The organism is Burkholderia sp. SCN-KJ (assembly GCF_024656005.1).
Lineage (GTDB): Bacteria > Pseudomonadota > Gammaproteobacteria > Burkholderiales > Burkholderiaceae > Burkholderia.
This window is the reverse complement of sequence record NZ_JANKOG010000015.1, coordinates 1-56,026: the sequence shown is the minus strand read 5'-3', so window position 1 is coordinate 56,026 and position 56,026 is coordinate 1. Positions and strand designations below refer to the sequence as shown.

Below are 56,026 nucleotides of genomic sequence, written 5' to 3'. Positions count from 1 at the left end.
CCGCGCTCGCGCACCGCGATCGCACGGGCGAAGGCCAGTACATCGACATGGCGCTGCTCGACGTGCAGGTCGCGCTGCTCGCGAACATGAACACCAACTTCCTCGCGAGCGGCAAGCCGCCGGTGCGCTGGGGCAACGCGCACCCGAACATCGTGCCTTACCAGACGTTCCAGACGAGCGACGGCTGGATCATCGTCGCGGTCGGCAACGACGGGCAGTTCCGCAAGTTCGTCGAGGCCGGCGGGCGGCCCGAGCTGGCCGACGACGAACGGTTCGCGACGAATCCGTCGCGCGTGCGCCACCGCGACACGCTGGTGCCGATCCTCGCGGAGATGGTGAAGGCGCGCGGCAAGGCCGACTGGATCGCCGTGCTCGAAGCGGCCGGCGTGCCGTGCGGGCCGATCAACGAACTCGACGAGGTGTTCGACAACGAACAGGTGGTCGCGCGTGGAATGCAGGTGTCGCTGCCGCACCCGTGCGGCGCGGACGTGAAGCTCGTGCGCAATCCGATCCGGATGAGCGCGACGCCGCCCGATGCGCGCACCGCCCCGCCGCTGCTGGGCGCGCAGACGGACGACGTGCTGCGCGACATGCTCGGCTACGACGATGTGCGGATCGCCGCGTTGAAGGCGAAGCAGGCGATTTGAGCGCGTGTGATACCCGGCCGACCGCCCACGCAAGCAGTATCGGCCGGGTATATCGGGGGTCAGCGCTGCCCAAGCGTATCGCACCCGCCAGCGAGCAGTGCGAGCGCGGCACGCGCGGCCGGATCGACGACGATCGCACGACCGCCCGCGCCCGGGAGGCCGGTGACTGCCACCGTGTCCGTGTCGGCCGCCCCCCGGAATACCAATGTCGGAAGCGGTTCGGAGGCGATGCGATCGCGCATTTCCAGCGTGCCGAGCGGCGTCGGGAACGCCGTCGCAAGCTCGGCGACGGGCACACTGCCGCGCACGATCAGCGTGGTGAGCGGCGCGAGCCGGTCGGCCAGCCCAGGGGGCGCGACACACTGCCGGGAAACACGGCCGTCGAACGTGACGCGCACGGAGAACGGCGCCGCCGACTGCACGCGATGCGCGTTCACGTTCAGCGTACCGGCGGAGTAGACGAACGACATCACCTCATCCGGCTGCACACTGAGTATTTCGGTACCCGGCGCGATCGGCACGGGACTGCCGGCGCCCCCGACCATGCTTCGCCAAGCCAATACGACGAGCACGGCGACGAACACCACGCCGGCCGCGCGAGCGAGCCGGCCTGTTGCCGCGGGCGTCATGACACCTGCACCGTGGTTCCGACCGGTGTCCATTCGTACAGCTGCCGCGCATCGGCCTCGTTCAGACGCACACATCCGTGCTAGCCGAACCGGTCACTCAGTGAATTGCGAGCCAGCCGCACGACGCCGAGCGGCATCGGTCCGTGGTATTGATGAAACGCCTTGCCATCCGCGGTGAAGAACATTGCATGATCCATCTGCGCGTTATACATGCGACTGCGATAAGGGTGGTGCTTGCGGAGGATTCTGAACGTGCCCCGATCGGTCGGGTGCTCGCGGTCGCCTGTCACGCAGTCGAAGCGGAACACGCAAACGCGCCCCTCGTATGCTTCCACGCATTGCCGTGACAGATCAACCTGAATCCGTTTCGTCGCGGCGCCGTTGTTTTCTTTGGTGCGGTCGGATCGTGCGGGCTGGACTGGCATGGAGGCTTTCCGTCTGGTCGAATGGCCCGCCAGACTACCCACTACCGACTTCAAGCGATATGGGACACGTCAGAAATTCGGAGCGCTGTCCAACGGCAGGAGTCCGCTGCCGCGCACACCTACCACGATGAGCCCGGATGGCGCGACACGCTACGCGGGACTGTCGACGCGGGTGGCTCCGCCGTTGCTCGGCCACGATAACGAACGGATCGCAGCGTTGAAGGCGAAGCAGACGATCTGAAGGTCCTGCGGTCCGCCCTGCGCGACACGGTCAACCTGCGACCGCCAGCGCGTCGAGCCAGCCGCGCGCCTGCGGCCAGTCGCCGAGCCCGCTGTCCGCGTTGATGTGGCCGCGCGGGCCGAGGTCATGAAACGCGCTGCCCCACGCGTGCGCGCAGCCGCGCGCGAACGCGAGCGAGCCGTACGGATCGTCGCTGCTCGCAACCACGCAAGTCGGAAACGGCAGCCGCTCGTGCGGCACCGGCCCGAAGCCGTGCGCGTCGGCCGGAAACGCCGGCCCGGCCGGATCGGGCAACGCGACGAGCAGCGCGCCGCGCACTTTCTCGAGCGCGGCCGGCCGCGCGTAGCGGGTCGCCCACCACGCGGTGGTCAGCGTGCCGAGGCTGTGCGCGGCGATCGTCACGGGGCCCGGCGCGGCTTCGACCGCACGATCGAGCGCGAGACACCAGCCGTTGCGGAACGCACGGTCCCAGTCGGGCATCGCGATGCGCACGAAACGCGCGTCGGCGCGCTCCCAGCGGCTTTGCCAGTGGAACGGGCCGGAGTTGCCGTAGCCCGGCAGCACGAAAACGAGAGAATCGCTCATGGAAGGTTCGTCGACGCATGAAGTCGTTTTATGTAACGTCGACGAAGTGTCGCACACCCGCTCCTCCCTGATGTTGCCTGTCGAATCGCGGAATGGATGTGCGGTGTATGAATCGGTCGCGCTGCGCACGCGACCGGCCGGCGCTCACGCGCGCCGGCTTCGGTCAGCGCACGCCGGCGCCGACAAGGCCGCCTGCCGCGGCGCCGGCGACCGTGCCGACCGGGCCGCCCGTGATCAGGTAGCCGAGTGCGCCGCCCGCTGCCGCGCCGATCCCGGCGTTACGCTGCGTATGCGTCATCGCGCATGCGCCGAGTTGCGACAGGGCCGCGACGATTACCGCGGTACGAACGAGAAAAGTGGTCTTCTTCATCATGATTGTTGGCTTCCTCCCGCCCCGCAAAAAACTGCGAATGGCGGCATTGATTCGGTGAAGCCATCATAGGAAAAGCCGAATGCGGGGGGCAATCCGATTTACGTCGTGTTACAGCCGACACACTATCGAGATATTGCGATCGGCAGCGCGAACCGCCCTGCCGACGCCGCAACCCGCGCGGGACGGACCCCGGTCAGGTAGAATTACGGGATTAAACCGGCGCGACGCGCCGACACAACCTGACGCCAACCGCATGAGCACCGAACGCAACGACGCCCCCGCGGCTTCCAATTTCATCCGCAACATCATCGACGACGACAACCGCACCGGCAAATGGAGCGGCCGCGTCGAGACGCGCTTTCCGCCCGAGCCGAACGGCTATCTGCACATCGGCCATGCCAAGAGCATCTGCCTGAACTTCAGCGTCGCGCGCGACTACGGCGGCGTGTGCCACCTGCGCTTCGACGACACGAACCCGGAAAAGGAAAGCGTCGAATACGTCGACTCGATCGTCGACGCCGTGCGCTGGCTCGGCTTCGACTGGCGCAAGGACGCGGTCGATCACCAGTATTTCGCGAGCGACTACTACGACAAGCTGTACGAATTCGCCGAGCTGCTGATCCAGCGCGGCAAGGCGTACGTCGACAGCCAGAGCGCCGAGGAAATGCGCGCGAACCGCGGCTCGCTGACCGAAGGCGGCAAGCCGTCGCCGTTCCGCGACCGCTCGCCCGAGGAAAACCTCGACCTGTTCCGCCGGATGAAGGCCGGCGAGTTCAAGGAAGGCGAGCACGTGCTGCGCGCGAAGATCGACATGGCGTCGCCGAACATGAACATGCGCGACCCGGTGATCTACCGGATCCGCTACGCGCACCACTACCGTACCGGCGACGCATGGTGCGTGTATCCGATGTACGACTACACGCACTGCATCTCGGATGCGCTCGAAGGCATCACGCATTCGCTGTGCACGCTCGAATTCGAGGATCACCGCCCGCTGTACGACTGGGTGCTGAACGAACTCGCGGAAGCCGGCGTGTTCACGCGCCCGCTGCCGCAACAGATCGAATTCTCGCGCCTGAACCTCACGTACGCGATCACCAGCAAGCGCAAGCTGCTGCAGCTCGTCACCGAAGGTCATGTCGAAGGCTGGGACGACCCGCGCATGCCGACGATCGTCGGCATCCGCCGCCGCGGCTTCACGCCGGAGAGCATCCACCTGTTCTGCGAGCGGATCGGCGTGACGAAGGTCGATTCGTGGATCGACATGAGCGTGTTCGAAGGCGCGCTGCGCGACGACCTCGACGACAAGGCGCCGCGCTCGGTCGCCGTGCTCGATCCGCTGAAGCTCGTGATCGACAACTATCCGGAAGGCCAGGAAGAAGCGTGCACGGCGCCCGTGCACCCGCATCATCCCGACCGCGGCGTGCGCACGTTCCCGATCTCGCGCGAGCTGTGGATCGAGCGCGAGGACTTCGTCGAGAACCCGCCGAAGGGCTATTTCCGCCTGTTCCCGGGCAACAAGGTGCGCCTGCGCTACGGCTACGTGATCGAATGCACGGGCTTCGACAAGGACGCCGACGGCAACGTGACGGCCGTGCACTGCAACTACTTCCCGGACAGCAAGTCGGGCACCGAAGGCGCGAACAACTACAAGGTCAAGGGCAACATCCACTGGGTCAGCGCGAAGCACGCGCAGGCGGCCGAAGTGCGGATCTACGACCGGCTGTTCAAGGCGCCGCACCCGGACGCGGGAGGCGCGAACTTCCTCGAGGCGCTGAACCCGGACTCGAAGAAGGTCACGCAGGCCTACGTCGAGCCGGGCGCCGGCGACGTCGCGCCGGAAACGCGCCTGCAGTTCGAGCGTCACGGCTATTTCGTCGCCGACCGCGTCGATTCGAAGCCGGGCAAGCCGGTGTTCAACCGGATCGTCGGGCTGCGCGACAGCTGGGGCAAGCCGGCCTGACGGCCTGCTCCGCGCGCGGCGCGGCGGCCTCGCACCGCCCGCCGCAGGATGAAAAAAAACGGCCTTCGGGCCGTTTTTTATTGCGTGCGCGCAAGCGCGGCTGCGCCGGCCGCCACGCTTACGCGCTCGCCAACCGCCGATGCAGATCCGCGAGCGACAGCGTCGTGCGAAACAGCCGCGCGAGGCTGCGGCTTGCATACGCGTCGACGTCGCCGGGCGCGGTCCAGCGATACGCGTCCATCTCGGGAATCAGCGAGCCGTCGCGACGGCTCGGGAACAGCGACGTGCACGTGCAGCGCGCGGGATCGATCTCGTCGTCCGCGACCTGCACCGCGAACAGGTGCAGGTCCTTGTCGTGACGGTAGGCGAAGCGGCCGAGATCGAGCAGCCGCGCCGGCGCGAACTCGATGCCGGTTTCCTCGCGCAGCTCCCGCAGCGCCGCGTCGACCGGCGATTCGCCGGGCTCGCCCTGCCCCTTCGGGATGTCCCAGTGCGTGGTGTCCGTCGCGTGCGCGAGGAATACGCGGCCGGCCCCGTCGAGAATCACGACGCCGCACGACACCGTGCGCGACGCACCGCTGCGCTTCATTGCACGCGCGCTCAGCGCTTCTGCAGCTGCCACTTGCCCGTGGCGGTCTTGCAATAGACGGGCTTGAGCGTCAGCGTCTGGCCCTTCGCGGAAATGTCGGTGGCGATCTCGCGGCAGGTCTTGCCGTCGTTCTCGGACGTCGACGGCGTGAGCTTCGCATCGATCTGCGTGCCGCGGCCGCTGCTCTGCCAGGTCGTGGTCTCGCCGTCCTTGCCTTCGTCGCGCACCTGCGCCACGGCCTTGGCCAGCGACGCACGGTCGGTCTTGCTGAAGTAGGCGAGCGGCGTGTCGTTCAGGAAGCCCAGGTTGCTCTGTGCGTAGGCAGGCAGCATCGCGGCTGCGCACGCGGCGCCGGCCAGCACGCGCGTGACGACGGAAAGGGATGCACGCATCGACATGTGTTGTTCTCCTTGGATGTTCGATCGAACGGCATGGCGCGCGGCCGGCACTCCGGCGGCCGGCGAACCGGCACGCGCCACGCCCGTCAGCCAGCGAGCATAGCATGCGTGCCGCCAGGAACGTCGTCTAGCGGGCCGCCGACGCGGCTGCCGGTTGATATCCGTCGGTCAGCGTGTTCAGGAACGCGATCACGTCCTTGATCTCGGCCGCGTTCAGCGCGGGCGCGTCGCCGCGCTTGCGGTCGAACGGCGGCTCGCGGTTGATGTTCGGCCAGTAGCGCTTCGGCAGGTCGTCGTAGACCTGCACCTTGCCGTGCACGACCGGATAGAACTTCTCCGGATGGATGTCGCGCTCGACGTAGAAGCGCATCACGTCCTCGAGCGAGTGGTACACGCCGTTGTGGAAGAACGTCTTGCGCAGCGCGACGTTGCGCAGCGACGGCGTGCGGAACAGCCCGCAGAATTCGTCGCGGCCCTTCAGGTCGGTGCGCTCGGGGCCGCACGCGCCGAGGTCGTAAAAGCGCGGATCGCGATTGACCGGCAGCGCGCGGTTGCGCGGCACCGCGATCGCGATCAGGCCGAAATCGCTGAACTGCGGCGGGCCGCCTTCGAGCGTGCGCTGGCTCACGTGGCAGCTCGCGCAGTTGCCCTTCTTCTCGTCGTTGAACAGCTGCAGCCCGCGCAGCTCCGCGGGCGTCAGCTGCGCGTGTCCGGCCAGATAGGCGTCGTACTTGCTCGTGTACGGATCGAACAGCGCCGGCTGCTGCTGGAATGCGTCGAGCGCGCGCAGCACCGCGCCGAACGTCGCCTGGTCGTCGCCGAGGACCTGATCGCCGAACGCCTTGCGGAACGCGTCGGCATACGGCGCGGCGCGAACCGCCTTCGCAACCCGCGCCGGCGAACTGCTCATCTCGAAGGGCGACGTGAGCGGAATGCGCGCCTGCGCATCGCGCGTATCGACGCGGCCATCCCAGGTCAGCCCGCCGGTCGGGCCCGCATCGATGCTTTCGTCACCTTCGTCCGGCGAATCGTGGAAGTGCTCGCTGAACGGCGGAATGCCGCGCAGGTACTTCAGCGACGGCACCGCACGAAAGCCCGTGCGGTGCATGTCGTCGCCGCCGAGTTGTGCCGACAGCGCGTTCGGCGGCCCGAACGCATGCTCGGCGCTATGGCACGACGCGCAGGCGAGCTTGCCGGACCCCGACAGCGACGGATCGAAGAACAACTGCTTGCCGAGCACCGTCATCTGCTTCACGCCCTCGAATACCTGTGCGCGCGTCTGCGGCTGGCTGGCCGGCGCGACCGCCGCAGCGGCCGGTGCGGCCTGTGCCGCCGGCACGATGGCGGCGGCCGATGCGTCGGCACCGGTGCGCGCATCGCATCCGGCGAGCGCCGCGAGCCCGCCGACCAGCGCCAGCGCCGCCGCGGCAGGGATCAGCGATCGCGCGGACGCGAAGGATTTCAGAAGGCTGTGCATCGTCGTTCTTCTTGTAGCGGTAGGCAATCGGCCGGAGCTTATGTCAGTTCCGTGACCGCCGCATGACGTTCGACCGACAGTCATTTGAAAGCGCCCCTACACCCGGCTGTCAAATCGGTTCCAGATAATGCGCGCAGCCGGCAGGTGTCCGAAGGTTCCCGCGCCGGCCCGACACCACCGCGATTCCCACACGCGACACACGACGAAAGAGAGAACATCGCATGAAGAAGCACGCCTGGATTCGTTACACGCCGATCGCCCTCGCGGCCGCGCTCAGCCTGACCGCCTGCGGCGGCGACGATGTCACGCAGCAAGGCCTGTCGGCCGTCAAGAACGTCGTCGTGATCTACGCGGAAAACCGCAGCTTCGACAACCTGTACGGCAACTTCCCCGGCGCGAACGGCCTGCAGAACGCGACGGCGGCGAACTCGGTGCAGAAGGATCGCGACGGCTCGACGATGGCGACGCTGCCGAAGATCTGGGGCGGCCTGACCGCGACCGGCATCACGCCGGCGGTCACCGAGGCGATGACGGCGAACCTGCCGAACGCGCCGTTCGCGATCGACGATCCGAAGGGCTTCAACCAGTCGATGAGCATCGCGACGCGCGACATCGTGCACCGCTTCTACCAGGACCAGATGCAGATCAACGGCGGCAAGAACGACATGTACGCCGCATGGACCGATGCGGGCGGCCTGACGATGGGCCACTACACGCCGGACCCGTCGAAGCTGCCGCTGTGGAAGATCGCGCAGCAGTACGTGCTCGCCGACAACTTCTTCATGGGCGCGTTCGGCGGCTCGTTCCTGAACCACCAGTACCTGATCTGCGCGTGCGCGCCGTTCTACGCGAACGCGAACACGAGCCCCGCGGCCGGCAAGATCGCCGTGTTGAACGCGGACGGCAAGTCGCTGAAGGTTGCGACGAACTCGCCCGCGTCCGCGCTCAGCGGCCCGCCGAAATTCGTCAACGACGGCGCGATCACGCCCGACTTCTTCGCGGTCAACACGATGCAGCCGCCGTATCAGCCGAGCGGCAACAAGGCAGCCACGGGCGGCGATCCGCTGCTCGCCGATCCGGCCAATCCGTCGACGATGCCGCCGCAGACGGCGACCAACATCGGCGACCTGATGACCAACGCGGGCGTGTCGTGGGCATGGTACGGCGGCGCGTGGGGCCAGGCGCTGCAGGCAAGCCAGAACGGCACGTCGAACGTGATCTACGGCGCCGACCTGTCGACGCCGAACTTCCAGCCGCACCACCAGCCGTTCAACTACTTCGCGAACCAGGCACCGGGCACCGCGAGCCGCGCGCAGCACCTGCTCGACGGCGGCGCGAACGGCGCCGAGTTCATCAAGGCGATCGACGCGGGCACGCTGCCGCAGGTCACGTTCTACAAGCCGCAAGGCAACCTGAACGAGCACCCGGGCTACACGGACGTCACCTCCGGCGACCAGCACATCGCCGACGTGATCGCGCACCTGCAGGCAAGCCCGCAGTGGAAGAACATGGTCGTCGTCGTCACGTACGACGAGAACGGCGGCTTCTGGGATCACGCCGCGCCGCCGACCGCCGATCGCTGGGGTCCGGGCACGCGGATTCCGGCGCTGATCGTGTCGCCGTACGCGAAGAAGGGTTTCGTGGACCACACGCAGTACGACACGGGTTCGATCCTGCGTCTCATCACGCGCCGCTTCTCGCTGCCGCGCCTGCCGGGCCTGCAGCAGCGCGACGACGCGCTGAAGGCGAACGGCGCGCAGCCGATGGGCGACCTGACGAACGCGCTCACGCTGTCGCCGAACCTGTAACGGCATCACCCGCGAACGGGCCGGCCGCGCGGCCGGCACGGACGAACGAAGGGCGACCCCGCGGGGCCGCCCTTTTTCATGCGCGCGCGCTGCCGCGCGGCCGCGTCACCAGCCGTACTTCAGCTCGACGCCGACGTAGTCCGCGTTGTGTCCGCCCGCCTGCCGGATCGCGTCGCCGACCTGGAAGTGCACGGCCTCGACCGCGCCGATCAGGTTCGCGGCGATCGTCCAGTCCGCGCGCAGCTGCACGTACATCCCCGTCCAGCGGCCGCCCTTGCCTGCTGTGCCAGGCACCGGAATGTTCGGCTGCTGATAGACGGCGTCGCCGGTCGTCTCGCGCCACTGGAAACCCAGCGCGCCGAGCAGCGACAGGTTCGCCGACGGCTTCAGCGTCACGGACGGCTTCACGTGGATCAGGTTCGCATAGCTCGTGTAGCCGGCCAGCGTGAAGTAATAGCCGTTCGGAAACAGCGGATTGAAGGTGCCGACGCGGCCGTCGTGCGGATGCCGGTCGCCCGAGGCCGCATCGATCTGCAACGCGACGCGCGGCGACCACGGCGCATCGAGCTTGTAGCCCGCGATCGAGCCGACTGCCCACGCACCGATCGTGTCGTTGCCGACCGTCCCGGTCTGCAGCATCGTCTCGAGATCCCAGTCGAAACGGCCCTGCGTGCCCGTGTAGCGAACGTCCCACACGTCGCGATGCTCGGCGCCGCTCGCATCGAGGAAACGCGCGTTGCGGCGGTTGTAGCGCGACCAGTAGCCGGACAGGTCGCCCGGCCCGACCGACTGCCGCTCGACGCGCACGCCGCTGAAGGTGAGACCGCGATTGGACACGTCGTCGAAATCGGACGCGTTGCGGTTCTGCACCGGTTGCGTCGCGTAGCCGATGACGCGCCATTTCCCGTATTCGTAATCGGCCCAGACCGCATCGAACGCCTGCCGCACGTTCGGGCCGTCGCGCGTGGCGATGAAGCGCTGCAGGTCGAACGCCATCTCCTGCCGGCCGACGCGGAACTTGAACGTGCCGCCGCCGAGCGCGCCCGTGTAGGTCGCGAACGCCTGTTCGAGATCGAGCGGGTTCTTGTCGACGGGCGACACCGTGTTCTTGCCGAACGCGCGCGCGTCCTGCAACTGCGCGAAGAACTGCCAGTGCTGGCCGAGATGCGCATCGGCATGCACTTCGACGCGCTGGATCAGGTACGTGTCCGATTGCGCGGAGCCGATCCCGAACAGCGGCGCGTCGTTGGTCTCCAGCCGCTCGCGCAGGTTCACGCCGAGCGATAGATAGGACGCCGGATCGTTGCCGAGCGGAATATATTTCAGTCCGTCGAGCGGCGCGCGCGGCACGCACGGATTCGCGAGCACCGACCAGTCCTCCTGCCAGCGGTTGAACAGCACCGTCGGGCGCTTGGCCGTGCACGTCGATGCGGCGGTGGCCGGCTGGGTCGCCGCCGGCGTCGACGCCGAAACCGATGACGCAGCCGAAGGCGGTCCTTGTGTCGAAGTCGAAGTCGATGCCGATTTCGAAGTCGTTTCAGCCGCCGTTTCCGCGACCGCCGCGTCGGCGCCCGCGCATAGCAGCGCCGCGACGACCGACAGGCGCGCGGCCCGTTCGAAGCCGCGGGCGTCGCGTCTGCGCTGCCCCGTCGCGATCATGCGCGCTCCTGCGCGGCGGGTGCGGCCGCTTGCGCCGCACACAGTGCAAGCGTCGCGAGCGCGCCGACCGGCGCGAGCAGCGCCAGGAATCCGATGTAGCGGAACCCGAGCGCGCCGCACGCCGCGCCGAGCGCGAACGCGACGATCGCCGGCAGCATCTTGCCGAAGCGCGCCCGCGCCGCCGCGCGCGCGGCGTCGGCCGTGCCGGCCGACAGCAGGTCGACGGCGTCGAGGATCGCCTGCGTCACGTTGCCCGTCATCACCGTGTTCGGCACGCCGCCTGCGCGCGAAATCACGCGCGGATGCGCGTTCTGCACGCCCATCGCGAACGTGCCGACGATGCCTGCCACGAGCGCCGGCAAGCTGTCGGGCTGCGTGACGGGCGTCGCCCACACGCCGGCCGCGCAGAAGCCGAGCAGCAGCACGGCCTGCACCGCATGCAGCGCGCGCGTGCCCTGCCAGGCGGGCCGCCCGGACATCGACCGCGCGATCAGGCTCGCCGCGATCACACCGCACACGAACGCGGGAAACACGCTGAGCTTCAGCACGACACCCTGGCCGAAGCCCGCGATGCCCGCGCCGATCAGCACGAAGTTGCCCGTCACGTGTGCGGTGAACAGCCCGAACAGCGCGACGAAGCTCAGCGTATCGACGAAGCCGGCCACCGCGGCAAGGATCGTGTCTTCGTGCTTCATCGCGTTGCGCTCGCATGGATTTCGGCGACGTAGCCGCCCGGGAACTGCACGAGTGCCGCGTCGCGGCCGTCCGCGCTGTACTGCGGCACGAGCACGCTCACACCCGCCGCCTTGGCCTTCTCCAGCGTGGCGGCCAGGTCCGGCACGTCGTAGCCCGTCATCTCGCGCCCGTACGGGTAAGGCAGATGGCCGTCCGTCACGAGCACGGTCATCTTGCCGAAGCCCGATTCGATGCGAATCCGGCGATACGTGTCGTTCGGCCGGCCGATCTCGATGCCCGGCGCCTTCAGGTTGTCGGACACCACCTTGCCTTTCGAGAACTTGACGAAATCGTGCACGAACTTGCGTACGCTTTGCGGCGACACGTAGACCCGGTTCTCGGGGATGGTCTGCAACGCGTCGTAGTTCGGCGCCTGGGTGTGCCAGTAGAGCTGCATGTTCACGCCGCCCGTCCACGTAATGACCGCATCGCGGCCGATCGGATCGGGGAACGTGTCGACGATCACGTCGGCGCCGTGCTCGCGCGCCGACTTCACCGCGACGTCCATGTCGGTGACGAGATAGCCGGTGCGCTCCGCGCAGAACGGATACGGGATCGGCGTCTTGAAGCCGAACACCGAGATCGTGCCGACCGGCGTCAGCACGAGCTGCGACATCGTCTGGCTCGGCGTCGGCGTGACCTGGAACACGCCCTGCTTCGATTTCTTGCCGCCGAAGGTCGCGACGAAACTGTCGGTGAAGCGGTCGAAGTCTTCCGGCGCGACGCACACGTGCGTGGTGTCGTACTGCGGACCGACGGCCACCGTCGGCGCGACCGCGGGCGGCACCGGCGGTTTCGCGAACGCGGCAGGCGCGGCGACGAGACCACTGGCAATCGCAAGCGCCAGCAACGCGGAACGAAGGATTTTCATAACGGATGTCCTTGTTGTTTCTTCAAATGATGCACCGGTCCGGGGAATCCCGGTCACCTGCTGCCGTCGCCGGCCGGTTGCCGCGCATCGTCGAGCACGGTCGCGAGCGCGAGCGCCGCGATCAGCCCAAGATGCTCGAAAAAGCTGTTGAGCGCCATGAAATGTTCGGCACCCGAGCGATTCCAGAAATCGTTCGCCACGACCATCGCGACGAGCGTCAGCATGCCGAGGCTGCCGGCGCCGAGCCACGTGAAGCGGCGAAACACCACGCACAGCGAGCCGCCGATCTCGACCGCGATCGCAAGCGCCGCCCACAGCGCGGCCGGATGCAGGCCGAAATGCGCCTGCTCCGCGACCGCGCCGTCGAAGTCGAGCGCCTTCGCGACGCCGCCGAGCAGATAGGCGGAAACGAGTGCAAGCCGGACCAGCGCGCCGACCCACGGCTGCGCGAGCAGGACACGGATCCACGCGGGGCTGTACCGGCCGATCGTCGTCGACATGTCAGACCGCCCAGCACGAACAGCCGAACGCGCCCCAGAAGCCCTTCGCGTCCGAGGTCGGCAGCGTGCTGCCCCACGCACTCGCGTGCGCATGCTGGTGCACGTTGCATGCATTCGCGCAGCCGCACATCGCGGCGGCCGCCGCGCGTTGCAGCGGTGCGCCGCTGCGCTGCGTCGCACCCCAACCGCCGTAGCCGCCATACTCACGCACCGGCGACCAGTCCGGCATCGCGGGCGGAATCGGCGCGTCGTGCGACGCGAACGGCCCCGCGCCCCACACGATCTTGCCGCCCACCACGGTCAGCAGTGCGGTCGTGCCCGCGATGTCGTCCTCGGCGCACGCGAAGAAATCGCGATCCGGAACGACCACGTCGGCCAGTTGCCCGACCGCGATGCGCCCTTTCTTGCCGACCTCGTTCGAGAACCACGTCACGTACTCGGTCCACATGCGCAGCGCGGTCTCGCGATCGAGCAGGTTGCGCTGCGGGTACATGCGCAGGCCGCCGATCGTCTTGCCTGTCACGAGCCAGGACAACGACACCCACGGGTTGTACGACGCCACGCGTGTCGCGTCGGTGCCGGCCGACACCTTGAGGCCCTTCGCGAGCATCTTCGCGACGGGCGGCGTCGCTTCGGCCGCCTGCGCACCGTAGCGCTCGACAAAGTATTCGCCCTGGTACGCCATCCGGTGCTGCACGGCCACACCGCCGCCGAGCGCGGCGATCCGGTCCATCGACTTTTCGGAGATCGTTTCCGCATGATCGAAGAACCAGTTCAGGCCTTCGAGCGGGACATCCTTGTTGACCTTCTCGAACACGTCGAGCGCGCGGCTGATCGTTTCGTCGTAGGTCGCGTGCATGCGCCACGGCCAGCGGTTCTGCGCGAGCACGCGCACGACGCCTTCGAGATCGTCTTCCATCTGCGCCGGCAGGTCCGGGCGCGCGACGCGGAAATCCTCGAAATCGGCCGCCGAGAACACCAGCATCTCGCCCGCGCCGTTATTGCGGAAATAATCCGTGCCGTCGTGATACTTCGTGCTCTTCGTCCAGTTCACGAAGTCTTCCTTCTCCGCATTCGGCTTCTGCGTGAACAGGTTGTACGCGATCCGGATCGTCATCTCGCCCGCGTCGTGCAGCTTGCGGATCACCTCGTAATCGTCCGGGTAATTCTGCGAGCCGCCGCCCGCATCGATCACGCCGGTCACGCCGAGCCGGTTCAGCTCGCGCATGAAGTGGCGCGTCGAGTTGTACTGGTATTCGAACGGCAGCTTCGGTCCCTTCGCGAGCGTCGCGTACAGGATCGTCGCGTTTGGGTTCGCGAGCAGCAGCCCGGTCGGGTTGCCCGCGGCATCGCGCAGGATCGTGCCGCCCGGCGGCTCGGGCGTGTCCTTCGTGTAGCCGACCACGCGCAGCGCGGCCGCGTTCAGCAGCGCGCGATCGTAAAGATGCAGGATGAACACCGGCGTATCGGGCGCGGCTGCGTTGAGTTCCTCGATCGTCGGCAGGCGCTTCTCGGCGAACTGGTGTTCGGTAAAGCCACCGACCACGCGCACCCATTGCGGCGCGGGCGTGATCGCCACCTGCCGCTTGAGCATGTCCATTGCAACCGCGAGCGACGGCACGCCGTCCCAGCGCAGCTCCATGTTGTAGTTCAGGCCACCGCGAATCACGTGGCAGTGGTTGTCGATCAGGCCCGGCAGCGCGCTGCGGCCGCCGAGATCGACGACCTTCGTCGCGCGGCCCGCGAGCGGCATCACGTCCGCGTCGCTGCCGACCGCGACGAAGCGGCCGTCCTTGATCGCGACGGAAGTCGCGACGGGGTTCGCGCGGTCGAGGGTCGTGAATCGTCCGTTGTGGAGGATCAGATCCGGTTGAGTGTCGGGTACGCTCATCAATATGTCCTCGATGCAATCAGAAACCGAGCCAGTGACGGACCGGCGCAACGGCCGCCACGCCGATCAGCATGCCGGCCAGCCCGACCAGCGCGATCAGCGGCGGTGCGGGCGAGCGCACCTTGATCACGCTGTACACGACGCCGACCAGCACGCCGGCGCCCAATGAAACCAGATACGATTCCATACGTCCCTCCCGACTGAATTAGAATGTGCCGCATTACCGCCCGGGCGCCGTGCGCCTGCGGCCCGATCCGCTGCCGTCCCGTCCGCTTCACTTCGCCGCCACGCTTTCCAGCCATGCAACATCTGCCCGACCTCGAAGCCTGGGCCATCTTCGCGCGGGTCGCGGAGACCGGTTCGTTCGCCAAGGCCGCCGACCTGCTCGGCATCACGCAACCGACCGTGTCGAAGGCGATCGCGCGCCTCGAAAAGCGCCTCGGCGCGATGCTGCTGTACCGTACGTCGCGCAAGCTGTCGCTCACACCGACCGGCGAACTGCTGCGCGATCGTGCGATCCGGCTGCTCGCCGACGCCGAACTGATCGAGGACGAGGCATCCGCGCACGCGCTCGAACCGCACGGCCTCGTGCGCGTGAACGCACCGATGTCCTACGGCCTGTGCAATCTCGCGCCGCTGCTGCCCGCGTTTCTCGAACGCTATCCGCGCGTCGACGTCGACCTCGTGCTCACCGACAACTTCGTCGACATCGTGTCCGGCGGCTTCGACGTCGCGATCCGGATCGCCGAACTGAGCGATTCGTCGCTGCGGGCACGCCGCCTGTGCGCGGTAGGCCGGCCGCTCGTCGCGTCGCCCGCGTATCTGGACCGGCACGGCCGGCCGACCCATCCGAGCGAACTCGACCAGCACGTGTGCCTGACCTACACGAACATCCCGACGCCCGAATACTGGCGCTTTCGCCATACGACGTCGGGCGACGAATTCGGCGTGCCGGTGCGCGGACGCATCCGTGCGAACAACGCCGACGTCCTCTGTCCCGCGCTGATCGCCGGCCACGGTATCGCACTGCAGCCGGCGTTCCTGGTATGGAATGAACTGCAAAGCGGTGCGCTCGAGGAAGTGATGCACGACTGGAAAATCCCGGATCTCAACGTCAACCTCGTCACACCGCCCGGCATGCTGCGTGCCGCGCGCGTGACGGCGCTGCTCGAGTTCCTCGTCGAACATCTGTCGCACGCGCCGTGGGCACTGCCGCCCGTCTGAGCGGGCGGCCCGCGACCCGTTACTTCGCCGGCACGGCCGGGATCGACTCGTGCGGCGTCGCGGTGCGCTGTGCCGCCTTGTGGACCATCGTGTACGCGTAGTCGACGCCCATCCCGTACGCGCCCGAATGCTCCTTCGCGATCGCCATCACGGCGTCGTAGGTATCGCGGCGCGCCCAGTCGCGCTGCCACTCGAGCGCGACCTGCTGCCAGGTGACGGGCACGACGCCGGCCTGGATCATCCGCTGCATCGCGAAATCGTGCGCATCCTTCGACGTGCCGCCCGACGCGTCGGCGACCATGTAGATCTCGTAGTCGCCTTCGAGCATCGCGCACAGCGCGAACGTCGTGTTGCAGACTTCGGTCCACAGGCCGGAGACGACCACCTTCTTGCGGCCGTTCGCGGCGAGCGCGTCGCGCACCTTCTGGTCGTCCCACGAGTTCATCGACGTACGTTCGAGCGTCTTCTGGTTCGGGAACACGTCGAGCAGTTCGGGATAGGTGTAACCCGAGAAGCTGTCGCTTTCGACCGTGGTGATCGTGGTCGGGATGTTGAATGCTTTCGCGGCCTTGGCAAGCCCGACGACGTTGTTCTTCAACGTCTGGCGATCGATCGACTGCACGCCGAATGCCATCTGCGGCTGCTGGTCGATGAAGATCAGCTGGCTGTTCTGGGGGGTGAGGACTTCAAGCTTCGGGTTACTCATGGCGCGTATCATCCTTTGGACAGGAAACGTTTAAGGCTTGCCTCGATCGGAAACCGAGAGGAGCCGACTGTGCGTTACCCCGGATCTGCGTCTTCCGGTTGCAGCCATTTAATCGGAAAAGCCGCAGCTCGAACATCCAAGAAATGGAATCGATCGAATTCCGAAAGAGGGGGCTCTCCAACGGCTGTCCGCCCTTTTGTTCCACACGTAAACCCGATACGCTTCCAGCACGTTGAAGGCGCGCCCTTCGCCCCCGATCAGCCTATCACGAGAGGTTTTCATCATGAAACCGTATTTTCTGTCGCTGTTCGCAGGCATCCTCGCCGGCGTCATCTACGGTGCGCTCGGCGTGAATTCGCCGGCACCGCCGATCATCGCGCTCGTCGGCCTGCTCGGCATGCTGGCCGGCGAACAGATCTTGCCGCTCGCGCGCCGGATGCTGGCCGGCTACCGGCTGAATACCGCGTGGCGCGATGCACAGTGCAGCCAGCACATGTTCGGCGCGCTGCCGGGCGCCGCCGCGAACGATCGCAAGCCGTCGTGATGCAAGACTCATGACCAACGTCGAGCTGTTCCACTACCTGCTGCTGTTGATCTGCGGCGCGGGTGCGCTCACCTGGCTCGCGGAGCGCGTGTCGATCCCGCCGGCCGTCGTGCTGCTGCTCGGCGGCTGCGTGGTGGCCATCGCGGGCAAGCGCACGCCCGACATGGATCCGGCGCTGCTGCTCGTGGCCGTGCTGCCGCCGCTGCTGATGTCGAGCGGCTTCTATACGGCGTGGAAGGAATTCCGGCACGAGCTCGCGTCGATCGCGTCGCTCGCGCTCGGCGCGGTGGTGTTCACGACGGTTGCGGTCGCGCTCGCCGTGCATGCGGCCAATCCGGCGCTGCCGTGGGCCGCGTGCTTCACGCTCGGCGCGATCGTGTCGCCGCCCGACGCGGTCGCCGCGAAGGCGATCCTGCAGCGCCACCCGCTGCCCGCGCGGCTCGTCGCGGTGCTCGAAGGCGAAAGCCTCGTCAACGATGCATCGGGCCTGCTGCTGTATCAGATGGCCGTCTCCGCCGCGCTCGCCGTCACGATCACGACCGCGAGCGCCACCGGCCTGTTCTTCTCGCTCACGCTGATCGGCATCGCGGTCGGCCTCGCGTGCGGCCATGCGATGTGCTGGGTGCTGCAGCGCCTGCGCGAGCCGATGCTCGGGATCGTCGTGACCTTCGCGATGGCGTGGGGCAGCTACGGGATCGCCGAAGCCGTGCACGGTTCGGGCGTGCTGTCGGTCGTGACCTGCGGCCTCGTGCTCGGCGTGCGCCAGCATCGCGTGTTCGGCGCCGACATGCGGATCAAGGCGAAGGCGACCTGGGAAGCGATCGTGTTCGTGCTCGACGCGCTCGTGTTCATCCTGATCGGCCTCGCGCTGCACGCGATCCTCGCGGGCGTGAACCACGAAGGCGCGGTGCTGATGGCCGGCCTGCGCGTCGCGCTGCCGGCCACCGCCGCCGCGATCGCCTCACGGCTCGTGTGGGTGTTCGTCGCGATGTGGCTGCCGGGCCGTCTGCGCGCGCCACGCGCGGGCCATGCGCCGTGGTCGTGGCGCGAGGCCGTCGTGCTCGGCTGGTCCGGCATGCGCGGCGTCGTGAGCCTCGCGGCCGCGATCGCGCTGCCGGGCAACTTCCCTGGGCGCGACCTGATCCTGTTCAGCACGTTCCTGCTGATCATCGCGACGCTGGTCGTGCAAGGCGGCACGCTCGCGCCGCTGATCCGCGTGCTGAAGCTGCGCCCGGCCGCGCGGCACACGATGTCCGAGCATGCCGTGCGCGCCCATACGTTCGGCGCGGCGCTCGCCGAACTCGATGCGCGCGAGCAGCGCGGCACGCGCCTCGAACGCGCATCGCTCGACCGGCTGCTGACCGAATACCGCAGCCGCGTCGCGTTCAATGAACGCGCGCACCGCGACGGCGCGGAACCGGCGGACGTGCGCGCGCGGATGCTGCGCGTCGAGCTCGAGCTGGTCGGCGTGTCGCGCGATGCGCTGCTCGCGCTGCATCGCGACGGCCGGGTCGACGACGCGGTGCTGCACCGCATAGAATCCGAGCTGGATTTCGAGGAACTGCGGCTGCAGCGCCTGCTCGAACCGTAACGTCCGGCCTGCCCGGCCCTCGCCGGCCGGCCCGCCTCCCCTTTCCCCACATGGAATTGCAATGAGCGAACTGTCCGTCGAAGCGAGCATCGGCTCGGTCGATTACCTGGTCCATTTCACCGACGGCGTCCATCAGTGGCGCGCCGACGAACCGGCGTCGCTCGGCGGCGGCGATACCGCGCCGACGCCCGTCGCGCTGCTGCTGTCGAGCCTCGGCGCGTGCACCGCGATCACGCTGAAGATGTACGCGCAACGCAAGGGCTGGCCGCTCGCCGAAGTGCACGTGAAGCTCGCGCACGAATCGGGCGGCGCGGGCAGCACGATCATGCGCCGCATCACGCTCGACGGCGACCTGACCGCCGAGCAGCGCGAGCGCCTGCTGCAGATCGCGAATGCGTGCCCGGTGCACAAGATCCTCACGCACCCGATCACGATCGATACGGCCATCGCCTGACCCACCGGATACGAGAGACCCACCATGTCCGCATCGATCAAGACCCTGCTCACGCCGCGCGAGAGCGATATCGGCAACCTCGTCGTGCGCCGCGTGCTGCCCGCGCGCGCCGCGCGCCTCGTCGGCCCGTTCATCTTCTTCGACGAGATGGGGCCGGCCGTGCTGCCGGCCGGCAGCGGCATCGACGTGCTGCCGCATCCGCACATCGGCCTCGCGACCGTCACGTACCTGTTCGACGGCACGCTGATGCATCACGACAGCCTCGGCTTCCGGCAGAAGATCGTGCCCGGCGACGTGAACTGGATGACGGCCGGGCGCGGCATCGTCCACTCGGAGCGTTCGCCCGACGAGGACCGCCCGCATGAACAGCCGGTGCACGGGATCCAGACCTGGGTCGCGCTGCCGGTCGAGCACGAGGACACCGCGCCCGCGTTCGTGCATCACGCGGCCGACACGCTGCCGTCGTTCACGCGCGACGGCGCACACGTGCGCGTGATCGCGGGCACCGCGTTCGGGCTCACGTCGCCGGTCGCGGTGTTCTCGCCGACGCTTTACGCGTATGCGGAATTCGCCGCGGGCGGGCAGCTCGCACTCGACGCGGAACACGACGAGCGCGGCGTGTATCTCGTCGACGGCGACCTCACGATCGACGGCACGCCGCTCGCCCCCGCGACGATGGCCGTGCTCGAACCCGGTGCGAACGTCGCGCTCGCCAGCGCGAACGGCGCGCGCGTGATGCTGCTCGGCGGCGCGCACCTGCCGGGCGAGCGGTTCATCGAATGGAATTTCGTGTCGAGCGAGCGCGCGAAGATCGAGGCGGCCCGCCACGCGTGGGCGGAGCAGACCTTCGGCAAGGTGCCGGGCGAGGAAAACGAATGGACGCGCCAGCCGGAGCGCCGCCCGCAGTGAGCCCGCAGTGAGCCGATAGCGGTCGGCGCATCGACGCAAGGCGGCCGGCATTCACGCCGGCCGCCTTGCGTTTACGGCTTCAATCCCATCAGCTTCGCGAGCACGGGCCAGCGCTCGAGCGATTCGACGAATGCGCGCCGCGCCTGCTCGTCGACGTAGCGGGCCGGATCCAGCGCGGGCAGGTGCCGCGCGAGGCCGAGCACGTCGTTCGGTTGCGACAGGCGATCGTCGTCGCCTTCGCCGATGTTTACTGTTCGTCGATCCATACGCCGTCCGGAGTCTTGACCGCATAGCCGGTGCTCGTCTGCAGCGTCACCGTGCCTTCGTTCTCGCCGACCATCCGCGTGCGCGGCAGGTCGGCGGCATATTGCGCAAGCGTCGCGCCCGGCTTGAACGGGCTGTTCGACACGAGGTTCGACAGCAGCTGCGCGAGCGCGAGGAAGCTCGTCGGCTGGTCGATCACGGTCGTCGTGCCGTGATTGCCGGCGAAGCCGACGAGCCGCACGCCGACCGGCCCGTGGACGACACGCGGCGTCGGGATCTCGCGCAGGCCGGCCACCTGGTTCTTGTCGCCGCGCAGCGCGGCGCCGTGCTCGGGCACGAACACGATCACCGCGCGCCGTCCCGACTGCGCGATCAGGTCTGCGAGCCGGTCGAAGTCGTTCATCATCCGCGTCACGCGCTGCGGATACGAATCGATGCTGGTGAGCGAGCTGCCCACCACGCGGTTGCCGTCGTGCAGGCTGATCGTGTTGTAGTACAGCGCGACCGGGCCCGGCACCGACGCGCGCTGCGCGTACCAGTTCGCGAGCGTGCCGTAGTCGTCCTTGATCGCGGAGCCGTCGAACGCATGCATCGCGACCGGGGCGGCGGCGTTCGAGATCATCGGCGCGTCGGGCACGCCGATGTTGTCGTGAACGACCTGCAGGAAGTTGTCGAAGTGCCCGTCGTGGTTCAGCAGCGACTGCACCGTGTAGCCGGCGGACGCGAGTTGCGAAAACAGGTGGCACTGCTGCGGCGCGGGCTTGTACAGGTCCGCGTGCGCTTCCTGCCCGCAACTCGCGCGCAGCACGCGGATCGCGGCCGGGCCGCTGTAGCTCGCCGCCGTGCTGAAGTTGTTGAACAGGTAGTCGAAGTGGCTCAGCATCGGATGATTGCGCACCTTCGCTGCATCGAGGTCGTCCCACGACAGCGAGCAGACGTGCAGCACGATCACGTCGAACTGCGCGGCCGGATCGTTGCCGAGATGGCCGAACGCGACCTGCCGCTGCGACTCCTGTGCGCGGAACGTCGCGAGCGCCGCGTTGTGGTCCTCGGGCTGGCCGGCGCGCCCGCCCGTCGCGTCGGCCTGCTGCGGGAGCGGCGCGACGACGCGCGCCATCAGCCCGTTGCCGGCCTGCCACAGCGGCATCACGACCAGCGCGGCGAGCACGAAGGTCGCGACGCGCACCCAGCGGTTGACGATGAAATAGACGATCAGCACGCCCGCCACGGTCAGCACCAGCAGCGGCGGCAACAGGCGCGGCAGCAGCTCCATCCAGTAGTCGACACGGAACGTGCTGACCTCGCGCGCGGCATCGACAAGGCGCGCGAGCGGCGGCGCATGCAGCTCGCGCGCAAGCAGCGGCACCGCGATCGCGAGCGCGGCGAGCTGCCGCACGATGCGCCACACGCGCGTGCGGATCGGCGCGCTCGCCGCGAGCGCCAGCGCGAACGCGAGGTTCGCGAGCCACAGCGGCTGCAGGTGGCCGGTCGCGAACAGCGCGAACTTCAGGATGAAATACAGATTCCAGAACGTCATCTAAACCACTCCGTGATGGGCGCCGCGTCAGTCGCGCGCCCGATCGAGCTTCGGTGCCAGCATCGACTGCACGCCGCGCGCAGCACCTTTCCACATCCGTACGTAACCGTCCAGGCCCACGCGCAGCACTTCCTTCAGCCCGCGCAGCGGCGTGTCCGCGCGCGCGCTCGCGTGCCAGTCGAGCCACGCGTCCGCGCGGCCGAACGTGCACTGCACGAGCTGGCGCTCCTGCTCGAGCGTCAGCGCCTCGAAGCTCACGCCGACGTGGGTCGGCGTCACGCGGCTCACGCGCACCGGGAACGGGAACGGCCGGTCGCCGCGCGTCACGCACACCGTCAGCGTGTCGCCGACCGCGAGCGGCAGCCCCGGCACCGCTTCGAGGCCGAGGCCGCCGGTCGAGTAGTCGCTCGTGAAGCATGCGGCAGTCGAGCCGTCGGCGAGCAGCAGCGTCGCCGGCACGCGCATCGCGATCCGGTGCGTGACGCGCACCTGCTTGGTCTCGCGCGCGACGGCCATGGCCGCGCCGAGCATCGCGAGGTTGTAGACGGTCCAGCCGAGCGTGATCAGGATCGTCGACGCCTCGTCGCCCTGGTCGGCCACGAGCCGCCACAGGCCGGCCGCGATCGCGAGCACGTTCAGCGCGAACAGCACGAGGTACGGCTTCGAGGTCGACCAGTCGACGTAGCCTTCGTCGATCTTGCCGCCCTTGTCGGTCACGTTGAACTTGCCGTGCTTCGGGCTGAAGAACGCGACGGTGGTCGGCAGCGCGATGTACCACGCGAGCACCGATTCGTAGACCTCGGCCCAGAACGAGTGGCGGTAGCGCCCCTGCATCCGCGAGTTCGCGACGTTCGCGAGCACCAGGTACGGGATCACGTAGCTCGCGAGCGCGACCGACGACGCATTGATGAAGTACAGGTGGAAGAACAGGTACGCGAGCGGGATCGTCAGGAACACGAGCCGCGGGATCCCGTAGAAGAAATGCAGCATCGCGTTGCCGTAGCAGATCCGCTGGATGAAGCCGAGCCCGCGCCCGAGGAACGGATTGTCGATGCGGAAGATCTGCGCCATCCCGCGCGCCCAGCGCGTGCGCTGCTTCACGTGGCCCGCGAGGCTCTCGGTCGCGAGGCCGGCCGCCTGCACGGTCGGCAGGTACGCCGACGTGTAGCCGCGCCGATGCAGCTTGAGCGCGGTGTGCGCGTCCTCGGTCACGGTCTCGACCGCGACGCCGCCCACCTCCTCCAGCGCGGTGCGCTTGAGCACCGCGCACGACCCGCAGAAGAACGTCGCGTTCCACAGGTCGTTGCCCGACTGCACGAGCCCGTAGAACAGGTTGCCCTCGTTCGGGATCTCGCGGAACGTGCCGAGGTTGCGCTCGAACGGATCGGGCGAGAAGAAATGGTGCGGCGTCTGCACCAGCGCGCATTTCGGGTCGCGCAGGAACACGCCCATCGAGGTCTGCAGGAACGAGCGCGTCGGCACGTGATCGCAGTCGAAGATCGCGATGTATTCGCCGTGCGTCTTCGGCAGCGCACGGTTGATGTTGCCGGCCTTCGCGTGGCGGTTGTCGTCGCGCGTCAGGTAGCCGATCCCCGCCTCGCGCGCGAACGCCTCGAACTCGGGGCGCCGGCCGTCGTCGAGCAGGTACACGCGCAGCTTGGCCGCCGGCCAGTCGATGCTCTGCGACGCGAAGACGGTCGGCTTCACGACCGACAGCGGTTCGTTGTAGGTCGGGATGTAGACGTCGACGCTCGGCCAGGTGTCCGGGTCGTCGGGCAGCGGCACGATCAGCCGGTCGAGCGGCCACGCGGTCTGGACGAAGCCGAGCAGCAGGATCATCCACGTATAGGCTTCGGCGCCGTACAGCAGGTAGCCGGCGAACGCCTCGACGGGGCTGCGGAAATCGAGTGTCTGGGTCGTGCGCCACCACACGTAGCGGACGGTGGCGAGCAGCGCGAGCGACGCGAGCGCAAGCGTCGGCAGATGGCCCGGCAGGCGGCGCAGCGCGAGCGCCAGCACCGCGACGATCGCGAAGAACGCGAACTGCGCGCCGGGCATCAGCGGCGACATCCCGGCCGCGGCCCACATCAGCGCGCCGGCGATCAGCAGCAGCGGCGCGAGCCAGCGGCGCCGGCCGACGCCGTGCGCGCGCGCGTCGAGCCAGCCGCCCCAGCGCGCCCACGGCAGGCGCGCGAGCAACGCGTCGAGACGCCGGCCGAGCGCGCGCGCCGCGACGTAGACCGGCACGACGAACGTGTCGAACCACGCGAGCGGATCGCGCGCGGGCCGGCCATCGGCTGCGCGCGGCGCGCGCACGATCGCGCGCCACAGCCATTCGCGCGGGCTCAGCGGCTGCAGCACGCCCCACTCCCGCGCGAGCCACAGGAAAGCGATGCGCGCCCGGCGGCGCACGGGATCGGGCCGGCCGGGCGGCGGCGCGTGGAAGAACAGCCGCACGAGCCAGTCGAGCAGCGTGCGCTCGGCCGGCAGCCCGATCCCGCGCGCGCACCAGTCGGTCGCGCGCCGGGCCGCGGCACGCCAGCGCGACGCGAACGCGGCCTTCATCGCCGCGCTCCCGTGCGGCCGGCCGCGGCCGCCGCGAGCCACGCGTCGACCCAGTTCGCGACGCCGTGCAGGTCGTGCGACGCCTGCGAATACGGCGCGTCGTCGAAGATCCAGCTGCCGCGCGCGAGCGTTTCGGGCACGGCCGCATCGACGTGAATCCGCTGCTCGAGCATCGACGCCGGCCCCGCGACCGCGCGCAGCATCGCGAGCGCATCGCGCTGCATGTCGCGCGCCGGGTTCAGCCGGTTCACGACGATCTGCAGGTCGCCGCCGCCGGCCCGCAGCGCGTCGAGGCGCGCGGCAACGGTCGCGCACGCGGCCGGTTCGGGCGGCACGACGACGAGCGTCAGGTCCGCGCGGCGAATCGCCTGCTCGGCCTGCGGCGACGGATAGCGCGCGGTGTCGACCAGCACGACGCCGTCAGGCGGCAGCGCGATCTCGTCGAGCGCGCGCGACAGCCAGGCCGGATCGGCCGCGAGCCGCGCATCGCAGGCGGCGGCGCCCGCCGCGTCGACCTGCCCGTACGGGACGAACAGCACGCCGTCGGCATTGCGCCACGTATGCGCGTGCCACGGCGCGGCGTCGCCCGGGTCACCGAGCAGGCTGTGCGCGAGCCCGTGCTCGGCCAGCGTGTCGAGACCGAGCGTCGCGCCCATCAGGTTCTGCGCGTCGAACTCGACCGCGACGACCGGCCGGCCGCGACGGGCGAGCAGCACCGCGAGCGCGCCGGCGAGCGTCGTGCGGCCCGCGCCGCCGGTCGTCGACGTGACGGCGATCGTCTTCATGGCGCGGCCTCGCCGGCGTGATCGGCATCGGGCAGCAGGCGCCCGCGCAGCGCGACCGGCACGAGTTCGCACGGCACCGCGTCGCGCCGCTGCAGCCCGCGCGGCGCATGAAAGCCGCGGCCGAGGCCCAGGTGCTGCGCGACGAGCCACACCGGCACCGCGATCGCGATGCCGACGATGAATCCGATGACGAGTTCGGCGATCATGCGCCCTCCGGCTTGCGCAGCGGCATCGCGCTGCGGATGGCGCCGCGCGTGTGCGCGACGGGAAATGCGGGAAATGCCGGCGCATCGCCCGGCATGTCGGCGGCCGGCGTCGCATCGTCGGCGTGAACCGCATGCGGCGGCGCATCGACGTGCCCGGCGGCCACACCGCCCGCGGCGGCCGCGCCGGCGACGCCGCCCCCGCCGGCCAAGGCGCCGTCGGCGCCCGGTTCGGCAAGCGCCGCGGCGTCCGCCGCGCGTTCGCCCGGCCCGCGTGCCGCATCCGCCGGCTGCGCCGTCGCGAACAGGTCGCTGTAGTCGGCGATCGGTGCGCGCCGGTTCTCGGCCTTCAGCGCATCGAGCTCGGTGTCGATGCTGCCCTGCCCGAGACACACGACGCGATCGGACAGCGTCTCGACCGGCACGTCGAAGATACGCGCGAGCGCCTCCTCGGCATCGGCCGGCTCGCACGCGAACAGGAACACGTACAGGTGCCCGGCATCGGCCGTCACGACGTCGCCCGCGCGGCGCGGCCGGCAGTGCCGCAGCGCATCGACGTGCGACACGCCGGGCAGCAGCGCGATCTTCGCGAGCGTATGGGGCAGCGCGAGCACGGCGCCGCGATCGAGCACCGCGCGAATCCGCAGGCAGAACGCGCCGACCGGCAGGTAGCCGAGCACCGAATCGCCGAGCGCGGCCGCGAGCGCCGCGCGATAGTCGGGCGCGACGGGCCGCGCATAGAGCTGCCCGCGCAGCGCGTGCACGGCCGCGTGCATCCGCGTCACCGGCAGGTCGCGCGCGACGACGCGATTCGCGCCGACGCTCAGCAGCAGCATCTCGAACTGCTGGCGCAGCACCTCGCCGCGTTCGACCACGGCGATCTTCAACGCGCCGCCGCATTGCCGGCGCAGCGTGTGAACGGCCGCGCACAGCGCCTCGAGCTGCGCATGCGAGCGGAACACCAGCACCGCGGTCGCGGCCTGCGCGCGCGCGCAGGCGGCGACGACCGCCGCGTTGTCGTCGACGATTTCCCAGTCGGCCGGCACGCGGCCGCCTTCGTCGAGCACCGCGCGGCTGACGACGACGCGATCCTCGTCGGTCGCGAGCTTCATCCGGCGCAGCGGTTCTGCGGCGGCGCCGTCGACGATCGCCGCGAGCCGGCCGCCCGGCGCGAAGCGCAGCGGTCGCACTTCGCCGGCCGCGAGCGTCTCGCCCGCGCGCCAGAAATCGACGACCCACAGCAGCTCGCCGTGCGTGCGCTGCAGCTGCGCGACGCCCGCGCACACGCCGTGAAAACCGCTGCGCGGCGCGCGATTCGCGTCGCGCACGAGCGGCGGATCATCGGTGTCCGGATCGGCGCCGGTGCGCACGATCTCGGGATCGACCAGCAGCACCAGCGCGATCCGGTGCGTGCGGCACCAGTCGGCGAGCGCGTGCGCTTCTTCCGCGAGCGCCGTCGGATCGTCCCAGCTGAACCAGCGTTGCGCGCCTTCGATGAAATACAGCGAGCGCGCGCGAAAACCGTAGCGCTTCATCGCGCGCAAGCCGCCCGTGAGCCGCGCGAACGGACCGGGCGCGGCACGGCGCGGCGCACCGGGTTCGCGCGCGGCATCGCCGTCGGCCGCCGCGGGCGCGGGCGGCATCGCCAGCACGTTGAGGTTGCGCGGCCAGCCGGCCGGCTGCGCGCCGCCCGAGAAACCGCGCGCCTGCAGCTGCGCGGCAACGTGCGCCGCGGCGCGCGACAGCACGACCGTCACGTCGCGCGTGCGCGACTGCCGCGCGCTTTCCCACACCAGCGCGTCGCACGCCGGCGTGCCGGCGGCGGCATAGATCGCGTACACGCCGCCCGCTTCCAGCTGCGTCCACGTGTCGGGCAGCCCGTCGATCGCGAGCCGGCTCAGCGGGCCGGCGCGGCCGCCGGCCGGCCCGGTGCGCAGCAGCGCGCGCAGGCGGCCCAGCAGGCCGGCGGCGCCGAGCGCGGGACGGGTTGCATCGAGTTCCGTATTCACGTGTTCTCCCAGTCCCCTAGTAATCCGAATAAAGCCGCACCGGCGTCGGCGTGACGAGCCAGCTGCGCGCCGCGCGTGCGTCGAACGCATAGCGCAGGTACACGAGCGCCGAACTCGGCGCGTAGTCGTGCGACCGGTCGACGTGCAGTTGCGCGCCGACGCTCAGGTGCGGATTCACGCGATACTCGACGATGCCGTTCACGCCGTACGAGAACGACACGCCGCGCGTCGAACTGCCCGCGTAGACGAGCCCCGCCGCCTCCTGCGCGGCGCGCTGGTCCGCGAAGGTCGGGTAGAACAGCGAATCCTTTTCGTAGCTGTTCGAGATCCCGCCCGTGACGGTCAGGTCCCACGATAGCGCGTCGCGCCGCCCCGCCCACTCGAGCGGCACGCCGAGCGACAGGTAGCGCTGCGGGCTGTAGTAGCCGCCCTGCCCGTACGTGTAGTAACGCAGGTTCTGCGCGTAGTGCCACGCATTGCCGACGAGCCCCGTGCTCACCTTCATCGTCGCGCGTTCGTACACGGGCACCGTGAAGCCCGAGCGCAGCGTGAGTTCCGCGTTGCGCTCGACGTTGCGGCCGGACAGCACGCCCGCGCCGAGTTCCGCGAACAGGTTCACGCGGCCGACGTCGAGCGCCGCGCGCAGGTTCACGCCGTCGCGGCGCACGCCGCCCCACACCGCGCCCGTCCACGGATCGCGCATCCCCGCATACGACAGCACGCTGCTCGTTTCCGGCCGGCGCGACGCGTTCACGGTGAAGCTCGCCGGGCCCGCGTCGAAGCGGTAGCGCACGCCGCCGACCAGGTAATGCACCGGGAAGCCGAGCGGCGACGTGCCGAGATCGACGCGCCACGCATCCGTGCGATAGCCGGCGCCGAGCGCGACGCCCGTCATCGGCTGGTGCAGGTCGCCCTGCGGATGCGCGATCAACGCGGCGGCCTGCTGGTTCAACGGCGCCAGCGACGAGCCGGCCAGCGCGTTGAGCGCGCCGTAGGTGCCGAAGGTCTTCAGCGAATACGCGTTCGGGTCGCTCGTATCGAGCGTGCCGGCGTCCAGATGCACGGTGTCGAGCTGCAGGAACGCGTGCCCGTCGTAGCGCACCGGCATCTGCATGTAGATCGGCACCTGCTGCGCGCGGTACGCGGAAATCCCTTCGTCGCCCGACTTGTACGCGGGCAGCCAGCCGGTCTCGATCTCCGGATCGCGCCGCTGTTCGAGATCCGCGAAAGCGGCCTGCGCGGGCGTGCGGCCGTCGCGGCCCGGGCTCACGCCGCTCGTGCGTTCCTGCGACAGCGACAGCCGGTACAGCGACGCGGCATCGTCGTAGCGGCCCTGCGCCTCGGCCACGCGCCCGGCGGCAACCGTCACGTCGGCGCGCGCCGGATACGCGGCCTGCAGCGGGTCGATCACCTGCGCGGCTTCGTCCGGGCGGCGCAGCGCGTTCAGCCGGCGCACGACCGACAGCCGCGTATCGACGTCGTCGTCCGGCGTGCGCGCCAGCACGGCCTGCACGCGCGCGAGCGCGGCCGCGCGCTGGCCGCTGTCCTCGTCGATGCGCGCGAGCGCGAGCTGCGTGTCGGCATCGTCCGGCGTGCGCGCGACGACTGGCGCGAGCGCGTCGCGTGCCGCGTCGTAGTGCCCTTGCGCGCGCTCGAGATCGGCCAGCTCGAGTGCGTAGCGCTGGTCCGCGCGGCCGGCAGGGCTCGCGCGATCGAGCAGCGTGCGCGCGCGCGCATAGTCCTGCTGCGCGATCGCGTCGTCCGTCCGGCGCAGCACGAGCCGCAGCGACTGATCCTCGATGCGCGCGGTCTGTGCCGGCGTCAGCGCCGGTTCGCGGCGCAGCGTGTCGAGCCACGCGGCGAGCGCGTCGTCGCGCCCCGCGCTGCCGAGCAGGTCGCCGTAGCGCAGCCGCACGTCGGGATCGGCCTCGCGCGGATGCGCGGCGATCCAGTCGCGCAACGGCGCGAGGCCGCGCTCGGGCTCGCCCGCGTCGATCCACTGCGCGCCGATCGCGGCCAGCATGTCGGGATCGTCCGGCGCGCTCGCCTGCGCATGCGCGAGCGACGCGGCGAACGCCGCGCGATCGCCGCGGCCGAGTGCGCCGCGCGCGTCGGCCAGCGCGCTTTGCGCGTCGAGCTTGCGGGCGAGCGCGCGCATGCCGTCCGAGCGCTGCGCATCGTCGACACCCGCGAGCGCGGCCTGCGCGCCGGCGACGTCGTCGAGCGAGTTGCGATACAGCGCGGTCGCATAGCGCATCTCGGGCGTATCGCTTTGCGCGAGCCCATCATCCATCACCGTGCGGCCGAGCTGCGGCAGCCCCATGTCGCGATACAGCCGCGCGAGCGCGAAACGCGTCCACGGCGCATCGGGCGCCGCGCGCACGGCCGCTTCGTAGCGTTGCACGGCCGGCCCGCGTTCGCCCTTGTCCGCGAGCGCGCGCGCCTGGCTCGCGAGCAGGTCGGCGCGCAGCCCGTCGAGCGCGCGGCGATCGTCGCGGCCCGTCACGCGGCCTTGCAGCGCGTCGAGCAGCGGGCCGACGCGGTCCGCGCGGCCGGTGTTCTCGTACAGCATCGCCGTGCCGCGCACCGCCGACACGTTCGGCGAACGGGCGGCCAGCAGTTCGCGCAGCAACGGCTCCGCGCGCGCCCAGTCGCGCTGCGCGAGCAGCGCATCGGCGAGCTGCAGCTTCGCGTCCGGGCTGTCGGGCTGCATCGCGAGTGCGGCGCGCGCCGCGCGCTCGGCATCCTGCGGCCGCCCGGCCGACGCCGCCGCGCGGCCTTGCGCGAGCAGCCCCCAGAACTGCGCGGTACGCGCGAGGCTCTGCCACTTGCCGCGCTGGTCGGTCGACAGCGCCGCGGCGCGCGTGAACAGCGCGCGCGCTTCGTCGTGCCGGCCTTCGCGCAAGCGCAGCAGGCCGAGCCCGCCGAGCGCATCGGCGTCGCCGGCGCGCGCCTGCGCGGCGCGCGCGAGCAGCGGATCGGCACCGGCCAGGTCGCCGCGCGCGAGCGCCTGCAAGCCGCGCTGCTGCGCGATGTAGTCGGGGTCGCGTTCGAGCCGGCGCTGCGCGTCGCGCTGCCGGTCGAGTTCGGCGCTGCGCTCGCGGAATTCGGTGTCGTCCGGCACCAGCGCAAGATATGCATGCAGCGCATCGAGATACGCGGGATCGCTGCCGGCGGACTGCAGCACGCGCCGCCACACGGCCATCGCTTCCGTGTGATCGGCGTCGGCGCGCTTCGCGAGCGACCACGCGATGCGGTTCGCTTCCGCGCGCGTGTCGGCGCGCTGGTTCAGCAGCCGCGCGAGCGCGAGCGCCGCGCTCGTGTCCTGCGGGTCGGCCGCGACCGCGCGGCGCAACGCGGCGAGCGCCGATTCTCGGCCACCCGGCACATTCGCGACGATCTGGTAATACTCGGCGCCGAGCGCGCCGGACGGCGCGCCATTCGGGAACAGCGCGACGATCCGCCGGGCCGCTTCGTCGGCGCGACCGCTGCGCGCGAGCAGCCGGATCTGCGCCATCTCGCCGCGCCCGCTCGTCGCGACGCGGTATTCGTCGGCCGCGCGCCGCGTGCCGGGCGCCGCGGGCGCGCGGGCCTGCAGGCGTGCCAGCGCGGCCTGCGCGCCTTGCGCGTCGCCGAGCCGCAGCAGCACCCGCATCTGTTCCGCGAGCAATTCGGGATCGTCGGGCGCGATCAGGAGCCCCTTGCGCAACGCGTCGCGCGCGAGGTCGTCGCGATGCTTCGCGCCCCACATGCGGGCGGTCGCGAGCTGGCGCTGCGCATCGGGCAGGTCGGTCGTGGCCGGCGCCGATGCCGAGATGACCTTCGGCGCGACGGCTTTCGGCAGCGCGGGCGCGGCGACGGCAACCGGCGCCGCCGCCGTGACCGACGACGCGAGCCACGCGAACCCCGCGACGCGCGGTGCGGTGCGCTTCATCGGGCCGCGCATGAACGGTCCTCCCAGCGCGCATCGAGCGATCCGTCCGCGCCGAACCGGTAGCGGCCGTCGCGCCAGCCGAGGCCGAACAGCGTCAGCACGCTCGTGTAGTAGCCGGGCGCCGCCTGGCGCGCGAGCGCATCGACACGGGCCGCCTGCGCATCGGCGAGCGCATGCTGGCCGCGCGCGTCGAGAAACGGCACGGCCGCCGCGGAGAAGCCGCCGTTGCCGTCGTTCGGCCCCGCGACGCCGGTCGTCGTGTCGACCTTCTCCGGCGGCGCGCCATGCGCGGCGATATGGTCGGCGAACGGCGCGAAACGCGCGAGCAGCGGCGCGGCGAGCGGATCGGCGCGATCGAGCATGCCGGCCCACAGGTACACGCGGATCGCGTTGTACGCGCTTTCCGCATGGGTCTGGGGATCGGGGCCGAAGCCCGCGCCCGCGCGATACAACGCCCAGTCCGGCGAGAAGCCCTTCGGCGCGGTGTCGAGCAGCACGCGGCCGGTACTGGCCGCGAGCGCGGCCCAGCGGCGCTCGTCGGGCAGGCGCGCGGCGAGCCCGCGGATCACCTGCGGCGGCGAATAGCTCGGGTTCACGCGCCATTGGCCATCGGCCAGCTTGAACCCGGTCGGCCCGGGCAGCAGCGTGAGGCCGAGGCCCGGCACGCTGGCCGTCTCGTCGTCGAGCACGCGCTTCGCGAGCAGCGCGCCGCGCGCGGTGTAGCTGCGCTCGTGCCACAGCCGCCCGGCTTCGACGAGCGTGTAGGCGATCCAGAGATCGGCATCCGACGCCGCGTTCGCATCGAGCACGCGCCACGTGCCGTCCGGCGCGCGGCCCCACAGCCACGCCGGCAGCCGGGCGCTCAGGTCGCCCTGCGCGAGATTGTTCTCGGTCCATGCGAGGATCGTGTCGAACGTGCGTCGGTCGTTCGCGACGAGCGCGAAGAACAGTCCATACGCCTGCCCCTCCGATACCGTGCGCGAATCGGCCGAGCCGACGTCGATCACGCGGCCGTCGGCCGACACGAAATCGCGCTTGAACGCGTCCCAGCGCGGCCATGCCGCGCCGCACCGCACGTCAGCCGCACCGCCTTGCGCCGCCTGCGCACGCCCGGCCGCCCCGGCCGCTGCGCTCGCCGCCGCGACGGCCAGCACGAGCGTCGTGCCGACCCGCCGCGCCGGCCGCGCTGCCCGTCGCCCTGCGAATGCCCAAGCCATCCGTTACATCCCCCGGCGGCGCGCGGCGATTTTCTGCAGCACGCTGAACACGCCGAGCGCGAGCAACAGCCCCGCGACGACGCCGACCACGCCGAGCACCACCGGGTGCCGCGCCGCTTGCGTCCAGACGCGCGCATACCACGGCACGAAGCCGACCACGTAAGGATCGGCGACGCGCAGGCTGTCGACCTGCCCCGGCCGTACCAGCGCGAGGTCGCCCTGCAGCTGCGACACGAGGCCCGGCTTCTCGAAGACGTCCAGCAGGTCGGCCAGGCGCGTCTGGTCGGTCGCGGTCAGCGCGACGACGCTGCGGCCATGGCTGCCCGGCAGTTCGAACCCGGCGAGCGCGGCGAGCGCACCCGTCTGTTCGATATGCGCGCCGCCGTCGGCCATGCCGACGCCGTTGCGCCAGCGCTCCTTCACCGAGAACGCGACACGCGTCGCGCCGGTGCCGGCCTGCTGGTCGATCGCCAGCGGCAGCGCCGCGCGCCAGTGCGCGAGCAGCGGCGACGCGGGCGAGCCGTCGATCACGAGCAGGTCCTTGCGGCCCGCCAGCGCGGCGACGTCGCCGGGCCGCGCGACCTGCACGCGCAGCGCCGGGAAGCCGGTCCACTGCCCCATGTGGCCGAGCATCGTCAGGTAGGCTTCCAGCTCCTGCGGCGACGGCCGGTCCGGGATCACGACCGCCGTCTGCGACAGGTCGGCGAAGCGCGTGAACGGGAAGCCGCTGTTCGCGAAGAAGGCGAGGTTCGGCAACTGCGCGTAGTGGACGAAGTGCGAGAAGTCGATCGTCGAATCGGGATCGATCGCCGCGCGCTGCGGCTCGGTCGCGGTGCTCGAGCAGAGCCCCGTCTTCTGCGAGTCGAGCGTGAAGCGGAACTGCAGCTGGTTGCCGCTGCCGACGCGGAACGCCGGGATGTCGACATCGCTCGTCACGCGCCCTTCCGGCACCGCCAGCAGCGGCAGCTGCATGCGCCCGCGCGCGTCTTCGGCATGGGCCGGCCCGAGGCGGTACGACTTCACGAGCTGTTCGTTGATCTCGACGGCGAGCGTCGAGTTGTCCTGCACGGTCGGCGCCGTGTAGCGGTAGCGCAGCGTGATCGGCACGCCCGAGCCGTTCCACGAATGCAGGTCGGCCGGCACCCGCAGGTTCAGCCGGATCGCGTCCGGCGACGTGCCGCGCACTTCGAGTTCGCGCGGATCCGACACCAGTTCGCGGAACGCGATCGGCCGGTCCACCGGCAGCCAGCGCGGGGCGTCGTACGGCTTGCGCGGCGCGCCGAGATCGACGTGCGCGACCGTCGCCGCCGGGCCCGACAGCGCCGCGCGGCCGAGCACGAGCGCCGCGACCGCATCGTCGACCTCGGCCGCCGTGCGGCCCGTCACGACCAGCAGCTTGCGGCCCGGCGCGGCCGGGTTGTCGGCGACGGCGAGCAGCGGGCCGTTGACCGACGGCAGCGCGAGGCCGGCCGGCAAGGTCGCGGCCGTGCCGACCACCACCGCCTGGTCGTCGGCCGGCAGCGTCGCCGCGACCGGGAAACGTGCCTGCCGGTAGTCGGCCTGCGCGCCGAACCACGACGCGAGCACGCCGGCGCTGCGCAGCGTCGCCGAGTCGGGCGACGCCGGCAGCACGAACGGCAGCCGCAAGCGCCCGTTGTCGCGCCGGTCGAAGAACGGCGCGGGCAGCAGCGCGAGATCGTTCGGCAGGCGCACCGGCGACTCGTCGAGGATCAGCTCGCTCGTCGGGCTCACGTCGGCCCACAGCGCCGAGCTCGACGGGTCCTCGCAGTGATCGAGCGAGTAGTGCGCGATCAGGCGCAGGCCGATCTGGTTGAAGTCGGAGAAGTAGCGCGGATCGATCGGGATGTCCTGCGTGACGGTGCGGCCCGCGCGCGTCGCGTCGAACGGGACGGTCGCGACCACCTCGTCGTTCACCGAGACCTTCAGGTGCGACATCGGGAACACGAGCGACGGCGAATACGCATAGGTCAGGCGCAGCCGCGCGCCGGTGACCACGCGGTCGAGCCGCACGCCCGCATGGATCGTGCGCGCATCGTCGGCGCCGCGCAGGTGCACCGGATCGAACGCGCCGAGCGACGCGAACGGCAGGTGCACGGTCGTCGCCGGCAGGCCGGCGGGCGTCGCGCCGGCGGCGCTCGATGCGGCCGATGCGCTCGATGCGGGCGCGCCGCCGGCAAGCGCCGGCGTGGCCGGGCTGCCGGCGGACGCCGAAGCGGTGCCCGAAACGGATGCCGACGCGACCGGCATCGGCGCGGCCGACAACGCGGCCGCATGAAACGCGCCGAACGTGGCGAGCGACAGGACGAACAGCGACACGGCCGGCTTCATGCGCGGCTCCGCATCGTCGTGGTCGTCCGGTGATCAAGCGCGCGGCAATCGACGCGCCCAAAGCAGCTATGCCCGTGAGTGCACATCCCCACTGCTTCCCCTCAAAGTCTGGCCTGAATGCATGTATCGAAACGACGCGGCGCATTCTTCCGCTGCCGGTCCATCGGACGGTGCGCGCCTGGCACCGGCGCTCGCACATTCGTCACACTATCTCAAAATCAGGACAAAACTCACCCTGATTCGCGCTGACGAAGCGAAAAACAACTCAATACGGTCGGAAATACAGCGTGCGGCGATTGAATGGCAAGAATTACGCCGTTGCTGCCGGCCGGACCGATCGGCATACTGCCGACGCTGCCGGATCGGCGAACCGTCGCGCCGGCGAACCGTCCGGATACCGGATGCCGGATGCGACCCCTTGCGGGCCGCCCGGAACGCGCTGCCGCGTGGGCGGCGCGTATGCTACCGCAAGCCGGCGCAGCGTGCCGGGCTTTCTTCATGGAAAACTGACTTGGATCAAATCGTCGACACCGCCACCCCGTCCCCCGACACGCTGCTGCGCATCATCGCCACGCAGACCGAGATCGCGAAACTCGGCCTCGACCTCGGCAGCGTGATGGCCTATGTGACCGGGCAGGTGCCTCAACTCACGGGCGCGAGCGGCGCGGCGGTCGAATTCGCCGAAGGCGACGACATGGTGTACCGCGCCGCGTCGGGCTCCGCCGCCGGGATGCTCGGGCTGCGGTTGCGCCGCTCGGGCAGCCTGTCGGGCCTGTGCGTGACGCGCGGGGAATTGCTGCGCTGCACGGATTCGGAAACCGACCCGCGCGTCGATCGCGATGCCTGCCGCCGCGTCGGGCTGCGCTCGATGCTGGTGATGCCACTCACCCATGCGGACACGACGGTCGGCGTGCTGAAGGTGATGTCGCCGGAGGTCGACGGCTTCTCGGCCGCCGACGCCGGCACGCTGCGGCTCACGGCCGACCTGATCGCCGCCGCGATGTTCCACGCGGCGCGCAACGAGGCGAACGAGCTGTACCTGCGCGCGACGCACGACGCACTCACCGGCCTGCCGAACCGCGCGCTGTTCTACGACCGCCTGCGCCAGTCGATGCACACGGCGCTGCGCGCGAACGGCCGGCTCGGCATCCTCAACATCGACATGGACGGGCTCAAGCCGATCAACGACGGCTACGGCCACCGCGCGGGCGACGCAGCACTGCGCGAGGCCGCCACGCGGATGCTGGGCGCCGTGCGGCGCTCGGATACGGTCGCGCGGGTGGGCGGCGACGAGTTCGCGGTGATCCTGCCGAACGTCGGCAGCCGCGACGACATCGACGCACAACGCGCACGGCTCGCCCGGCAGGTCGCCGAACCGTTCGAGTTCGAGGGGCAGCCGCTGCGGCTCGGCGTCAGTGTCGGCGTCGCGATGCTGCCCGAAGACGGCACCGACATGAACGCGCTGATCGAGCGTGCGGACCAGGCGATGTACGAGGTGAAGCGCACGCGGACGCAGCGGGCATGCCACGCGTGACGCGCGACGCCCGGCCCGTTCGGCCAGCGGGGCCGCTCGCGCACGGCTAACCGGACTGCGGCACCGCGATCGCCACCCCGACCACGATCCACTGCGCGATAGCGACCAGCACACCGGCCCGGCACAACCCGAGCGCGCCGCGCACGCGCGCGTCGAGCGCGCGGCCAGCCTTCCCCGCATCGATCCAGCCGAGCTCGGCAAGCGCGCGATCGAGCGCGGCCAGCCCGTCGTCGACCGACGCGTCGCCCGACGCCGTGCGCGCCAGCGCGGCGAACAGCCGCCGGTCGATCTCGATGCGCACCGCGTACCACAGCGCGGCAATCCCCGACCCGGTGCTGATCGCGGCCAGCAGCACGCGCCCGATCGTCGCGGGCGCCCAGCCCGCCGCGATCCACCAGCCCGCGCCGGCCGCGGCCAGCGCGGCCGCGATCGCCAATGCGCCTGCATCGAGCGCGCCGCGCGCGGCGGCGATCCGGAACGGTGCGGACGCGTCGCGCATCATGCCCCGCCCGTCGTGCGGCGGCGGTCGATCCAGTCCTGCAGCACGGCCGCGCCGGCGTCCGACCAGACCGCGCGCGGCCGCACCGCCCGTATCGCCGCGAGCGCGTCGCGCGCGTCGCCGAGCCCCCGCCGCGCGGCGAGCCAGGCGGCCGCGCACAACACGCTGCGCCCGTAGCCGAGCGCACAGCAGACCAGCACGTCGCGCCCTTCGGCGTGCAGGCGTTCGAGCGCCGCGACGGCCGCCGCGAGCTGCGCGGCGCTGGGCGCGACGAGGTCGAGCTGCGGCACCGTCGCATACGCAACCGACGGGTCGGCCGCGGCCCAGCGCGGCATCTCGGCCGTCAGGTCGACGAGCGCCGTGAAGCCGTGGCGCCGCATTTCGCGCGTGGTCGGCGTGCGGCCGATCGACACGCGTTCGTCGATCCGCACCGGTGCGGGCTGCCGGAACGTCCACAACCGTGAATTGACGAAGGCACCGGCGATCGTCGGCGCGAGCAGCCAGCGGATGAACGCCGGGAAACGGCCCGCGTCGTCCTTCTGGAACGCACCGGGCGCGCCGCGCCGGTAGATCCACGCGACGCACGCCAGCGCCAGCGCGCCCCACCCGGCCGCCAATGCCGGGCCCGGCGCACGCGACACGCAGCCAAGCGCCACGAGCGCGACCAGTGCTGAACCGAGCGCATAGCGACGCGCGAGCGCGCGGCCGGCGGTGGACGGCGACCCGGTCGCACCCGGCAGCCGCCCCGCGGCGTCACGCATCGGAAACAGGAATAGCGCCAGGCAGCCGACGGCCGCACCGGTCGGCACGTCGATCGCGTGATGCTGGTAGGTCGTCAGCACCGACACGCCGATCGCCGCGAACCACGAATGCAGCACGATGCGCGCCGCCGTGCCGCGCAACTGCTTCGCATAGACGGCCCACAGCACGACGAGCAGGCCGATGTGCAGCGACGGCGCCTGGTTGAACGGCTTGTCGAACCCCATCAGCAGCGTGAACAGCGCGCCGGCCACGCCGCCCGCGTCGGGCCGCTCGAAGCCGAAGCGCAGCGGCCACGCGATGAAGCACGCGACCGACACCAGCTGCACGGTCAACAGCCGCTTCACGTGGTCGAGCAGATCGTCGCGACGGGTCCAGAAGAAGAACGACAGCGCGTACAGCAGGTCGATCGACCAGTACGGCACGATGGTCCACGGCACGAACGGAATCGCGTGTTCCCAGCCGAACGCGAAGGTCGGCACCACGGCGCGGCGCGCGGCGAGCCAGTTCGCGAAGCCGTAGGTGGAGAAGAACACCGTGCCCATCGCGGCGAGCCAGCCGACGCGCAGCGCGAACGACGCGTCGCGCGCGCCGGCCGCCGGCTCGGCCAGACTGCCGCCCGCGCCCGCACCGCCGCCGAGCGCGCTCATGACGCGTCGACCCGCTGCGCGAGGCTGACCGTGAAGATGCCCATCTCGTCGATCCGCTGGTCGAGCTTGCGAAAGCCCGCGCGCGCGACGAGCTCGTCCATCTCGGCCTGCGAGCGGCGGCGCATCACCCAGGTCGCGTCGCCGCGATGATTGTTCAGCGCACGCGCGATGAATTCCAGCTGCGGATGCCACGGCTGTCCGGTGTAGACGAGATAGCCGCCGGGCGGCACCGCCTGCGCGAGCCCGCGCAGCGAGCGTTCGATCAGCGCGTTCTCGCCGAACAGCTCATACAGCCCCGACACGATCGCCAGCGTCGGGCGCGGCTCGAGCGTCGCGAGCGACGCCTCGTCGAACGCATCGCCGCGCTCGAAGCGCGCGATCGGCTCGAGGCCGCGCTGCGCGATCAGCACGCGCCCGGCCTCGACGTTCGGCGGGCTGTAGTCGCGCAGCGCGATGTCGTCGGGCGCCGCGCCGTCGCGTTCGGCGGCCGTCGCGATCGCGTCGAGCACGTAGCGGCCGTGCCCGGCCGCGATGTCGACGATCCGCACCGGTTCGCCGTGGCCGCGCAGCCGGCCGATCGCCGCGCCGATCAGCTCCTGCAGATGCACCTTGCGCTGACGGATGCCGACCCAGCCCGGCGAATCGAGATAGGTGCGGTCGATCAGTGCGCCGACCCCGAGCCGGCCCTGTGCGCGGTTGCGGTACACGTAGTCGAGCGTCGAGCCCGAATCGAAGCCGAGCCGCAGCCCGAGCGCGATGCCGTCCGACAGCATGCCGCCGGCCTTCAGCCCCGCCCGCGTGATCGCCCAGTACGCGCGGGCGAACGGGTTCGCGGGCGGCCGGCCGAGCGCCGCGTATTCATCGTGGAACGCGCCGCGCCGGTCGGCGTCGGCGAGCGACACGCGCGGGCTCGGCGTGTCGAACTCGCGCAGCACGAACGCACGCAGCGGCGCGAGCGCCTGCGCGCGGTCGCGCTCGCCGAGCGTGTCGTGATAGAAGCCGGGCAGCACGATGCGCTCCTTGCGCGCGGCGCCGAGCCGCTCGAAGAAGCGGTCCTGCGGGCCGCGATGCACGACCCAGTCGGCGCCCGAGATCAGCAGCTGCGTCGGCACGGTGATCGCCGCCGCATCGGCGACGATCCGCTGCGCGGTATCGTGCAGGTCGAGCAGCATGTTCACGGCGATCGGCCGCGTGATCAGCGGATCGGCCGCATAGCTCGCGATCCGTTCGGGATCGTGCGTGAGGAATTTCGGTTTCACGTAGCTGTTCACGTAGAACAGCCCGCGCAGCTTGTGCATCAGCCGCAGCCCGGGCCGCGCGAACGGCACGTAGAGCTTGATGCGGAACGCCGGCGACGCGACCACGAGGCAGCGGATCGGTGGCGCGTAATCGTGTACCCAGGTGGCCGCGAGCACCGCGCCGACGCTCTGCCCGATCACGGCCATGTCCGTGATCGCGATGCCGTGCGTGTCGCGGATATGCTCGACGAAGGTCTGCAGGTCGCGCACCGACGCGGCCGCGCTCGGGCTGTAGCCGCGCGCGCCGGGCGAGCGGCCGTGGCCGCGCGCATCCCAGGCGAAGAACGCGAAGTCCGGCAGGTCGAGTTCGTCGACGAGGTGCGCGACGCGCGCCGAATGTTCGTGGCCGCGATGCAGCAGCACGATCGCGCCGCGGCAGCGTGGGCCCGTCGCGGGCCAGTGACGATAGAACAGCGTGTCGCCGTCGTGCGTGATGAAGTCGGCCTCGCGGGCCGTGCGTGCGCTCATGCGATCTCTCTCGTTTCGTTATTCGAATCATGCGGCGCCGCCCTCCGGCGCCGGTCCCGCTGCGGCCCCAAGCCGCCGTCAGCCGCCCGCTTCGGCAACGCCCGCCTGCACGCGCCGCACCACCGTCACGATCGACAGCACGATCAGCACGCGCCACAGCCATGCGGCGACGCCGCCGACCGGCAGGCCGAAGCCGATCCACAGCGCGAACGCGCCGAGCGCGAGCGCACGGTCGCTCTTGCCGAACGGGCCGTCGTAGCGGCGCGTCGCGCCGGCGAGCGGGCCGATCAGCCCCGCGCATTCGACGATGATCGCCGTCAGCGCGAACAGCCAGACGTCGGCCGGCGCGAACGCGGGAATCGCGAGGAACGGCAGCACGAGCGCGACGTCCGACACGATGTCGCCGAGCTCGTTCAGGTACGCGCCGAGCGTGCTCTTCTGCCCGTGCTCGCGGGCGAGCATGCCGTCGATCGCGTTGAGCGCCATCCGCACGAACAGCCAGATCGGGATCAGCAGGAACAGCACGCGGGCGAACACGCCGAGCCCCGCGAGCGCGCCGACGACGATCGAGCCGCCGGCCGCGAACAGCGTGACCTGGTTGGCCGTGACGCCGCGTTCGGCAAGCGAATCCGCGAACGGACGCAGACGGTTCTGGAATTTCGGTTTGAGTGCGTAGAGGCTCATCGTTTTATTGGTTCGGCACGTTCGGATACGTTCGTCGCCGCCATGCCCCGGGCGGCGGCTTTCGACAGGTGGTCGTAATCGTCGCCGAGCGGCCCCGATGCGTCAAGCCGCCCCCCCGCGCCGGGCAATCTGGCGTTTTCGACGGAAACTCGCGATAATCCGCTGGCCCGTGAGCGCAGCAATTCACTCGAACTGTCGCCGGGCGCTCGTGCAACAGCCGATTATCACGCCGTCGAACGGCGCATTCGCCGCAGCGCAACGTCTGCCGGCGCATCGTCCGATGATCGCGGCCCTGCGACAGGCAGCCACGAATTTGAAAAAACTTGAACAATGGCCGTCCGGCGCGCATCCTGCCGCGCCGGCATTCCGGGATTCCGCCCGCCGCGCGTGCGCGGCCGCGCGGGCATGCACGCAGGAGGCGCGGCGCCGATGAACATCCTGAACATCTGGCAGCGCGATTTCCTGCTGTCGATCGTGCGGCTCGTCGCCGGCGCGTATCCGGTCTGGCATCAGGCGCCGCCTTCCCCGACGCAGAAAATCTACTTCTCGAACCACACGAGCCACATCGACACGCTCGCGATCCTCGCCGCGCTGCCGCGCGACGTGCGCGCGGTCGTGCGGCCCGTCGCCGCGCGCGACTACTGGGACAGCGGCGACCTGAAGCGCCACATCGCGCAGAAGCTGCTGAACGTCGTGCTGATCGACCGTCACCGCGAGAGCGGCGGCGACCCGCTGGACCCGGTGCGCGATGCCTTGCGGCAAGGCCACTCGATCATCATCTTCCCGGAAGGCACGCGCGGCGCCGACGTGTTGCCGCAGCCGTTCAAGAGCGGCCTGTTCCATCTCGCGACCGAGTTTCCGAACGTCGCGCTCGCGCCGGTCTATCTGGAGAACCTGCAGCGCATCATGCCGAAGGGCGCGATCTGGCCCGTGCCGCTGATCTGCAAGGTGCACTTCGGCGCGAACGACGCGCTCGGCGCCGGCGAAGACAAGCCGACCTTCCTCGCCCGCATGCGCGACGCGATCGTCGCTCTCGCGCCGCCGCAGCGTCCGGCCGGCTGAACGCGGCACCCTCCTCCCCCTTTTCCGGACCTCTTCATGCGAACTCTCTTCTGGGAACTGGTCGCGGGCGTCACCGGCGTGCTGGTGCTCGCGACCGTGATCGGCGCGATCCTCGGCGCGCGCAGCGGCGGCGCGAGCGCGACCATCGTCAACCTGAACCAGCGCATCCGCGCGTGGTGGGCGATGATCGCGATCATGGTCATCGCGATCAGCCTCGGCAACAACGTCACGTATCTGGTGTTCGCGCTGCTGTCGTACCTGACGCTGCGCGAGTTCATCACGCTCACGCCGACGACCGCGAGCGACCATACGACGCTCTTCATCGCGTTCTTCGTCGCGATTCCGGTGCAGTACCTGCTGCTCGGGATCAACTGGTACGGGATGTATTCGATCTTCGTGCCGGTGCACCTGTTCTTCGCGATGTCGCTGGTGTCCGCGCTCACGCAGGACACGCGCGAATTCCTGAGCCGCAACGCGAAGATCAACTGGGCGCTGATGGTGTGCGTGTACGGGCTGAGCCATGCGCCGGCCGTGCTGATCCTCGACATTCCGCGCTACGCCGGGCAGAACGCGCTGCTGCTGTTCTTCTTCCTGTTCGTCGTGCAGATCAGCGACGTGCTGCAGTACGTGGTCGGCAAGCTGTGCGGGCGCCGCAAGATCGCGCCGCAGCTGTCGCCGTCGAAGACGGTCGAAGGCTTCGTCGGCGGCGGCCTGCTCGCGACGCTGTGCGGCGCGTCGCTGTATCGCGTGACGCCGTTCAGCTTCGGCGCGGCGTTCGGGATCTCGCTCGCGATCGTGATCGCGGGCTTCGTCGGCGGCCTCGTGCTGTCGGCCGTGAAGCGCTCGCTCGGCACCAAGGACTGGGGTTCGATGATCGCGGGCCACGGCGGGATGCTCGATCGCGTCGACTCGGTCTGCTTCGCGGCGCCGGTGTTCTTCCACCTCGTGCGCTACCTGTACGTGTGATGCGCGGGCGGCGCGGCATCGCAAGCGCTAACGCGTCGGCGGGATGGGAAACCGGCGCGTTCGGCGCATACTGACGCTCATCCCCACCCTTGCGCGGCATCGCGCGACGAGCCACTGCCACCGAACCCACCCATGAAACTGAAGCTCGACATCGTGCAGCTCGCCGGCCGCGACGGCGACACACCGTACAACCTGCGCCGCACGCTCGACGCCATCGCGAGCTGCGCGCCCGGCACCGACATCGTGATGTTTCCGGAAGCGCAGCTCACCGGCTTTCTCGATCCGTCGAATCTCGCGCGCATGGCCGAGCCGCTCGACGGCCCGAGCATCGGCGCGGTGATCGCGGCCGCGCGGGCGCGTAACGTCGCGGTGGTGGCCGGGCTGATCGAGAACGACGGCGGGCGCTTCTACAACACGACCGTGTTCGTCACGCCGGACGGCATCGCGCTGCGCTATCGCAAGACACATCTGTGGCTGAGCGAGCGCGACGTCGTGCTGCCCGGCGACCGCTACGCGAGCGTCGAATGGCGCGGCGTGCGGATCGGCCTCTTGATCTGCTACGACAGCGAATTTCCGGAAACCGGCCGCGCGCTTGCGGCGCTCGGCACGCAGCTGATCCTCGTGACCGACGGCAACATGGAGCCGTACCGTCAGGTGCATCGCACGTCGGTCTCGGCCCGCGCGATGGAAAACCAGGTGTTCGCGGTCGTCGCGAACCGCGTCGGCGCAGGTGCGCACGACGTCGTGTTCGCGGGCGGCAGCCTCGCGGCCGATCCGTTCGGAAACCTGATCTTCGAAGCCGGCAACGGCGAATCGCGCCACACGGTCGAACTCGATCTCGACCAGATCGCCGCGTCGCGCGCGCTCTACGACTATCGCGCGGATCAGCGCCTGCACATCGCGGGCGAACGCATCGAGCACGCGGACGGGCGTCGCGAGTGGTTGATTCCGTGAGCATGAACCTGGCGGCGAACGCGGCCGGTTGGCGATGCACGCCGCCACGTCGTCACGCCGGCTCCGGCACATCGATCGCCAGCAACACCGAGCTGACCGACTTGCCGTGCGCATCGAGCGCGAGCGAACGCGTGACGCCGCCGCCGAGCGCATCGCGCAGCACGAAGTTGAACGCGGCAAGCGCCGGCAGCTCGTAGCGCACGACGTCGCCGTGCACGATGCCCTCGAGCCATCCCTTCACCGCGGCCGCATCGAGATGCGCGCGCAGGTGTTCGTAGTGACGCGGATCGCGGCAGACGACCGATACGTTCAGCGTATTGCCCTTGTCGCCGGTGCGCGCATGCGCCAGTTCACGCAATTGCATCATGCCTCCACGAAAGAAAACGACGGTGTCACGGCCGTGCGCGGCAGCAGCACCGACTGCACCGCGATCACCTCGCGCGTCGACTTGAACGCACCGCCGCCGCCGGCCGGCCCGTTCGTATAGAGCGTCTCGACTTCGTTGCCGATCCGCGCGGCCTCGGCGGCGCTCGCCGCACGGCCGGCCACCCGCACGCGGACTTCGGCCGGCTCGCCGCGCACGGCGGGCGTCGCGTCGCCGTACAGCGCATCCACGCCGATCAAATCGAAACGCAGTTCGGTCGCGGCCACGCCCGTCAGCGCGAGCCGCTCGCGGACGATGTCGAGCGCGAGCCGCGCGCGTTCCAGCGCGCCCGGCCCGCCATACGAGATCTGCCCTTCGCCGATATGGCCATCGACGTACGCGACCGACACCTTCAGCGTCCCGGTGCGTGCGCTGCCGCGCCCGCCCGTCACGCGCACGCGGTCCGGCGCCTCCTCCGCAACCGCCACCCGCGTGAAATCCGCGACGACGTCGGGCTGCAGGTAGCGCGCCGGGTCGTGAATCTCGTACAGCAGCTGTTCCTTGCAGGTCGCCGCGCTCACGCGGCCGCCCGCGTGCGGCACCTTGGTGATCACGACCGAGCCGTCGGCCGCGACCTCGCCGATCGGGAAGCCGAGCCGCGCGAGATTCGGCACGTCCTTGTAGCCGGGGTCGGCGAAATAGCCGCCCGTCACCTGCCCCGCGCATTCGAGCAGATGGCCGACGACCGTCGCGGCCCCGAGCGTGTCCCAGTCGTCCATCCGCCAGCCGAACGCGTGGATCAGCGGCGCGGCGAACAGCGACGGATCGGCGACGCGCCCGGTCAGCACGACGTCCGCGCCGGCCGCGAGCGCATCGACGATCGGCGCGGCGCCGAGATACGCGTTCGCGGACACGATGCGGTCGCGATACGCGGCGACTTCGTCGCCCGACTCCTCGAAGCGGAACGCGCCGCGCAGCACGACGTCGAGCACGTCGTCGCCTTCGACCGCCGCGACCTTCAGCCCCGCGAGGCCGAGCGACTGCGCGATCCGCGCGGTGCGCCGCGCGGCCGCGCGCGGGTTCGCCGCGCCCATGTTCGACACGATCCGCACGCGCTTGTCCGCCGCCACCGGCAGCACGGCATGCATGCGCGCGTCGAGCAGCGTATCGTAGCCGAGCGCCGGATCCTTGCGCCGCGCCTGCTGCGCGAGCGCGATCGTGCGCTCGGCCAGGCACTCGAAGACGAGATAGTCGAGCTGCCCGTGTTCGGCCAGCTCGACCGCGGGCTCGATCCGGTCGCCCGAGTAGCCGGCGCCCGCGCCGATGCGCACGCGCCGTTCGTGTGATGGCTTTGCTGTCATGTCGGTACCGTGATCCGGCGCTCGCGCGCCGGGAAAAAAAATCAAAAGACGCCCAGCACGACGCACGCGATCGTCATCACGATCGAGGCGCCGAACAGCAGCGGGAACGTGAACTTCTGGTGCTCGGCCAGCTCGATGCCGCACAGGCCGACGACGAGGAACGTCGCGGGCGTCAGCGGGCTGACCGGAAACCCGGTCGTCATCTGGCCGAGCAGCGCGGCCTGCCCCACATGCACGGCCGGCACGCCGAGCTGGCCGGCCACCTCGGCGATCACCGGCAGCACGCCGAAGTAGAACGAATCGGGATCGAACAGCATGCTGAGCGGCATCGACGCCAGGCCGAGCGCGACCGGAATGTGGCCGGCCATCGACGGCGGCACGAAGCCGACCGCCGCCTGCGCCATCGCCTTCAGCATCCCGCTGCCCTGCATGATCCCGGTGAACACGCCGGCCGCGAGCAGGATGCCGGCCATCATCAGCGCCGCGCGCGCATGCGCGTCGATGCGCTTCCTCTGCATGTCGACGTCCGGGTAGTTCACCATCAGCGCGATGCATAGCCCGACCATGAACATGATCGCCGGCGGGATCTTCTCGCCCATCACGACCATCGTGCCGAGCACGACGAGCGTCAGCAGCAGGTTGAACCAGAACAGGCGCGGCCGGCGCAGCGCCTGCTCGTCGGACGTCAGCGCGCGGGTCGGCAGCGGAATAGACGCATCGTCGCGCGACAGGCCGAGCCGCTTCTCCTCGCGCCGCCCGAGCCAGTACGCGACGCCGAACACGAACACGAGCCCGATCGCCTGCACCGGAATCAGCGGATTGAACAGCGCCGACACCGGCAGATGCAGCGAGGCCGACGCGCGGATCATCGGCCCCGTCCACGGCAGGAAGTTGATCCCCGCAGCCATCGACACGGCCGCGGCCAGCACGCGCCGGTCCATCTTCAGGCGGTCGTACAGCGGCAGCACCGCGGGAATCGTCACGAGAAAGCACACGGCGCCCGAGCCGTCGAGATGGATCAGCAGCGCGAGCAGCGTCGTGCCCATCACGATCCGCGTGGGCCGCGTGCCGACCGCGCGCAGGATGCGGTCGATGATCGGGTCGAGCGTGCCGGCGTCGGTGATCGTCCCGAAATAGAGGATCGCGAACACGAACATCCCGACCACGGGCGCGAGGCCCTTCAGCCCGTCGATCACGAACTTGCTGGTATGCAGCCCGAAGCCGCCGATCAGCGACGCCGCGATCGGCACGATGATCAGCGCGACGAGCGGCGACATGCGCTTGGACAGAATCGCGGCCAGCAGCACGACGATCGTGCCCAGCCCGAGTAACGGCAGCATCGGTGTCTCCTACCTTGTCTTTTGTTGGAGACGAGCGTAAGGTCGGCGCAGCGATAGCACAATTGAAATGATTTGATCGCAGCAATCACGAACCGTTATGGATCTGAACCTTCGCGACATTCGCGCGTTCGTCACCGTCGCGCAGGCCGGCAACTTCACGCGCGCCGCCGCGCGGCTGCACCTGTCGCAGCCAGCGCTGACCGTGCAGATCCGCCGGCTCGAGGAGATCGTCGGCGCGCGGCTGTTCGACCGCAACAGCCGCAGCGTCGCGCTCACGCAGACCGGGCGCGAACTGCTGCCGCTGCTGCAGCGCTCGCTCGACGACATGGAGCGCGTGCTGCGCGATGCGCGGGCGCTCGGCGAAGGCGCGAGCGGCACGGTGCGGCTCGCGTGCCTGCCGACGTTTGCGTCCAGCCTGCTGCCGGAGCTGATCCAGTCGTTCCGGCGCGACGTGCCGCGTGCGGGCTTCGACATTCGCGACGGCGTCGCGAGCCTCGTCACCGCGCTGGTGCGCAACGAGGAAGCCGATCTCGGGCTGACCGGCGGCGACGCGTTCGACGCGTCGCTGGACGTGCTGTACGCGGGCGCCGACCGGCTCGTCGCCGTGTGCCCGAAGGATCATCCGCTCGCGCGCAAGCGGCGCGTGCGCACCGCCGACGTCGCCGCCGTGCCGCTCGTGCTGACCGCACAGGGCACGAGCGTGCGCAGCGTCGTCGATGCCGCGCTGGAAGCGGCCGGCTGCACGCCCGACATCGCGTGCGAACCGACCTACATGATGACGGCCGTCGCGATGGTGCGCGGCGGCCTCGGCGTGACGATCCTGCCGGCCGCCGCGCGCGAGGTGCGCGCCGAGCCCGACCTCGTCGCGAAGCCGATCGACGACCCGGCGTTCGTGCGGCCGATCGCGCTCGTCGCGAAACGCGGGCGCACGCTGTCGCGCGTCGCGCAGGCGTTCGCCGACGCGATGCTGGCGGAATTGAAAAAGCGCGCGTGAACCGCGCGCCCGGAACGCGAACGAAAGCCCGCTTTCTGCCTACTGCGCGTCCGGATCGACATGCAGCGATTCGCCGATCGCATAGAAGTTGCCGCCGGCGATGTAGTGCAGGCTGCGCAGCGCCGGATCGGCCGATTCGAAATACCAGTGACCGTCGCGGAACACGCGCGTGTCGGACCATGCGCCGACCACCTCGCCGATGAACAGGTCGTAGGCCTGCTGGTTGTGCGGTTCGGGAATCAGCTTGCACGCGAGCCAGCCCGAGCAGCCGGCGACGAACGGCAGGTCGTGACCGGCGACGTCGAACAGCGTGACGCCCGCCTCGCGCAGCTTGTCCGGCGGCTCGGCGAGACTGTGACTGCCGACCGCATGCGTGAGCTGCAGCTGCGCGGCCGTCGGCACCTGGATCACGAAGGTGCCGCTGCGCTCGACCAGCTCGCGCGTCTTCGCGGACTTGTCGAGCACGACCGTCAGCTTCGGCGGCAGGAAATCGAGTGCGCAGGCCCACGCGGCGGCCATCACGTTGTCGACGCCGTCGTGGCGGGCCGACACGAGCACGGTCGGGCCGTGGTTGAGAAGACGGTAGGCTTTCTTCAGCTCCACCGGAGCGATGTGACTGTCCATGCGGGTTCCCTGGTGAGCGGCACGACGCGTGCCGGCCGAGGCCAGCATTCTCGCACTCCGTGCCGATCGCCGCTGACGGCGCGCGCGGGCGCGCTGCATCACGGTCAAATCAATCGCATCACTCGCGCGGCGCGCGCAATAACACACTCGGCCCGCATCGCGCGATTCGATTCGTTAAATAATCAATTGATGAATCGACGATCAATGCATCGTCGTCGAAATTCGACTGGAAATCGTGCGGAATTATCACGATTCCGGCAATACGCCGGTCGCGCCATCTCGAGATTCAAATCGATTGATACACGATTCTCAATAATGTGAATCTCTCAATGGACCTTGCCGCAGCATGCATCTGTCGGCTTTATGTCACATCGGAGAATTTCGTTTTTGCCGTTCGTCGGCGGCTCGGTAGTCTCCTGCCATTCCGGTTCAAGAAAACAGGCCAATCGCAAGGAGATGAAATGAAACGCACGACCCTCTCGCTGATTTCGCTCGCGTCGTTCGCGGCGATGCCCGCCGCGCATGCGCAGTCGAGCGTCACGCTGTATGGCGTGATCGACACGTCGATCACGTACGTGAATCACGCGCAGGGCAAGGACAACGCGTGGATGCTCGGCAACAGCAGCGCAGGCAATCTCTCCGGCAGCCGCTGGGGCGTGAAAGGCAGCGAGGATCTCGGCGGCGGGCTGAAGGCGCTGTTCCAGCTCGAGAACGGCTTCGACCCGAGCAGCGGCCGGCAGGGCCAGGGCGGCCGCCTGTTCGGCCGGCAGGCGTTCGTCGGGCTGTCGAGCGACCGCTACGGCACGCTCACGTTCGGCCGCCAGTACGATCCGCTCATCGACCTCGTGCAGGGCATCACCGCCGACAACTATCTCGGCAGCGTGTTCGCGACGCCGGGCGACGTCGACAACTACGACAACAGCTTCCGCGTCGACAACGCGGTGAAGTACACGTCGGCCGTGTATTCGGGCCTGCAGTTCTCGGCGATGTACTCGTTCGGCGGCATCGCCGGCAGCACCGGCGCCGCGCAATCGTATTCGGCCGCCGTGTCGTACAACAACGGGCCGTTCAGCGTCGCGGGCGGGTACTTCCACGCGACCAACAGCCCCGCGTCGAACGGGCTGCGCAACGGCTGGACCAGCTCGTCGGACGGCACCTTCGACGGCCCGATCAACACCGGCTACGCGAGCGCGCATTCGATCGGCATCGCCCGCATCGCGGGCCAGTATGTGGCCGGCCCGTTCACGTTCGGCCTCGGCTACAGCAATGCGCAGTACCGCCGCGACGCGAGCTCGGTGTTCAACTCGAACGAGCACTACAACACGGGGCAAGGCTTCGTGAACTACCAGGCGACCAATGCGCTGCTCGTCGGGCTCGGCTACAGCTACACGCGCTCGGGCGGCGATACGTCGGCGACCTATCACCAGGTGTCGGCCGGCGCGGACTATACGCTGTCGAAGCGCACCGACGTGTACCTGACCGCCGCGTACCAGCACGCGAGCGGCCAGACGGGCGACGGCAACGGCGGGTCGATGGCCGCGCAGGCGTCGATCGGTTCGTACGGCTATGCGGGCACGAGCTCGCAGACGATGGTCAACCTCGGCCTGCGTCACCGCTTCTGATCGACGATGGCCGGCTGCGTGCGGCATCGCGCGGCCGGCCGTTCGTTACCGGATTTCGGGAATCGAGGATGCATCGACACGGCGGCTGCGGCCGCCGTCGTCGTTTCCACGGCCCGCGCACCGGCCGCCGCGCCTTTCATCGTCCGTTTCGCTGCACCATTCATTGCCGCATTCGCCGCGCAACTGACGCGTGGCGTCAGTATTTCGATAGCGGCCGCACGCCGGCATGCGCACGATAATCGGCCCTTTTTACCGATTCCATCCTGTCGCATGGGGATACCGGCACCGGTGAAAATCCGCGATAAATGCGCGACAAATCCGCCGGCAAATGCAAAGGAAAGTTTGACGCGAGCCATTTGCCTGCGCGCTATGGCACACTTCGCGTCTGCGTAATTTCCTTGCACCGGGCGGCCGGATTCCGCCCCATCCTGCCATGCCGCGTCAGACTGCCCGTTCGATCAGCCACGCCACGCCGAAGATCGCCGCGACGATCGTGTTGTCGTGCGCGCTGCACGGGTTCGCGCGGGCCGACTGCCTCGACGACGCGGCCACGTTCCAGAAAGTGAGCGTGAGCCTGTTGCGCGGCATCGCGCAGGTCGAATCGGGGATGAATCCGAACGCCGTCAACACCAACACGAACGGCACCGTCGACATCGGCCTGATGCAGATCAACAGCACCTGGCTGCCGACGCTCGCACGCGAAGGCATCACGCGGGAAAGCCTGTTCGATGCGTGCACCAACGCGTACGTCGGCGCGTGGATCCTGTCGCAGAACATCCGCCAGCTCGGCGCCAACTGGAACGCGATCGGCGCGTACAACGCCGCGTCGCCCGACAAGCGCCTCGCGTATGCGCGCAAGGTCTATGATGCAATCCGGACCATGCCGGATTCGCCGGATACTCCCATGCCCATCCTTCCGCCCTCCTTCACGCCGCCGCAACAGGTGCAGGCGTACAACCCGTTCGCCAGCCTGAGCGTGTCGGCACCGCCGGTCGCACGGCCCCGCACGCTCGCGCCTGCCGCGCCGCCGCCGCAACCGCAAGGCGGGCCGGCCGGCCCGGCCGGCACGTACAACTTCGGCTGGACCGTCACGGGTGCCGACCAGGCCAAGCCGACCCAGGTGTTCGACGACGGCGCGCGGATCTACGTGCAGTTCAGCGACATGAAGCACGTGCCGGCGATCTTCACCGAGACGTCGTCGGGCCGCGTGCTGATGTCGTGGGAACTGCAGTTCCCGTATGCCGTTCTGACGCGTCCCGCGCAAACGTTGATCTTCCAGCTCGGGTCGTTCGAGGCGCGCGCGCAGCGCGGCGCGCCGGGGGCGACCGCTCAGGCGGGCGCGGCAGCCGCAGCGGGCACGCAGCGTTCGGGGGCGACGGCCGCCACGGCAGCGACGGCGACGGCGACGGCGACGGCAGCGCCCGCATCCAGACACACCGCCAATGCAGCGGCCAAGCGCACCGCATCGGCCGATGCGCTTTGGTATATCGACACGGCGTCCACGTCGGGTTCGGCGGCAAACTCGAGTCCGGCCAATACGGCGACGGCATCGACCGCATCGAACACGCCTGCGACGTGGCCCACCGCAGTGACGTCGAACACGCCGCCGCCGGTTGCGACACCTCAGGTGCCCACCGCGACGAAGCCGGGCGCACGCGTCAGCACCGACGCGCTCTGGTACATCTCGAAGTAACGCTCGGGCCGGCCCGATCCATCACCCGCGCCGCACCCAGATCACCTTGCCGTCGCGAATGCCGAGGTCGCGGCGCTCCGGGCGATAGTCCATCGTGCCCGGCAACGACTGGCCGTCGCGCTCGAGCACGCGCCACAGACAGCCGTCGAGCAGCGCGGCCGCATCGGCCTCGGTCTTGCCGATCAGCGCGTCGTCCGGCGTGGCGTCCGCCTTGCATGCGCTCACGCCGCCCGATGGTGCGCGGTTCGTCACCGCGCCGCCGGCGGTGGCGCTGGGGTGCTTCGTGGTCATGTCCGCACATCCCGCAAAGGTTGCGCTCGCAACCAGTGCTGCGAGCATCGCGATCGTGTTCTTCATCGGTTTCTCCCTGTCGCGGCCCGGCGCAGCAGGTGCGGGATGCGCGCACGCACCGGGCGTTGGATTCATTGGATTCCGCGCGCCACCGGCCGGTAAAGCACCGTATTGCGCGATCCGTTCGAGTCGAATCGGCTCCGCGCAGTCGCCTCGACAGCCAGACGCCGAAGCCGAAGCCGAAGCCGAAGCCGAAGCCGCCTTCATGTTACCGCACCGATCCGCGGCGAAGTCGTGCTCCCCGGACGGGGCGCTGGCGAATCATGCCGGCCGCGTCAGAACTTGTACGTCACGCCGGCCATGCCGTAGTAGTTGCTGCGCGTCTGCACGATCGGGCTGTCGCCGTAGCGTCCGAGCAGCCGCGTGAAGCCGCTGGTCGCATGCACCGACCAGTGCCGCGACACGCCCCAGTTCCATGCGAGCGACAGCGTTGCGCTGTCGACCCCGCCGCTCGTCGAATACGGCCTGAAGCCGCTCGCCGCCGACTGCGCGTCGGTCACGCCGTAGAACGTCTGCATGTAGCGCCCCGTGCCGGCATGCACGCTGCCGGTCACGACAATATCGTGGCGGCCGGCCTTGAATACCGGCACCGCGAGATCGACGTGGCCGGACAAGCCGCGCGACGTATGCGTGACCGGCGCGTCGATCGCGACGCTCAGTTCGCCGCCATCGAGCAGCTGCACGCCCGCACGCATGCCGACGAGCACCGAACCGGGGATCCGGCCCATCCCCTTCAGGTGATCCGAACCCGCCAGGTCGAAACGGTTTTCGTCGGAACGGCCAGCGGCATAGCCGAGCGCCGCCGACACGAACGCCCCGTTCGGCAGGTTCAACCGGTAGCCGGCGCCGGCTGCCGTGTCGATGAACAACCCGTTGCCGAACATCGCGGAGAACGACGGCGCGACGACGGCCCGATACTGGTTGCTGCCCTGGTAGCGCGGAGCGAACCCGCCGCCGAGCGATATCGCGTACTGGTTTTCGGCGTGGGCAACGGCGGCAAGGGTCAGGCCGGCAAGCGGCATGCAATAGCGCAACGAGCGCAGCGAACGGAAGGATGGACTCACGATGTCGAGACAAGAGTGACGGAGCCCGAAGTCTAGGTACGTCGACGCGGCAGCACTGTCCTGAATCTGCGGCAAATGTGTGCTCAATTGTGATCGATTGTTCCCGATTGTCGTATCGCGACCCCGGCGGCCGCCACGCCGGATAGAATTCGCCGGCCGCGCATTCATCGGCATGGAGACGCTGGACGCGCGCATCCGAGGAGAACATGAACGACAATCCGCTCAAATACCGTGTGCTGCTGATCGAGGACGACGACCGCCTCGCGCAGCTCGTGCGCGAATATCTCGACAACTATGAATTCGCGGTGACGGTCATACGGCGCGGCGATCTCGCGGTCGCCGCGGTGCGCGAGCATCAGCCCGCGCTCGTGATACTCGACCTGATGCTGCCGAATCTCGACGGGATGGAAGTCTGCCGGCGCATTCGCGCGTTCACCAACGTGCCCGTGCTGATCCTCACCGCGCGCGCCGACGTGTACGACCAGGTCGCCGGCCTCGAAACCGGTGCCGACGATTACGTGACCAAGCCGATCGAGCCGCGCGTGCTCGTCGCACGCGCCCGTGCGCTGCTGCGCCGCGCGCAGCCTGCCGCGTCCGAACCGGCGGCCGACACGCAGCCGCACGCCCTCGTGTTCGGCGAGCTGACGATCTCGCCGCCGAACCGCACGGTCACGTGGCGCGGGGAACTCGTCGACCTGAAGACCACCGAGTTCAACCTGTTGCTGATCCTCGCGCGAGCGGCGGGCACCGTGCTGAGCCGCGACGACATCCTGAAGCAGTTGCGCGGCATCGAATTCGACGGGCTCGACCGCTCGGTCGACTCCGGCATCTCGAAGCTGCGCCGGCGCTTCGAGGACGCTTCGTCGGAGCCGCAACGGATCAAGACGATCTGGGGCCGCGGCTACCTGTTCAGCCCTTCCGCGTGGGACGACTAAATGCTGCGCCCGTTGATCAAGCTGTACCTCATCGTGATCCTGTGCTGTGCCGCAGCGATCGTGTTCATTCAATGGTCGTTCGACAGGATTTTCTACGAGCGCGTGGCGCAGGCGCAGCGCAACGCGCTGACCACTTACGCGTTCGTGCTGAACGATTACCTCGAACGCCATCCGGGCGGCAAGCGCAGCCTCGCGCTGCGTGAACTCGCGCAGCACGGCAACGAGCGATTCGGTTTCGTGACGATGGCCGACGCCCGTGCGCAACTGCGCGGCGCGCCGCTGCGCGATCTGGACGCCGGCCGGATCGCGATCAGTTTCGACCGCCGGAACTACTACATGCCGCTCGCGGACGGCTCGGTCCTGCACGCCCGCCCGATCGCACCGGCCGACCTCGACATCCAGATCTACGCATACGGGATGACCGCACTCGCGGCACTGTTCGCCGTCGCGCTGTGGACCTCGTATCACTGGCGCGACCTGCGCAAGCTGCAGGCCGCCGCGCACGCGTTCGGCGCGGGCAACCTGTCGACGCGCGTGAAGCTGTCCGGGCGCTCGAACATCTATGCGCTGTCGCAGCAGTTCAACGACATGGCCGAGCGGATCGAGGCGTCGATCAAGCAGCAGCGCGAGATGATGCACGGCATCTCGCACGAGCTGAAGACGCCGCTCGCGCGCCTCGAATTCGGGCTCGCGCTGCTCGCCGAATCCGACGAAAGCGGCCGCATGCGCGAACGCCGCGACGAACTGCGGCGCGACGTGCGCGAACTCGACGAGCTGGTGACCGAGCTGCTGACGATCGGGCGGCTCGAACAAGGCGCAAGCGAACTCGCGCCGATGGACGTCGCCGTCGATGCGCTGCTCGACAGCGTGGCCGGCAACGTCGCGAACGACATCGCCGACCGCGGCCTCACGCTCGGCGTGTCGACGACCGGCGCGCCCGCCACCCACGTGTGCGATCCGAAACTCGTCGCACGGGCGCTGCTGAACCTGATCCGCAACGGCGCACGTTATGCGTCGCGCACCGTCCTGCTGTCCGCGACGCACGACGCATCCGGCGCGCTGGTGTTGAGCGTCGACGACGACGGTCCCGGCATCCCGGTCGCCGAACGCGCGCGTGTGTTCGAACCGTTCCAGCGGCTCGACTCGAGCCGCGACCGGCAGACCGGCGGGTTCGGGCTCGGGCTCGCGATCGTGCGCCGTGTCGCGCTCGTGCACGGCGGCGACGTGCGGCTCGAGGATTCGCCGCTCGGCGGCGCACGCTTCGTGATTTCGTTGCCGGCGCGGGCATTGCCGGAATTCCTCGGCGACACGCCACCGCGCACGGAGCACTCTCGCATCTAAACACTCTCTCCCGGGGCCGGCCGCCGCGCCGCTCGATCGGTGAATGCGCGGCAACCGTCGCCTTCACACCTGTCAGTGCTCCTGATCATGCCGCAAATGGTAGCGGCACGCCGCGCCCGGTCGCGCCCGCATGCCGTTCGATGAACGAGAACACTATGTTCTGTCCGCGCGCGCTACGCACCGACGCGCGAATCGCATAAGCTGACGACACTCGCCGGCACCCGAATCCGGCGAATCGCCAGGCGCGCGCCGCGTCGAGGTCGCGCCGCACCGTCGCGCTTCGATCGTCGCGGCACCGCACCGCAGCAGAATCGCATCGCGTCCGCACGACGGGGCGGCGCGATCGTGATCCCCAGCCGCCCACCACCCTGATCTGGAGAG

51 protein-coding genes and 1 pseudogene (1 of these 52 cut by a window edge) are annotated in these 56,026 nt (G+C 69.7%); 17 read left to right on the top strand and 35 right to left on the bottom strand.

The genetic code is table 11. The features are described 5' to 3' along the window. Positions 1–647: the 3' portion of a CaiB/BaiF CoA-transferase family protein gene (locus NQV17_RS23540; RefSeq protein ID WP_257774069.1), read on the top strand. Its footprint begins 574 nt before the window's first position; 647 of the gene's 1,221 nt are visible here — the last part of the coding sequence; its start codon lies off the left edge, out of view; its stop codon occupies positions 645–647. 59 nt (positions 648–706) lie between these two features. On the opposite strand, the gene NQV17_RS23535 is transcribed toward NQV17_RS23540, so the two are convergent. From NQV17_RS23535 to NQV17_RS23520, 4 genes and pseudogenes are all read right to left on the bottom strand, one after another. Next, on the bottom strand, positions 707–1,276 hold the full coding sequence (locus tag NQV17_RS23535; RefSeq protein WP_257774068.1) for a hypothetical protein: 570 nt from the start codon (positions 1,274–1,276) through the stop codon (positions 707–709). Continuing rightward, positions 1,273–1,701: pseudogene (locus NQV17_RS23530) on the bottom strand (L,D-transpeptidase). Before NQV17_RS23530 ends, NQV17_RS23535 begins: the two are co-directional and overlap by 4 nt. Positions 1,702–1,972: 271 nt before the next feature. Next, positions 1,973–2,527 (bottom strand): alpha/beta hydrolase, encoded by a 555-nt coding sequence (locus NQV17_RS23525; protein ID WP_257774067.1) that lies wholly within the window; start codon positions 2,525–2,527, stop codon positions 1,973–1,975. A gap of 163 nt (positions 2,528–2,690) precedes the next feature. Beyond that, a complete protein-coding gene (locus NQV17_RS23520) occupies positions 2,691–2,900 on the bottom strand; it encodes an ornithine acetyltransferase (protein ID WP_006497729.1) in 210 nt (69 codons plus the stop codon). Positions 2,901–3,153: 253 nt separating this feature from the next. On the opposite strand from NQV17_RS23520, the gene NQV17_RS23515 reads away from it, so the two are divergent. Beyond that, entirely contained in the window at positions 3,154–4,863 is a 1,710-nt protein-coding gene (locus NQV17_RS23515; protein ID WP_044846114.1) for a glutamine--tRNA ligase/YqeY domain fusion protein, read from the top strand. Between the two features lie 118 nt (positions 4,864–4,981). Here NQV17_RS23515 and NQV17_RS23510 read toward each other — a convergent pair whose 3' ends face one another. From NQV17_RS23510 to NQV17_RS23500, 3 genes are all read right to left on the bottom strand, one after another. Beyond that, positions 4,982–5,452, bottom strand: a complete 471-nt coding sequence (locus NQV17_RS23510) for an NUDIX hydrolase (RefSeq protein WP_044846139.1) — start codon at positions 5,450–5,452, stop codon at positions 4,982–4,984. Positions 5,453–5,463: 11 nt separating this feature from the next. Further along, a complete protein-coding gene (locus NQV17_RS23505) occupies positions 5,464–5,850 on the bottom strand; it encodes a hypothetical protein (RefSeq protein WP_044846115.1) in 387 nt (128 codons plus the stop codon). Positions 5,851–5,977: 127 nt separating this feature from the next. Continuing rightward, positions 5,978–7,327: a cytochrome-c peroxidase gene (locus tag NQV17_RS23500; RefSeq protein WP_257774066.1), complete on the bottom strand. Its 1,350-nt coding sequence runs from the start codon at positions 7,325–7,327 to the stop codon at positions 5,978–5,980. A gap of 221 nt (positions 7,328–7,548) precedes the next feature. On the opposite strand from NQV17_RS23500, the gene NQV17_RS23495 reads away from it, so the two are divergent. Further along, positions 7,549–9,135: an acid phosphatase gene (locus NQV17_RS23495; RefSeq protein ID WP_044846117.1), complete on the top strand. Its 1,587-nt coding sequence runs from the start codon at positions 7,549–7,551 to the stop codon at positions 9,133–9,135. Positions 9,136–9,240: 105 nt separating this feature from the next. On the opposite strand, the gene NQV17_RS23490 is transcribed toward NQV17_RS23495, so the two are convergent. Genes NQV17_RS23490 through NQV17_RS23465 form a run of 6 tightly spaced genes read right to left on the bottom strand, consistent with a single transcriptional unit; the run spans position 9,241 to position 14,978 of the window. Then, positions 9,241–10,794: an alginate export family protein gene (locus tag NQV17_RS23490; protein ID WP_257774065.1), complete on the bottom strand. Its 1,554-nt coding sequence runs from the start codon at positions 10,792–10,794 to the stop codon at positions 9,241–9,243. Beyond that, positions 10,791–11,489 carry a YoaK family protein gene (locus tag NQV17_RS23485; RefSeq protein WP_257774064.1) on the bottom strand — a complete coding sequence of 233 codons (699 nt, stop codon included), beginning with the start codon at positions 11,487–11,489 and terminating at the stop codon, positions 10,791–10,793. The genes NQV17_RS23490 and NQV17_RS23485 overlap by 4 nt, the downstream gene beginning before the upstream one ends. Further along, positions 11,486–12,400, bottom strand: a complete 915-nt coding sequence (locus NQV17_RS23480) for a VOC family protein (protein WP_257774063.1) — start codon at positions 12,398–12,400, stop codon at positions 11,486–11,488. Before NQV17_RS23480 ends, NQV17_RS23485 begins: the two co-directional genes overlap by 4 nt. A 53-nt stretch (positions 12,401–12,453) precedes the next feature. Continuing rightward, the gene (locus NQV17_RS23475; RefSeq protein ID WP_257774062.1) at positions 12,454–12,900 is read right to left on the bottom strand and encodes a DoxX family protein; all 447 of its coding nucleotides are present in this window, start codon (positions 12,898–12,900) and stop codon (positions 12,454–12,456) included. 1 nt (position 12,901) lies between these two features. Beyond that, positions 12,902–14,791, bottom strand: coding sequence for an amidohydrolase (locus NQV17_RS23470; RefSeq protein WP_257774061.1), 1,890 nt, complete (start codon positions 14,789–14,791; stop codon positions 12,902–12,904). A 19-nt stretch (positions 14,792–14,810) separates the two neighbouring features. After that, a complete protein-coding gene (locus NQV17_RS23465; RefSeq protein ID WP_044846122.1) occupies positions 14,811–14,978 on the bottom strand; it encodes a DUF1427 family protein in 168 nt (55 codons plus the stop codon). A 113-nt stretch (positions 14,979–15,091) separates the two neighbouring features. On the opposite strand from NQV17_RS23465, the gene NQV17_RS23460 reads away from it, so the two are divergent. After that, the gene (locus NQV17_RS23460; protein ID WP_257774060.1) at positions 15,092–16,015 is read left to right on the top strand and encodes a LysR family transcriptional regulator; all 924 of its coding nucleotides are present in this window, start codon (positions 15,092–15,094) and stop codon (positions 16,013–16,015) included. 19 nt (positions 16,016–16,034) lie between these two features. Here NQV17_RS23460 and NQV17_RS23455 read toward each other — a convergent pair whose 3' ends face one another. Continuing rightward, positions 16,035–16,721, bottom strand: a complete 687-nt coding sequence (locus tag NQV17_RS23455) for a hydrolase (protein WP_124489484.1) — start codon at positions 16,719–16,721, stop codon at positions 16,035–16,037. A 283-nt stretch (positions 16,722–17,004) separates the two neighbouring features. Here NQV17_RS23455 and NQV17_RS23450 point away from each other — a divergent pair, with 283 nt between their 5' ends. The 4 genes from NQV17_RS23450 to NQV17_RS23435 all read left to right on the top strand — a co-directional run bounded on the left by NQV17_RS23450 (position 17,005) and on the right by NQV17_RS23435 (position 20,219). Further along, positions 17,005–17,265, top strand: a complete 261-nt coding sequence (locus NQV17_RS23450; protein ID WP_044846125.1) for a XapX domain-containing protein — start codon at positions 17,005–17,007, stop codon at positions 17,263–17,265. A 10-nt stretch (positions 17,266–17,275) separates the two neighbouring features. Continuing rightward, positions 17,276–18,856, top strand: a complete 1,581-nt coding sequence (locus NQV17_RS23445; RefSeq protein ID WP_257774059.1) for a sodium:proton antiporter — start codon at positions 17,276–17,278, stop codon at positions 18,854–18,856. 61 nt (positions 18,857–18,917) lie between these two features. Continuing rightward, positions 18,918–19,310: an OsmC family protein gene (locus NQV17_RS23440; protein ID WP_257774058.1), complete on the top strand. Its 393-nt coding sequence runs from the start codon at positions 18,918–18,920 to the stop codon at positions 19,308–19,310. A gap of 24 nt (positions 19,311–19,334) precedes the next feature. Further along, the gene (locus NQV17_RS23435) at positions 19,335–20,219 is read left to right on the top strand and encodes a pirin family protein (protein WP_257774057.1); all 885 of its coding nucleotides are present in this window, start codon (positions 19,335–19,337) and stop codon (positions 20,217–20,219) included. Positions 20,220–20,290: 71 nt separating this feature from the next. Here NQV17_RS23435 and NQV17_RS23430 read toward each other — a convergent pair whose 3' ends face one another. Genes NQV17_RS23430 through bcsB form a run of 9 tightly spaced genes read right to left on the bottom strand, consistent with a single transcriptional unit; the run spans position 20,291 to position 35,082 of the window. After that, a complete protein-coding gene (locus tag NQV17_RS23430) occupies positions 20,291–20,485 on the bottom strand; it encodes a hypothetical protein (RefSeq protein WP_044846129.1) in 195 nt (64 codons plus the stop codon). Continuing rightward, a complete protein-coding gene (gene bcsG, locus NQV17_RS23425) occupies positions 20,467–22,020 on the bottom strand; it encodes a cellulose biosynthesis protein BcsG (protein WP_257774056.1) in 1,554 nt (517 codons plus the stop codon). The genes NQV17_RS23430 and bcsG overlap by 19 nt, the downstream gene beginning before the upstream one ends. Positions 22,021–22,047: 27 nt before the next feature. Continuing rightward, positions 22,048–24,585: a UDP-forming cellulose synthase catalytic subunit gene (gene bcsA, locus NQV17_RS23420; RefSeq protein WP_257774055.1), complete on the bottom strand. Its 2,538-nt coding sequence runs from the start codon at positions 24,583–24,585 to the stop codon at positions 22,048–22,050. Next, positions 24,582–25,370 (bottom strand): cellulose biosynthesis protein BcsQ, encoded by a 789-nt coding sequence (bcsQ, locus tag NQV17_RS23415; RefSeq protein WP_257774054.1) that lies wholly within the window; start codon positions 25,368–25,370, stop codon positions 24,582–24,584. Before bcsQ ends, bcsA begins: the two co-directional genes overlap by 4 nt. After that, complete coding sequence (locus NQV17_RS23410) at positions 25,367–25,576, bottom strand: hypothetical protein (RefSeq protein ID WP_044846132.1); 210 nt, start codon at positions 25,574–25,576, stop codon at positions 25,367–25,369. Before NQV17_RS23410 ends, bcsQ begins: the two co-directional genes overlap by 4 nt. Continuing rightward, positions 25,573–27,582 (bottom strand): cellulose biosynthesis protein BcsE, encoded by a 2,010-nt coding sequence (gene bcsE, locus NQV17_RS23405; protein ID WP_257774053.1) that lies wholly within the window; start codon positions 27,580–27,582, stop codon positions 25,573–25,575. Before bcsE ends, NQV17_RS23410 begins: the two co-directional genes overlap by 4 nt. 16 nt (positions 27,583–27,598) lie before the next feature. Beyond that, positions 27,599–31,528 carry a cellulose synthase subunit BcsC-related outer membrane protein gene (locus NQV17_RS23400; protein WP_257774052.1) on the bottom strand — a complete coding sequence of 1,310 codons (3,930 nt, stop codon included), beginning with the start codon at positions 31,526–31,528 and terminating at the stop codon, positions 27,599–27,601. Continuing rightward, positions 31,513–32,733: a cellulose synthase complex periplasmic endoglucanase BcsZ gene (gene bcsZ / locus NQV17_RS23395; protein ID WP_257774051.1), complete on the bottom strand. Its 1,221-nt coding sequence runs from the start codon at positions 32,731–32,733 to the stop codon at positions 31,513–31,515. The genes NQV17_RS23400 and bcsZ overlap by 16 nt, the downstream gene beginning before the upstream one ends. Positions 32,734–32,736: 3 nt before the next feature. Continuing rightward, on the bottom strand, positions 32,737–35,082 hold the full coding sequence (gene bcsB / locus NQV17_RS23390; protein ID WP_257774050.1) for a cellulose biosynthesis cyclic di-GMP-binding regulatory protein BcsB: 2,346 nt from the start codon (positions 35,080–35,082) through the stop codon (positions 32,737–32,739). Between the two features lie 511 nt (positions 35,083–35,593). Between bcsB and NQV17_RS23385 the strand changes: the two genes are divergently transcribed. Next, positions 35,594–36,616 (top strand): sensor domain-containing diguanylate cyclase, encoded by a 1,023-nt coding sequence (locus tag NQV17_RS23385; RefSeq protein WP_257774049.1) that lies wholly within the window; start codon positions 35,594–35,596, stop codon positions 36,614–36,616. 46 nt (positions 36,617–36,662) lie between these two features. Here the strand turns inward: NQV17_RS23385 and NQV17_RS23380 are convergent, their stop codons facing one another. The 4 genes from NQV17_RS23380 to NQV17_RS23365 all read right to left on the bottom strand — a co-directional run bounded on the left by NQV17_RS23380 (position 36,663) and on the right by NQV17_RS23365 (position 40,974). Further along, positions 36,663–37,115: a hypothetical protein gene (locus NQV17_RS23380; RefSeq protein WP_257774160.1), complete on the bottom strand. Its 453-nt coding sequence runs from the start codon at positions 37,113–37,115 to the stop codon at positions 36,663–36,665. Then, positions 37,115–38,524 (bottom strand): phosphatase PAP2/dual specificity phosphatase family protein, encoded by a 1,410-nt coding sequence (locus NQV17_RS23375; RefSeq protein ID WP_257774048.1) that lies wholly within the window; start codon positions 38,522–38,524, stop codon positions 37,115–37,117. The genes NQV17_RS23380 and NQV17_RS23375 overlap by 1 nt, the downstream gene beginning before the upstream one ends. Next, positions 38,521–40,290, bottom strand: a complete 1,770-nt coding sequence (locus tag NQV17_RS23370) for a bifunctional alpha/beta hydrolase/class I SAM-dependent methyltransferase (RefSeq protein ID WP_257774047.1) — start codon at positions 40,288–40,290, stop codon at positions 38,521–38,523. Before NQV17_RS23370 ends, NQV17_RS23375 begins: the two co-directional genes overlap by 4 nt. Positions 40,291–40,368: 78 nt before the next feature. After that, positions 40,369–40,974 carry a CDP-alcohol phosphatidyltransferase family protein gene (locus NQV17_RS23365; RefSeq protein ID WP_044848430.1) on the bottom strand — a complete coding sequence of 202 codons (606 nt, stop codon included), beginning with the start codon at positions 40,972–40,974 and terminating at the stop codon, positions 40,369–40,371. Positions 40,975–41,403: 429 nt separating this feature from the next. On the opposite strand from NQV17_RS23365, the gene NQV17_RS23360 reads away from it, so the two are divergent. From NQV17_RS23360 to NQV17_RS23350, 3 genes are all read left to right on the top strand, one after another. After that, positions 41,404–42,036, top strand: a complete 633-nt coding sequence (locus NQV17_RS23360; protein ID WP_124489497.1) for a lysophospholipid acyltransferase family protein — start codon at positions 41,404–41,406, stop codon at positions 42,034–42,036. Positions 42,037–42,072: 36 nt separating this feature from the next. Beyond that, positions 42,073–43,002 carry a phosphatidate cytidylyltransferase gene (locus NQV17_RS23355; RefSeq protein ID WP_044848429.1) on the top strand — a complete coding sequence of 310 codons (930 nt, stop codon included), beginning with the start codon at positions 42,073–42,075 and terminating at the stop codon, positions 43,000–43,002. Between the two features lie 132 nt (positions 43,003–43,134). Then, on the top strand, positions 43,135–43,956 hold the full coding sequence (locus NQV17_RS23350) for a carbon-nitrogen hydrolase family protein (RefSeq protein WP_257774046.1): 822 nt from the start codon (positions 43,135–43,137) through the stop codon (positions 43,954–43,956). A 52-nt stretch (positions 43,957–44,008) separates the two neighbouring features. Here NQV17_RS23350 and NQV17_RS23345 read toward each other — a convergent pair whose 3' ends face one another. The 3 genes from NQV17_RS23345 to NQV17_RS23335 are packed head-to-tail and all read right to left on the bottom strand — an operon-like array spanning position 44,009 to position 47,021. Next, the gene (locus NQV17_RS23345) at positions 44,009–44,320 is read right to left on the bottom strand and encodes a hypothetical protein (RefSeq protein ID WP_257774159.1); all 312 of its coding nucleotides are present in this window, start codon (positions 44,318–44,320) and stop codon (positions 44,009–44,011) included. Beyond that, the gene (locus tag NQV17_RS23340) at positions 44,320–45,681 is read right to left on the bottom strand and encodes an acyclic terpene utilization AtuA family protein (protein ID WP_257774045.1); all 1,362 of its coding nucleotides are present in this window, start codon (positions 45,679–45,681) and stop codon (positions 44,320–44,322) included. Before NQV17_RS23340 ends, NQV17_RS23345 begins: the two co-directional genes overlap by 1 nt. Positions 45,682–45,722: 41 nt before the next feature. Continuing rightward, on the bottom strand, positions 45,723–47,021 hold the full coding sequence (locus NQV17_RS23335) for a CitMHS family transporter (protein WP_257774044.1): 1,299 nt from the start codon (positions 47,019–47,021) through the stop codon (positions 45,723–45,725). 97 nt (positions 47,022–47,118) lie between these two features. Between NQV17_RS23335 and NQV17_RS23330 the strand changes: the two genes are divergently transcribed. Then, a complete protein-coding gene (locus NQV17_RS23330) occupies positions 47,119–48,015 on the top strand; it encodes a LysR family transcriptional regulator (protein WP_257774043.1) in 897 nt (298 codons plus the stop codon). A gap of 39 nt (positions 48,016–48,054) precedes the next feature. Here NQV17_RS23330 and NQV17_RS23325 read toward each other — a convergent pair whose 3' ends face one another. Then, positions 48,055–48,639, bottom strand: coding sequence for a flavin reductase family protein (locus tag NQV17_RS23325; protein WP_257774042.1), 585 nt, complete (start codon positions 48,637–48,639; stop codon positions 48,055–48,057). A gap of 461 nt (positions 48,640–49,100) precedes the next feature. Here NQV17_RS23325 and NQV17_RS23320 point away from each other — a divergent pair, with 461 nt between their 5' ends. Further along, a complete protein-coding gene (locus NQV17_RS23320; protein ID WP_124489503.1) occupies positions 49,101–50,261 on the top strand; it encodes a porin in 1,161 nt (386 codons plus the stop codon). Here the strand turns inward: NQV17_RS23320 and NQV17_RS23315 are convergent. Beyond that, positions 50,249–50,617, bottom strand: coding sequence for a hypothetical protein (locus NQV17_RS23315; RefSeq protein ID WP_257774041.1), 369 nt, complete (start codon positions 50,615–50,617; stop codon positions 50,249–50,251). The genes NQV17_RS23320 and NQV17_RS23315 overlap by 13 nt on opposite strands. 77 nt (positions 50,618–50,694) lie before the next feature. Here NQV17_RS23315 and NQV17_RS23310 point away from each other — a divergent pair, with 77 nt between their 5' ends. Beyond that, positions 50,695–51,954: a transglycosylase SLT domain-containing protein gene (locus tag NQV17_RS23310; RefSeq protein WP_257774040.1), complete on the top strand. Its 1,260-nt coding sequence runs from the start codon at positions 50,695–50,697 to the stop codon at positions 51,952–51,954. A 21-nt stretch (positions 51,955–51,975) separates the two neighbouring features. On the opposite strand, the gene NQV17_RS23305 is transcribed toward NQV17_RS23310, so the two are convergent. Together NQV17_RS23305 and NQV17_RS23300 are read right to left on the bottom strand one after the other, a co-directional pair. After that, entirely contained in the window at positions 51,976–52,311 is a 336-nt protein-coding gene (locus tag NQV17_RS23305; protein ID WP_257774039.1) for a hypothetical protein, read from the bottom strand. Between the two features lie 269 nt (positions 52,312–52,580). Then, positions 52,581–53,327, bottom strand: coding sequence for a MipA/OmpV family protein (locus NQV17_RS23300; protein WP_257774158.1), 747 nt, complete (start codon positions 53,325–53,327; stop codon positions 52,581–52,583). 248 nt (positions 53,328–53,575) lie between these two features. Here NQV17_RS23300 and NQV17_RS23295 point away from each other — a divergent pair, with 248 nt between their 5' ends. Together NQV17_RS23295 and NQV17_RS23290 are read left to right on the top strand one after the other, a co-directional pair. Further along, positions 53,576–54,304, top strand: a complete 729-nt coding sequence (locus tag NQV17_RS23295; RefSeq protein WP_124523917.1) for a response regulator — start codon at positions 53,576–53,578, stop codon at positions 54,302–54,304. Continuing rightward, on the top strand, positions 54,305–55,645 hold the full coding sequence (locus NQV17_RS23290) for an ATP-binding protein (RefSeq protein WP_257774038.1): 1,341 nt from the start codon (positions 54,305–54,307) through the stop codon (positions 55,643–55,645). A gap of 85 nt (positions 55,646–55,730) precedes the next feature. Here the strand turns inward: NQV17_RS23290 and NQV17_RS23285 are convergent. Further along, positions 55,731–56,026, bottom strand: a 296-nt coding sequence (locus NQV17_RS23285) for a hypothetical protein (protein ID WP_257774037.1), incomplete at its 5' end; no start/stop codon positions are given.

Bases quoted from the DNA above. Each gene is read 5' to 3' on its own strand.
- NQV17_RS23370 (WP_257774047.1), bottom strand. From the start codon at position 40,290: ATGAGCGCACGCACGGCCCGCGAGGCCGACTTCATCACGCACGACGGC.
- NQV17_RS23535 (WP_257774068.1), bottom strand. From the start codon at position 1,276: ATGACGCCCGCGGCAACAGGCCGGCTCGCTCGCGCGGCCGGCGTGGTG.
- NQV17_RS23300 (WP_257774158.1), bottom strand. From the start codon at position 53,327: ATGCCGCTTGCCGGCCTGACCCTTGCCGCCGTTGCCCACGCCGAAAAC.
- NQV17_RS23310 (WP_257774040.1), top strand. From the start codon at position 50,695: ATGCCGCGTCAGACTGCCCGTTCGATCAGCCACGCCACGCCGAAGATC.
- bcsB (WP_257774050.1), bottom strand. From the start codon at position 35,082: ATGAAGCCGGCCGTGTCGCTGTTCGTCCTGTCGCTCGCCACGTTCGGC.
- NQV17_RS23510 (WP_044846139.1), bottom strand. From the start codon at position 5,452: ATGAAGCGCAGCGGTGCGTCGCGCACGGTGTCGTGCGGCGTCGTGATT.
- bcsG (WP_257774056.1), bottom strand. From the start codon at position 22,020: ATGACGTTCTGGAATCTGTATTTCATCCTGAAGTTCGCGCTGTTCGCG.
- NQV17_RS23355 (WP_044848429.1), top strand. From the start codon at position 42,073: ATGCGAACTCTCTTCTGGGAACTGGTCGCGGGCGTCACCGGCGTGCTG.
- NQV17_RS23305 (WP_257774039.1), bottom strand. From the start codon at position 52,311: ATGAAGAACACGATCGCGATGCTCGCAGCACTGGTTGCGAGCGCAACC.
- NQV17_RS23505 (WP_044846115.1), bottom strand. From the start codon at position 5,850: ATGTCGATGCGTGCATCCCTTTCCGTCGTCACGCGCGTGCTGGCCGGC.
- NQV17_RS23345 (WP_257774159.1), bottom strand. From the start codon at position 44,320: ATGCAATTGCGTGAACTGGCGCATGCGCGCACCGGCGACAAGGGCAAT.
- NQV17_RS23430 (WP_044846129.1), bottom strand. From the start codon at position 20,485: ATGGATCGACGAACAGTAAACATCGGCGAAGGCGACGACGATCGCCTG.
- NQV17_RS23480 (WP_257774063.1), bottom strand. From the start codon at position 12,400: ATGAAAATCCTTCGTTCCGCGTTGCTGGCGCTTGCGATTGCCAGTGGT.
- NQV17_RS23410 (WP_044846132.1), bottom strand. From the start codon at position 25,576: ATGATCGCCGAACTCGTCATCGGATTCATCGTCGGCATCGCGATCGCG.
- NQV17_RS23315 (WP_257774041.1), bottom strand. From the start codon at position 50,617: ATGGCTCGCGTCAAACTTTCCTTTGCATTTGCCGGCGGATTTGTCGCG.
- bcsA (WP_257774055.1), bottom strand. From the start codon at position 24,585: ATGAAGGCCGCGTTCGCGTCGCGCTGGCGTGCCGCGGCCCGGCGCGCG.
- NQV17_RS23450 (WP_044846125.1), top strand. From the start codon at position 17,005: ATGAAACCGTATTTTCTGTCGCTGTTCGCAGGCATCCTCGCCGGCGTC.
- NQV17_RS23340 (WP_257774045.1), bottom strand. From the start codon at position 45,681: ATGACAGCAAAGCCATCACACGAACGGCGCGTGCGCATCGGCGCGGGC.
- NQV17_RS23375 (WP_257774048.1), bottom strand. From the start codon at position 38,524: ATGAGCGCGCTCGGCGGCGGTGCGGGCGCGGGCGGCAGTCTGGCCGAG.
- NQV17_RS23445 (WP_257774059.1), top strand. From the start codon at position 17,276: ATGACCAACGTCGAGCTGTTCCACTACCTGCTGCTGTTGATCTGCGGC.
- NQV17_RS23335 (WP_257774044.1), bottom strand. From the start codon at position 47,021: ATGCTGCCGTTACTCGGGCTGGGCACGATCGTCGTGCTGCTGGCCGCG.
- NQV17_RS23290 (WP_257774038.1), top strand. From the start codon at position 54,305: ATGCTGCGCCCGTTGATCAAGCTGTACCTCATCGTGATCCTGTGCTGT.
- NQV17_RS23365 (WP_044848430.1), bottom strand. From the start codon at position 40,974: ATGAGCCTCTACGCACTCAAACCGAAATTCCAGAACCGTCTGCGTCCG.
- NQV17_RS23470 (WP_257774061.1), bottom strand. From the start codon at position 14,791: ATGAGCGTACCCGACACTCAACCGGATCTGATCCTCCACAACGGACGA.
- NQV17_RS23485 (WP_257774064.1), bottom strand. From the start codon at position 11,489: ATGAAGCACGAAGACACGATCCTTGCCGCGGTGGCCGGCTTCGTCGAT.
- NQV17_RS23455 (WP_124489484.1), bottom strand. From the start codon at position 16,721: ATGAGTAACCCGAAGCTTGAAGTCCTCACCCCCCAGAACAGCCAGCTG.
- NQV17_RS23495 (WP_044846117.1), top strand. From the start codon at position 7,549: ATGAAGAAGCACGCCTGGATTCGTTACACGCCGATCGCCCTCGCGGCC.
- NQV17_RS23320 (WP_124489503.1), top strand. From the start codon at position 49,101: ATGAAACGCACGACCCTCTCGCTGATTTCGCTCGCGTCGTTCGCGGCG.
- NQV17_RS23515 (WP_044846114.1), top strand. From the start codon at position 3,154: ATGAGCACCGAACGCAACGACGCCCCCGCGGCTTCCAATTTCATCCGC.
- bcsQ (WP_257774054.1), bottom strand. From the start codon at position 25,370: ATGAAGACGATCGCCGTCACGTCGACGACCGGCGGCGCGGGCCGCACG.
- bcsZ (WP_257774051.1), bottom strand. From the start codon at position 32,733: ATGGCTTGGGCATTCGCAGGGCGACGGGCAGCGCGGCCGGCGCGGCGG.
- NQV17_RS23465 (WP_044846122.1), bottom strand. From the start codon at position 14,978: ATGGAATCGTATCTGGTTTCATTGGGCGCCGGCGTGCTGGTCGGCGTC.
- NQV17_RS23460 (WP_257774060.1), top strand. From the start codon at position 15,092: ATGCAACATCTGCCCGACCTCGAAGCCTGGGCCATCTTCGCGCGGGTC.
- NQV17_RS23330 (WP_257774043.1), top strand. From the start codon at position 47,119: ATGGATCTGAACCTTCGCGACATTCGCGCGTTCGTCACCGTCGCGCAG.
- NQV17_RS23435 (WP_257774057.1), top strand. From the start codon at position 19,335: ATGTCCGCATCGATCAAGACCCTGCTCACGCCGCGCGAGAGCGATATC.
- NQV17_RS23500 (WP_257774066.1), bottom strand. From the start codon at position 7,327: ATGCACAGCCTTCTGAAATCCTTCGCGTCCGCGCGATCGCTGATCCCT.
- NQV17_RS23350 (WP_257774046.1), top strand. From the start codon at position 43,135: ATGAAACTGAAGCTCGACATCGTGCAGCTCGCCGGCCGCGACGGCGAC.
- NQV17_RS23295 (WP_124523917.1), top strand. From the start codon at position 53,576: ATGAACGACAATCCGCTCAAATACCGTGTGCTGCTGATCGAGGACGAC.
- NQV17_RS23325 (WP_257774042.1), bottom strand. From the start codon at position 48,639: ATGGACAGTCACATCGCTCCGGTGGAGCTGAAGAAAGCCTACCGTCTT.
- NQV17_RS23520 (WP_006497729.1), bottom strand. From the start codon at position 2,900: ATGATGAAGAAGACCACTTTTCTCGTTCGTACCGCGGTAATCGTCGCG.
- NQV17_RS23490 (WP_257774065.1), bottom strand. From the start codon at position 10,794: ATGATCGCGACGGGGCAGCGCAGACGCGACGCCCGCGGCTTCGAACGG.
- NQV17_RS23525 (WP_257774067.1), bottom strand. From the start codon at position 2,527: ATGAGCGATTCTCTCGTTTTCGTGCTGCCGGGCTACGGCAACTCCGGC.
- NQV17_RS23475 (WP_257774062.1), bottom strand. From the start codon at position 12,900: ATGTCGACGACGATCGGCCGGTACAGCCCCGCGTGGATCCGTGTCCTG.
- NQV17_RS23400 (WP_257774052.1), bottom strand. From the start codon at position 31,528: ATGCGCGGCCCGATGAAGCGCACCGCACCGCGCGTCGCGGGGTTCGCG.
- NQV17_RS23440 (WP_257774058.1), top strand. From the start codon at position 18,918: ATGAGCGAACTGTCCGTCGAAGCGAGCATCGGCTCGGTCGATTACCTG.
- NQV17_RS23380 (WP_257774160.1), bottom strand. From the start codon at position 37,115: ATGCGCGACGCGTCCGCACCGTTCCGGATCGCCGCCGCGCGCGGCGCG.
- NQV17_RS23360 (WP_124489497.1), top strand. From the start codon at position 41,404: ATGAACATCCTGAACATCTGGCAGCGCGATTTCCTGCTGTCGATCGTG.